Genomic DNA, 48,349 nt, shown 5'->3' with positions numbered 1-48,349 from the left:
CGTATTGGTGTGATGTACTTAAAACAAGGCAATTAAGCAGGAAAATTTACAGTTGGCTGTTTTCGCTGCGCTCAACAATTTTAGCCAACTATAAATGTCCTCTTATTGAGGCGTTATATTTTTTCAGACATGAATTTAGTTGGGAAGCAATAGGTGGAATTAGAAGATATTTATGATTCATTAGAAACTGAACTAATGAAACAAAACGAAGTGGAACTGATTCTCTTGAAAGGCCATCTGATTCTAGAGCAAGCTATAAATCAACATTTACAACTTTATATCGATAACAGAAAAAATCTTGACTCATTAAATTTAATGTTCGCGAAGAAAGTTGATTTGCTCATAGCTTTAGAGGGTGAAAAGCCAAACTCTTGGCAAGAGTATGCTTCGCACATTAAAGAGTTGAACAAAATCAGAAATAAGTTAGCGCATCAGCTTAACTTTCATTGCTATCACGAGGATTTAAAAAACTGGGCGTGCAAAGTGTTAGGTCACACGCCTAAAACAATAAATCGTAAAACAACATATAAGAACATTGTCATTAAAGCTTTCTGTCTTTTAGTCGGTTTCTTGGTTGGCGTTTGTCAGGTTAGGCGGGAAGTAGCGGAATTAAAAATATAACAAACGCATCAACGCATGGACTAATAAAGCTTGGCTTAGTTCGTGCCTCACTAATTTTAGCCAAGCTTTATTAGCCTGTTATGCGAGGCGTTAAGTTTCTGGGAAACATTGATGATCATAAGGAAGATGGAAGAGAAGGACCTTGAAGCTGTAAGTGCAATTTGCATGGACTCTTTTTCGCAGTCTGTTGCAGGTACATTGTCTGATGAGGGGATTACAACCTTTTCGAATATCGCTGCGCGCGATGCATTCCTCGTTAGGATGAAAGGCGATAACTTGATGCTGGTTGCTCAGGACAACGAAAATGTCGAAGGTGTCATCGAATTAAAGGAGGGACGCCATGTTGCGATGCTTTTTATTCGTCCGGAATCCCAGAAAAGTGGCATTGGAAGAAAGCTGCTTATATTCGCCTTGAATCATGCGAGGGTCGAAACTGTTACCGTCAGCGCGTCGCTATCTTCAGTGACCGCTTATGAAAATTATGGGTTTGAGTGCAGTGGCGAAGTGGGCGAATCGGCAGGCTTGGTTTATCAGCCTATGGAGCTCAAACTTAACAAGGCAATGCACGCGACAAGCGCGTGATTGCGGGGTTATGAGGTGCTCTAGATAGTATGCAGAATATAAATCCATGGCTTTGGTCAGCTTTTGTTTTGTCTCTTTCAGGAATCTTTTTTAGATGGGTGTTTGGTAATACGTTTGTGAGCTTTTTTCTTGCCGTATTGCTAGCTTTAGCGATAGTGCCTTTAGTTAAAAAAATTCAGAAAAAGAATTAACAAAACACCCATTTTAAACTTTGCGTTTTTTGATGCCTACATTCTAATAGGTTAAATAAAGTGGGTGCCATTATAATTTGGTGTCTTGACATAAATTAAAAATTATTCGTAAAGAGACCCATTAATAAAAGATAAACCCTGAATCTGTATGGGAAGTTTAGTTGCACAGTGTTGTTTGTTTTATTAAGGTGACTACCTAGTTTATGAGATTCAGGTGGCTGTTTAGTTTATATGATTATTAGTATATTCAGCACCTTAAGTAGAGGGAAATATGTTTTTTGAATCGTGGAGTGAAATAGCGCGCATTGTTACCACAACCTTGATTATTTATCCCTTTTTAATCCTAGCGACGCATTTATTGGGTAAACGCTCATTTGCTAAAATGAACAACTTTGACTGGATAATTACCGTGGCGGCGGGCTCCATCTTAGGTTCTGCTATCTTATTGAAAGACGTGGTGATAGTTGAGGTTTTAGTCGCGGTAAGCCTACTCCTCTTTTTACAATATTTACTCACTTGGATCAGCGCCCACTTTTCGACGTTCGACAAAGTAGTCAAAACCGCTCCACAATTAGTTTTTTTCGACGGTGAATATATAGAGGCTGCTATGAAAGACACTCGTCTCACCAGCACCGAAGTGGAAGCAAGTGTTAGAAAAGCCGGTTTTGGTGATTTAAGTACAGTTATGGCGGTGGTTTTTGAGGCCGACGGTGAGTTAAGTATTGTTCCGAAAAGTGAAAACTATGATCAACTGATTATGAAGTTACGAAATCCCCGGGATTAATTGGACAGTTTTTAGCGGCCGAAGATTAGTTCAAGCACCAAAATTAATTGGCATGGCTTTTTTACTGTATCAGACACATTGCTCAACTACTAAATAAGGTTGGCCGATTCTTAAGTTTTTAACTTAGGTGCCAGGTATATATTTACATATGTACCTTAAATCGCTTTTTTAGTATGGTTAATGAACAATAACCTACCAGTAATTTATTTTTAGCTTAAATGGACTTTCATGACTATAAAAACAAAAATAACCAATTATGTATTGCTCCCAATTTTACTACTACCAGCAGTTGTAAATGCCGCACAAAAGTACGCAGAACCTACAACAAAAGCGCAGTGGCGCAGTATAACAGAGCGCGATATTGAGGCGGCTTACAGTATTACCGCGCATAATCACCCCGGTATGTTTGATGCCAACAACGCCGCGTTCCCTGACTTATTAAAAAAAGCAAAAGCAGAGGCGCTTGCACTCTCGTCACAAGCGAGCGGGCCGCAAGTTCATGTAGCGGCAATTGCACGCTTTAGTACTATTTTACAAGATGGCCACGCCGGTGCGTTTTCAAGCGTAGATAGGCCCGCGCGCCGTTGGCCCGGCTTTAGAACTGTGTGGCGAGGTGATGCGCTAAAAGTGTATTACAGCGAAAGCAATAACATTAGCAAAGGCGACGTTATAAGCCAATGTGATGGGCAAAGCACTGATAGCTTAATGCGTGAGAGAGTATTTAAGTTTCATGGTGAAGTTGCACAGCCTGGCCATTGGTGGCAGCAAGGTTGGCGGTTACTCATTGACGAGGGCAATCCATTTTTAACTCCCCTAAAAGAATGCGAATTTGTTAAAGCCAATGGCGATACCTATACACACGTATTAAATTGGTCTGTAAGGCCTAAGTCAGTCAGTAAGCATTTAGAAAATGCCTACAACGGTGATGAGCTCCCCATTGATTTAACGTGGCCTGAAAAAAATATTGCGTGGATTGCTATGCCTAGCTTTTCATCAACCGATAAACAAACTACTGCCTACAATAAAGTGTTTGAAAAAATACAACAGCAGCGTAGCAAGTTACTTACTGCAAAAACCGTGGTATTAGATTTGCGCCATAACCAAGGTGGCTCATCTTATTGGAGCTCACAAATAGCCAAAGAATTATGGGGCAAAAAAGTAGTAGAACAAAAAACAGCTGGTACTACTCAAAACGAGCAAGTGTGGTGGAGAGCGTCAAAAGATAATACTGACTATGTAGAGTCTTTATTGGACGTTGTAAAAGATCAGCCTGAAGTACTGAAAATTGTTAAAACTGTAGCTGCGGGTATGGCTTTATCACTTAAAAGTGGTGAACCATTTTATGTAGAACATGAGACTAATACGCTAAATAACATACCACATAAGCCTTTAACTAGTGACTTTAAAACCAAGTTGTTTGTTATTGTTCCGCCGCAGTGTGCCAGTGCTTGTTTAGATGCGCTTGATAAGTTTAAGCTTTTTGAAAATACCACGTTATTCGGTGCGCCAAGTAGCGCAGACTCGCTGTATATGGAGGTACGTTTAGCCGATTTACCGTCAGGCTTAGGTAAAGTTGTAGTGCCAAATAAAGTGTATGTAAACAGAGCGCGTGGGGCAGGGGACTTTTACAAGCCCGATGTGGCATATAACGGCATTGATTGGACAACCAATGTATTACTTGAGCAAATAAAAACGTTGTAAAAAAGCCGCTTGTTGTAAAAAGCGGCTTAACTATTCTAACTAGGGAATAGCTTAAAACGTGTAACGGGCACCAATTGAGTAACGTGGACCGTACTGATTAGCAAATAAAAATTGCTCTTCGTAGCGGCCGTAGCCTTCTTCGGTGGCATTATTTAAGTTTATGCCATCAAAAAATACGGTTACGTTTTCGTTTACATCGTAGTTTACGCTCATATCCCATTGGCCGTAGGCTTTAGCATATTGCGGTGGCGCATCGGCTGAGCCTTGTGCTTGGCCTACACCAATTAAGTACGAGTCGCGCCATGCGTACGTAATTTTGATTGATAGGCCGTCTTTTTCGTAAAAGCCTTGGAAGTTAGCTGAGTCACTTAAACCTGTAAGCGGCGCTTGTTGGTCTAGGCTTTCGCTATCAAATTCAACGTCGCCATCTACAAACGTGGCGTTAACACCTACACCAAAGCCGGTTTCGCCAATTAAGTGCTGAACAGCCACTTCAAAACCATCTACCGATTTGCTGTCGGTGTTTTGTGGCTGGCTTATGTTCCATACTATAAGTGGGTCATCGCTATTTGGCTCAATAATGCCATTCGCATTGCCATAACCATTGCTAATCATTTGTGCAAAAATAGCGTCGGTAGTTGCTTGCTCGCCGCGCGATTCAATATCGCTTACAGCTTGTGAGTAACGTGGGCCATTTAAAATATCGTATAGGCCATCAATCGTGGTTTGCGTAATAGTTGTTTGAATAAAGTTATCTACGTCTTTTTTAAAGTAACCAACAGAGGCGTAGCTGCCCTCTGCGTAGTAATACTCTAATGATAAGTCGAGGTTTGTTGATTCAAACGGTAGTAAGTTTGTATTACCTTGGCTACCCGTGCGCGAACCCGGTTTTGGGCTACCAGTTAAGCTACGGCCACCGGCTAAATCACCCAGTGGTGCGCGCGACATAGTTTTACCCCATGAAACACGGGCTACAACGTCTTCGGTTAAATCAACACTTACATCGATTGACGGTAATAGTATGTCGTAATCGCCTTGCTGCTCTAGGAAGTTATCATCGCCGCCGGCTGCATATTGCATTATCCACTCTGATGCGCTGATCCAGTTTACTTGCTCTTCAACACGTTGGCGTACTGTGCTAGTTACATCTGTTTGCTCGTAGCGCAGGCCTGCGTTTACTTTTACGTAGTAATCGCTTACATCAAACTCCCAGCTTGATTGAATATAAAAGCTGTTTGTGATTTCTTCTACGTAGCTTTCGCTATCAATACCATCCATGTAAGCATTAGCTGCGTATGCATCGCCACCGGTTACATCAGAAGTTAGGTATGCCATTTGGCGAGCCACTGCTTCGTCAAAATCGTAGGTGTAGTAGTAACCTGGTTGTAAGTTGCTGCCGCCACCATCAAATTGATCTAAAAGGCCCGACGTATCGTGGCGAGTAAACATACTATCTGGGAATATTTCTGTGTACGATGGGTTAAAACCAGGGCCACCTACTAAACCACTCCATGCAGTGTAACCACCGGTGTTTTGCTCAGTGCGTGATGCGCCAAATTTAACTTTAACTAAGCCAATGTCATAGCTTTCGTTGTACCACGTAGTATGTAGTTGTAACTGTTCAATGTTTGATTCACCCGGCGAGTGGGTAAACTGACTAAAGTTTGAGTCAATTTCGCCCGGTGTTAGTTCGCTTGTGCCATTTAACCAGTTAACTTGAGCACTTGGAATATCGCCTGTGCGGTAATCGTAAATTTTATTAGCAAGCTGATCAGAGCCTAAAATCACTTGGCCGATACTGCCTAGCCCGTCATCGGCGCCGTTGTCGGTCTCATTTTTAGAGTCGTGGTAATCAAGCTCTATGTGCCACGTGTCGTTTATTTCCCAATCAAGATTTAACCCAATAGAGCGCGCTTTTACTTCAGTAGTACCTTTGGTGGCTGTAAACGAGGCATCATTACCGCTAATGTCGGCGTAAACAGCTGTACCATTTTCATCTAGCTCGTAGCCGTTAATATTGCTACCAAAGTCGTTCCAAATACCCCAACCAATAGTTTCAGAGCCTGTTACTGCTTTACTCGCAGTGTAATCAAGCGTGGCTACAAAGCCATCTACCGGTGCAAACTGAAAAGTAACTTGGCCGTTTGTACGTTCACGCTCTACATCTTCAATAGAGTAGTTCATGTCTTTAGGGAAGTAGTAGTTACCTGATGGGACAGTACGGTTATCAACCACGTTACTGCTATCTAATTCAGGTAAAGCTACGTTGGCTTGCCAACCTTGAATATTGGCACGTTGCTTTTGAAAGTCGCGTTCTTGGTGCGAAAACGAAAAACCAAAACCAAATCTGTCATCTGCAAATGTGTTGCTGTAAACCGCCGAAAGCTCAGGAGTTACATCATCACCGGCTTCGTTAGACGAGTCGTGATTTGCTTTAACTGTGGCTGAAAAATTTTGACCTGGCTTTTGAAAAGGGCGCGCAGTAGAAATATTAACTGTTGCACCTAAACCACCGCTTGGTACATCGGCGCGCGCTGTTTTAAATACTTCTAGTGCACTTACGCCCTCTGAGGCAATGTTTTCAAGGTTGTACGAACGCGTATAACCGGTACCTGGCATTTGGCGGCCGTTTAACGTAATTAAGTTAAACTCTGGGCCAAAACCACGTACCGTAATTTGGCTTCCTTCACCGTTAGCGCGACTTACCGATACACCGGTAATACGTTGAAGAGACTCTGCTAAGTTAGTGTCTGGAAATTTACCCATTTCTTCAGCCGAAATAGCATCTACTACGCCTGATGAATCGCGTTTCATATCCATAGAACGAATAAGTGAACCACGAATACCCTTTACTTCAATAACTTCTACATCTGGTGATGCTGCTGTGTCTGCTTCGGCAGCAATAGCCGTATTTAACGTGCTCGCAGCAATGATAAGAGACACAGAAGCCGCAAGTTGGCTCTTTTTAAAATTGAATGTGTTCATAATAGCTCTGCTTTATAAAATGTTGTCAAGAGAGTAGGTGCTGTGTGAGCACCTATATTTTGTCAGTTAAAAATGGGTTAAGGGTTAGCAATAGTAACATTATCAACGCGGTAAACTGCGCCTGCACCTAGTCCCCAACCAGGAAATATCATTAATACATCTATCGCACTTACATCTAAACCTGCAGCCGATAAATCAGAAAGTGTATAAGTATATGTTTGCCACTCATTTAAAACAGGAGCTACGCCTTGCATACTTGCAGTTAATTCTAGCTCCACCGCTGAGTCACCTTCGTTTGATTCAACTTTGAAAAACCATGGAGCATCGGGTGTACTTGGCATACTTGTAACTTTCATGTCGAACGTAATTTGACCAGCGGTTAAAATAGAGCTGGCATCAAATGCCTCGCCACTTCCGCCTACAGATGAACGGCTATTAAAGCCCATTACTGTAGGTGTATCATTAATTGCAAACTCAGCTGTTATACCATGGTCTTCATCATCCATTACTTCCACTGGCGTAGAGCCACTACAGCAATCCCACATTGGCCAATCAAGATTTTGGGTATCAGAGAACACATCAAGCTCAGGGAAGTCTTGCGTAATTTTTACATCGCCAACTCTATAAACAGCGCCGTTACCCGTTCCCCATGTAGGGAATATCATCACTACATCAATAGCGCTAATATCTAAGTTTGCTGCCACTAGATCTGATAATTTAAACGTATAAGTTTGCCACTGGCCTACAACTGGCGCTAGACCTTCAACACTTTGTGTAATAGGTAACTCGGCTGCAGTTGCGGTATCGCCAGCGCTTTCTAGCTTTATAACCCACGTAGAGTTTGGATCCGCTGGAGCACTCATTACTTTCATTTTAAACTGAAAGTATCCTTCTGCTAGAAGTGGTGTTGCATCAAAAGGAGAGGCGACACCTGACTCATCAATAATATTCTCAGCTCTTGAAATAAAGCCATTAACAGTCGGGTTTTCACCAACACTAAATTCAACTGTATTACCTTGTTGTTCATCAACAACAAGTGCTGGTGTTGAACCTCCGCAACAATCCCATGCAGGCCAGTTAATATTAAAAGAATTACCAAATATGGTTAATGGAGTAACACCGCCGGCAATAGGTACTGGCGCATCACCCTCTAGCAGGGCATCGTCTAGGCTATCGTAACCTGGGCGAATAGTTTCACACCCTTTGCCGGTATCTGGGTTTGATGCACATTGATAAACGCGTACGTAGTCAACTGCAAACGTTTGGCCATTTTCAAATGCGCTGGCATCGATACCTAACTCATTTACATTTTCTGGCCAGTCGCCGCCTACCGCTAAGTTTAACAATAAGTGAAAGTCTTTATCGTAAGGAGCGCTATCCCAGTGGGTTTCTAGCTCGCCAGAACCTTGTTCGAAATACTCTGCAAACCAACCGCGGTGAGCAAGGCCTACCGCTTCGCCATTGGCATTAGTGCGTACTTCTGATTGGCGCTGTGTGGCGTATAGGTAGCCATCAACGTACCAACGAATTTCACCTTCTTGCCATTCTACTGCGTAGGTATGAAAATCATCTGCTGGGTTAGTATCTTCAGGAAATTTGTACTCTTTGCCAGTGCTGCTGTTATCTGGCCATGCGCGGCCGTAATGTAATGTGCCGTGAATGCTTGACTCAATACCGCCATCTTCATCAGTAGTTTTAAGGTTTACAGACTCTAATACATCAATTTCGCCTGAGCGTGGCCATGTACCGTATTCTTCATCGGTTGGTAACATCCAAAATGCTGGCCAACTGCCTTGCCCCGAAGGTAGCTTTGCACGTACTTCAAAGCGGCCATAAGTAAAATCAGCATTATAACGAGTATTTAAGCGTGCAGAGGTGTATGGCTTTTCAGCACCTTCTGTCGCTGGTAGGGCTACAATGTTTAACACACCGTCTTGAATAAAAGCGTTTTCTTCGCTGTCGGTGTAACATTGCTTTTCGTTATTACCACCGCCGTCGCAATTTAGTTCATAGTTCCATTTATTAGTATCAATAGCAGAGCCGTCAAACTCGTCGCTCCATACCATTTGCCAATCTGAAACAGGCTCAGAAGCGTCGATATTTTCAAAATTAGATGTTGTGGCAGAGTCGCCACCACAGCCTGCTAAGGATGCCAAAGAAATAGCAGCTAGTAAGCGAGCAATGTGTGTTTTTTGTATGTTCATAGCTGAACCCCGTTTTCACAGATTATTGTCAGAATGTGTTTGTACTTATTTTAATAACCGTTTTTGCATTGTAAGCGCTTACATTTTTCATGTGTTTTTGTAAGCGCTTACAAATGATATTGCGCAGTGCATTAATGGTCAACATATTTGTTTATTTTATTTACATTTAGTTTACGGTAAGACCAGTTTACCAATTGAGCTATTCATAAAAATAACATTATATATTAATAGATTAAGCTCATTAAAAAAGTCTTTAAAGTGGTCTTTTTAACTGTGTATGAAAGTATGTATTAATTTTATAATTAGGCATGCATTAAAAAACCTCTTAAAACTAGCTTGCTTTTTAGGCAAGCCAGTTACAAACGTTATCTACTATTTGTTTTTAAAAGGCATTATGAGCAATCCCCAAAGGGAGGCGTTTTGTTTTTGGCTTGGGTATTCTTTTAAGCCAATATCGATGTCGTTATCGGCTTTTTGCGCTTTATTTTTGTAACTACCAAACAGTTTATCCCACCAAATAACACTAAATCCATAGTTAGAATTGGTTTCGCTCACGCGTTGGCTGTGGTGAATTCGATGTAATATTTGGGTCATTAATATTAATCGAAGAGGCTTTTCTATTGCATTTGGCAAGCGAATATTTGCATGGTTAAACAGCGCTAAACCGTTAAGTGCTATTTCAAATATTAATACTGCAATAGCGGGCACACCTAAGGCGGTAACGGCAATCAATTTTATAAGTATGCTGAGTACAATTTCGATAGGGTGAAACCGCAAACCTGTGCTGGTATCTACGTGCGCATCGGCGTGATGCACGCGGTGCAAGCGCCACAAAATCGGCACTTGATGAAACAGCCGGTGCTGCCAATAAATAAGTATATCAAGCAGTAGCATGCTTAAAATAATGGCGACGATACTTGGTATGGCTATTTGGTTAAATAAACCGATACCGTGCTCTTGGTTATAAAGCGCTACGGCAGTTAAGCCTATTGGCACACTTAAGCGCGCAATTAATGATGAAGCAAACACCAGCCCAAAATTAGCCAACCATCGGGTGGTACTTTTTATAGGTGATTTGCGTGCGGGCATTCGTGACTCTAGCAGCATCATAATAACCAAAATGCTAAAAAAGAACCCTAAACGCCACCAAATTTCATTATTCATTGGGTTGTGTAACCTTATCGGCTTCTTGGAGTTTAAGCGTGTTATAACCACCATGTATACGTGTAAAAATAGTAATAGCGCACGCAGCGGCAAAAATACTCGCCATGATGGTAAAGTGTTGCGGCCAAATACAAAAGGCAATAAACAACGCAATGGTTTCTGTGCCTTCGGTTAAGCCATTTAAATAGTAAAAGCTTTTGTATTTAAATTGAGGTTTATCGAGCTTAAATTTTTCGGCTGCAATGGCAAAGGCTAAAAAGCTTGAGCCAGTGCCTATGAAGGTAGCCAACAATACCGCACCGGCAATCGCGTTTTGCTCGGGGTTTGCCAAAATAAAGCCAAGCGGAATTGCCGCGTAAAATAAAAAGTCGAGGGTAATATCTAAAAATCCGCCAGCGCTTGAACTTAAATTTGCATGACGTGCCAACGCGCCATCTAGCCCATCTAAAATACGATTTAAAGCAATAGCAGTTAACGCTGCGTACCACATTTCAAACGCAATTAGTGGTACGGCTAAAAGGCCTATTAAAAAACCTATTACAGTGAGTTGGTCGGGGGTTATACCGCGCCTGTGCATTAACGTTACAACAGGTGTTAACAGTGGCTTTATAACTGGGGTGATGTATTTGTCTAACATTCTCGTTGCCTTGTGCTTTTACTTATTCGGCTAAATTTAAGGTGATCAGTTTGCCGTTTGCAGCCTCTGCATCGCTATGATCGTGGGTGACCATAATAGCGGGCAGTTTATGCTCGCGTATTTGGCTAAATACCAGTTCGCGGGTATCTACTCTTAATTGGGTGTCGAGCTTACTAAATGGCTCATCAAGTAATATGGCTTTTGGTTCGCTCAATAGCATACGCAGTAAAGCAACGCGGGCTTGTTGTCCCCCTGAGAGATTGTCGGGGTGGCGGTTTGCCATTCCTTTTAAACCTACTTGCTCAAGCGCGTGGTCTATTTTTTCAAGGCGCTGTTTTTTATTGCCTTTTGGCATAGCAAATGCAATGTTACCGCTTACCGACAAATGCGAAAATAATAACGCGTCTTGGTAAAGTACGCCTATGTGACGTAAATGAGTAGGTAAGTTATTAATGTTTTCGCCGTTGAGCCACACTTCACCATTTGCGCTAAAGCCGCTGGGTAATGTGCCGGTAAGCCAGTTTAATAAACTCGATTTACCACTGCCTGATGGCCCCATAATGGTGAGTATTTCGCCGCCTTTTACTTGCTCGTTTAAACTAAGTAATTGCTCGGTTTGACGATAAAGCTCACAATTTTTAATCTCTAAAGATGACTGCATTAAAAACCTTTTAATTTATGGGTTAGCGTTGTGCGCTTTTAAAAAAATACTTAGGTAAAACCCACGCCAGTATAAAGCCAATTAATGGCAATGCCATTTGCATAATGGCATACACTGCACTGGTGCGCCTACTTGCGCCATTTGCAAGGGTAACCGCTTCGGTTGTAATTGTTGCTATGCGCCCGCCGCCTGCTAAAAGTGTCGGTAAGTACTGGCCAAAGCTAATGGCTAAACCAAGTGCTATGGCGATTAAGATAGGGGCAAATAACTGGGGTAATTTAACGTGTAAAAATACTTTGTAGGGTGTTGCGCCAAGGCTTGCTGCTACATGAGCAAAGCGCGGATCTAGGCGCCTATAACTGCTCGCAAGCGATAAAAATACATAAGGTAATACAAACAATAAATGGGTAAATACCACATTAAAAAACGCAGCTTGGTTATTTACTAACTGTTGCAGCCACACTAGGCCGAATAAAAACGCAATACTTGGTACAAGTAGTGGTAAATAAATAATTAAACTTGTAAAGCGTGACATGGGTTTTGCACTTAATTGCTCTGACTCTAAGCACAAAAGCGTAATTATAATGGCAAATAACGTTGTTACTAATCCTATAGCAAGGGTATTAAAAAGCGGGCTTTGCATTTGCATTAGCGCGCTTTTAAAGTGAAGTAGCGTAAGCTGCTCAGGCAAAGCCGCCGGAAAGCGCCAAAAACCAGCGACAGACCACATAATCAAGCCAATTAACGAGAGCAATATAAAGCCAATTACAAATACTGTAACTACGGTTGTTATTTTTTGCCAATAAATGCCGCCGTATTCTCGCTCGCCATTGGTGAGTAAATCATTAAATAATGCTTTTATCGCTTTTTCGCCGCCAAGCCAAAATGCTAACAATCCAGCAGTAAGCACAAGCTGCAATAACGCCCCAGCAGACGCTTTAATGCGCAGGTTTAAATCAACGTCGTTAAACCAGTGCATAATCGCAACAGCAAGCGTTGGCGGGGTGTTTGGTCCCAAAATAAGAGGCATTTCTACACTTGCACTGGCATAAGCCAATACTGCGAGAATAGGTAGACGCAATAATGGGTAAAGACTTGGCAATATTACTTTAAAAAAAGCAGTCATAGGGCAGTAGCCTAAGTTAAGCGCTACTTTATGTTGCTTGCGCAGCTTTTTACCAAGTTCAGGTTGAGCAAGTACACCGAGTGCCATTAACAGCAAAAAAGGCAGTTCTTTAAGCGTTAGCCCTAAAATTATACTAATGCCAAACGAGTCGTGAGGAAACATACCGTTAGGCGCAAGTTCCCAACCACTTAACCATGGCGATACTAAACGTGAAATCATACCCGAAGGAGCAATTAAAAAACCAACTGCGATAGCCGCTGCTGCGTGGGGTATTACCAGTATTGGGCTCAATAAGCGCTGAATATGGTTAAGCCACGGGCTATTAAAAAATGCCGCTAAAATCATTAACGTAATGACAAAGGCAAGTAAGGTACTTATTAATCCGGTGCCAACACTTAGCATAACCATATGTGTTAGGCCGGGTGTTTGCATAAGCATAGTAAAGCCATGTAGGCCAAATGTTGTGTGTTCAAGTACCGGTGCATAGCCAAAAGCGGGCAATAGTACGCTGATTAATCCGCCTATTACGGGCAAAATTAGCAATGCTAGTAAAAAACGTGGGCTCAATTTTACAATGCGCGTAAACATATCGGTACTGCAATGCGTTGTAGCTTTAGTATTTACAGCTACACTTTTTAAAATAACGCTCATTGGCTTACTCCATAACGCGCTTGCCAACCTTGCATAATAGCATTTACCCAGCTTGGGTGCGGCTCACTCAATGTACTTTTTATACTGTTAAAAGGTAAAGCACTTGGATGAGGTTTGGCTGTTTTAAATAATGCTTGCTGCTGCGTATTTAATGTTGATTGGATAAGTACTGTTTTATCGCCCCATATGTGTGCTTGTTGTTTTTGTGCTTGCGCCTCTGGGCTTAATAAAAAGTTAGCCACTAACTGAGCACTTTGCTGGTGGCTTGCATTATAAGGAATGGCTACAAAGTGGGTGTTACTTAAACTGCCGTCTTGCATTGCATAGCTGCGAATACTTTGTGGTAAATCATAGCGCTTAACTGCGGCGGGTACTTCGGGTGCTGAAAACGTAAACGCTATGCTTAGCTCTGTGTCGCCGACTAAGCGGCGCATTTGCGCACCACTTTGCATAAAATGGCTGCCATCGCGCCAAAGAGTTGGATGCAGTTTATTTAAAAAATCCCATAATGGGTTTAATACTTGGGCTTTATTTTGTGCTGTAGCAGGCTGATTTAACTGCGCTTTAAGTGTGTCATCACTTTGTTGATGTAGCATAACAAGCGCGTATTTTAAAAAGCTCGTGCCTAAAAAGTCAGGCGGTTTGGGGTAACTAAAACGCCCCGGATTTTGTGTGCTCCAGCTAAGCAATTGGTTTAAGGTTGTTGGTAGTGTGTTATTCACTGTGCCATCTATTGCTAAGCTGTCGTAGTAAAAAGTGAGTGATGCTTGGCCCCAAGGTGCTTCCATTCCATTAGTGGGTATTCCAAAATCAAAATTAACAGCGGGGTTATTGCTAGGGTCGGTGTAGCTAAAATTAGGCAGCTTATTAGCCCATTGTTTAAGTAATAATGAGTGCTCGCTCATGGTGGCAAAGTTAGCACCGTTTATCCAAATTAAATCTACGCTGCCTTTATCGTTATTGTTTGCTGATTTTTCGGCTAGTACGCGGCTTACAGCTTCGCTGGTATCACTGAGCTTTACGTGCACTAAGTTAATGTTGTATTTAGCTTTTACTTGTTTAGCAGCCCATTGAATATATGCGTTTATTTGCGCATCGCCGCCCCATGCATAAAAATATACGCTTTGGTTTTTACCTAGGCTTTCAACGTGTTGCCAACGGTTTTGTAGCTCTGTGCTCGCTATGCTTTTAAAGCTTATAACAAGGCAAATGCAAAACGCGATACAGCATATGCTGTATCGCGTGAGTATTTGCCAACATTTAGTGGCGTGCATTTAAATCCCAGTCGTAATCTAAAAACTTAACCTTCATGTTATCGTTTTTAAGGGCTTTTTGCTGTGCAGGGATCAAGTTAAGTGCTTTAGGGTATTGCATAAAAAACTGCTGCAATGTATTTGCGCCTTTGAAGCCTTTTTCAAAATCCCCGCCGTACCATTTAAATATTGAAGACACACTTAGCGTGTTATCTTGCGCTATATTACGGGTCATGTCTGATAAAAAGCGCACCGTTTGCTCTTGCAATTGGCTTTCTAAGTCAGTGGCATTATAGGCTTCTTCACGTAGTGCTGGGCAACCAATACTTGCGCAATTTACTGCAAAGTGAATACGGGGGTCGTTGTATTTACCACTACCACGTATTAAACCATGCTCTATATCATCAAGACTGCGAGTTTTACCAAGTAATGGCACAAACTCTATACTCCATGGTGAGCTAAAAAAGCTGCCTAAATCTTTAATCGATTTAAGATCTGGGTACTTAGTTAATATAAGCTCAACAGTAAAGGCATTATACGCATTGATTAAAAACGCAAGTTGCTTTGGTTTTTCCCACGTAACAAACTCATTTTGCGTAACCGCCGATAACGAATCTAAATAAGTTTTAAGTTCACTGTGCTTAGCTTTAATTGCTGTGTAATCAACCTCCGTGCTGTGGCCATGGTTAATAGCCACAACATGGTTGTTTAATAATGCATTCCAGCTGTCGTGCATGTTTTGGGCATTGCTTGTAAACGATGTTGCAAGCAATGCAGAACTTAACAAGAGCGCTTTTAAAGGTGTTTTAAACATATTAGCCTCTGCGCCATGTGTGGTATTTTTCAAGCATGTTAAGTACTTTTTCAGGTGCGTGAGCGCGTTTCCACTCACCCGCTGCGTACTTATTACCTTCAGCCCACGTAGGGTAGCTGTGAATAGTACCTAGTATTTTGTTAAGGCCTAAACCGTGTTTCATTGCCAGTACAAACTCAGCAATCAAATCGCCAGCGTGCTCAGATACCACAGTAACACCGAGGATTTTGTCTTTACCTTTAGGGGTAATTACTTTTATAAAGCCTTTTGTTGCACTGTCGGTAATGGCGCGGTCTAGCTCTTCAAATTCAAAGCGAGTAATTTCATAATCTATGCCTTTATCAATAGCATCTTGCTCGTTTAAGCCAACACGTGCTACTTCAGGGTCAATAAATGTGGTCCACGGAATAACACGGTAATCGACTTTAAACTTTTTAAGGTTACCAAATAAGCCATTTACTGCTGCGTACCAGCCCTGATGAGCGGCTACGTGCGTAAATTGATACGGGCCTACAATATCGCCTGCTGCAAAAATATTAGGGTAGAGTGTTTCTAGGTATTCGTTAGTGACTACAGTACGGTTGGTTTCTATGCCAAGCTCTTCAAGGCCGTAACCTTTAAGGCGAGCGCTTCGGCCAACAGCACATAGTAGTTCATCGTATTCAATATCGATTTCGGTATTGTTATGTTTTACCACAATGAATTTTTTACCGTCGCGCTCTTCACAGCGCAGTGCCTGATGCGAGGTTAAAATGTTTACGCCGCTTTCGGTTAGCGCTTCATGTGCAAATTTAGATACTTCTAGGTCTTCTTTGATCATGATGCGTTCGCTCATCTCAATTTGCGTAACGCTTGAGCCTAAACGGGCAAAACTTTGAGCAAGTTCGCTACCAATTGGGCCGCCGCCAAGTACAACCAGTTTTTTAGGGGCTTCATCAAGCTCAGAAAATTTAGTCCATAGCGTATCGCTTGTTACATAGCCTGTTTCTTCAATACCAGGCAGTGGCGGTACAAATGGGCGTGCGCCGGTTGCAATAACAATCGTGCGAGCGGTTAACGTTTGCGTGCCGCCATCGTTAAGTTTAATTTCTACAGTCCACGGGTCTAATAATTTCCCGTAGCCTTTAACTACATCTACACCAAGATTTGTGTAACGTTCAACGCTATCGTGTGGTGCTACGTCGGCAATCACTTGGTGTACACGTGCCATTACTTTTTTAAACGAAAACTGCGGTGTGGCGTTTTCTAGTCCGTAGTGTTCTCCGTGGCGAATTTGCTCGGCAATTTTAGCGCTTTTAATAACGGCTTTACTTGGCACACAACCGTAGTTTAAACAGTCGCCGCCCATTTCACCGGCTTCAATTAGCGTTACCTTAGCTTTAACCGCTGCTGCAATGTAGCTTGTCACTAAGCCGCCAGCACCTGCGCCAATAACAATCATGTTGCGGTCGAACTTTTTAGGTTTAGTGTAATTTTTGTATACGCGACGTTTTTTAAACACGTTTAAGATTCCTTTAGCAATGAATGGGAATACACCCAATAAGGCGAACGATAAAATAAGATCGAGCGATAAGATGCCTGATAAGCTCTCAATTTGCGCAAGTTGCGTACCCGCGTTTACAAATACAAATGTACCCGCCAGCATGCCTACTTGGCTTACCCAGTAAAAGGTCCATGCTTTAATTGCGGTAACACCCATTAATAAATTAATTAAAAAGAACGGAAATACTGGCACTAGCCTAAGTGTAAATAAGTAAAAGCCACCTTCTTTTTCAACGCCTGCGTCAATAGAGTCTAAACGCTCAGGGAAACGTTGTTTAATTGTATCGCGTAGTAAGTAACGCGATACTAAAAAGGCAAGCGTAGCACCTACCGTAGAGGCAAAAGAGGCTACAAGTAAGCCTTCAACTAAGCCAAATAACGCACCTGCGGCCAGTGTTAGTATTGCCGCGCCCGGTAATGAGAGAGCTGTTACTACTACGTATAGTAAAAAGAAGCCACCAAAAACCAATAATGGTGATTGCTCTTTATATTGGTTAAATTGCTCCATAGAGCCTTTTAAACCTTCAAGTGTAAGTAGCTGATGTAAATTAAAGTGAAAGAACATGCCTATTACGACCGCTGCAATCAATATCAAAAATAGTTTTTTTATCATGTTCTCTCTCTTAAAACGTTCTTAAAAATTATGTGTAAGTGTTAGTTTTGCGTTAATTGGTAACTCTGGAAAAGCCAGCGTTGCACCAAAGTAACCACCTTCAAATACAGGGCGCCAGTTTTTTTGATTAGTGACGTTATTTACATCTAATCGCAACTTAGTGCTAGGCGTAAATGCGTAGCTAGTATTTACGTTTAGTGTGTATTGATCACGAATTTTAACTGTTGCCAAAAAGTCTAATGGGTAACTCTTTGTATATAGACCTGAAAAACCCATTTGCCATTTCGAATTAATTGAATAATTTCCATTAAAACTGAATGATTGCTCAGGAATGCCCTGAACTTGGCGGTTTGAAGGTGCAAAAGCAGTAAAGTTGGGTGCACCAACACCAGTACCTGCAATAATATCTGGGCGCGAATTATCAAACGCGTCGATTACTTGAGCAGAATCTTGGCTACTTGCAGAGTTGTCATAACGAGCATCTATGTAGCTGTAACCCGCACTGAGCCAATAAGGGTAAGCATCGTAAAATACTTGGCTTTCAAAACCCGTAGTACGGATACCTGTATTGCTGCCATCGCGATTACGTAAACTGCGGCGCTGACTAAATACCGCGCCATCAGCATACCAATCGCTGTCGGTTGGGGCGTACTTTAAGCCAAACTCAACTAATGTGTTTTCGGTAGCAAAATTTTGTGCGCTAATGGTGTTATCGCTGCCTAGCGATGTACCGCCAGCCATACTGTTTGACGTTGCTTCGTTATAACTTGCTGCACCGTAAGTGGTGTAGTCGGCATTTATTTTGTAGTTAAAGCTAACTTGGCCAGAGTGCAGTATTTCGTTAATGCTATCGCTTGCAGCAACTTGGCCTTGCGGTGCAATAGGGTCGTTTGCTTCTACATCGTAAAAATCAATGCGGTAACCCACACTAGTATGAAGCTTATCACCCCAATCTGAGTCTTGTTGAATAGCAAGCCCTGTTTGCCATGAGCGTGAGTCGGTGGTGTCTGATAGGTTAAAGTCGCCGCTGCCATCGTTATCTAAGTCGTATTGACCACCAGGCGATACAAATACACCTGGTCTTAGCTCTACTAAGCGCGCCTTTTGTGCATCGGTTAATGGTATGCGGCGGTTTGAAAGCGGGCCTGTTAAATCAATTGGTAAATCGGCTTCGGTAGTAAATTGGCTGTAGCCGAGTACTTTATTGTAGCGCACGTCAAAAGCAAAAATTGTTTGCTGGTCGCTGTTCCAGCGGTACGTAAGCTCAGTTCGGTTTTGGGCGGTATCAGCGCCGTCTATAATTTCTACAAAGCTGTTTTGTGCTATTTCTTCACGCTGTAAATGCTGAAAATACGTAATATTTTTTAATGAAGTATTAGCACTTAGTTCACGCTTATAAATGCTGTGAATTAAATAGGTTGTTGCTTCGTTTTGATTATCAGGATCGGTAAGTACGGTGCTGCGATTTATTTTTATTTGCCCTGTAGGCGATACAATTGAACCCGCCGCCGGTACTGTACTGCCATTGGTTTGTACGCCTTGGCCTGTTATGTAAAGGCCATCATCAATTAAGGCTTGAGTAGGGCGGTTAATGCCTGCGTTATCGGTAAATTCAACTTGGTATAGTTCAAAGTTAATATCCCAGCTGCTTTTATCGTCTGGCAATATTCTAAGTGCTGCAAATAAACTGTCGCTTTTTGTACCTGAATAATCGTAGTAGCTGCCTTCATCAAGATGCTCGTAACTTACTCTAAGACCCACTTTGTCTTGAATAATTGGCGCGGTGTAATCTATTTGCGCACTGTATTGATCCCATCGCCCCGCTGATAGCTTAACTTTACCTTTACTTTCATCTGTAGAAGCAGTCTTTGAGTGTAAATTTACAAAACCACCGTTACGTTGGCTTGAACCAAATAGAACAGGTGGTGCACCTTTTACTACATCTATTTGTTCTATAGAGTTGAACGATAAAGGCACACCAAAGCCATTGTTACCTGCTTGACGGCGTGTACCGTCTTGAAAAAGCTCTCCGAGTTGGCCACGAATAGTAGGCAAACTAGGTGCACCAAAGCCACTTGCAGAGTATGTGTTTGGGCTAACCGCAAGTACATCTTGTAGGGTAGTGATGTTAAGTTGTTCTATTAACTCACTTGAAATAGGCGTTACTGAGCGTGCGATGTCTTGCAATGCCAAATTATCCCCGAAAGGGCCGTCCACAGTGGCATCTTTTACAGATAAACCTTGAGATTTAAGAACTTGGCCAGCTACTTCTATATGCTCAATTGCGCTTTTAGTTATTGCTTTTGATTCTTCAGCTGCAAATGCTAGTAATGGTGTGTTTAATATAATGGCTAGCGCGATTGCTAATTGTGCGTGTTTCAAACGTTTTCTCTCTACGATTAAAATGTTGTTGGCGATAAAGACCGAAAGCCTTAAAAATAACTTTCAATTAATTTAGTCTTCTTTTTATTTTTTAGAACGAAAGCCAATACTCTATTAATAAATTCATACTTAAGTACCTAGTTTTAAAATATAATGTAAGCTGCTGCTTTGTATGGTTTTTTTAAGCATAGTCTATTTTAATGAAACCTGTGTGTTATTAATTTATTTTTATAAACTTATAGGTTCATCAAACATGTATTGAAAAAAATTACTCTTTTTTGAAATAAAAGCTCAGTTATACGGTCTAGCTTACTTCAACGTTTATTAATATTTTTTTAAGGAAGTTTTATGACAGGTACAATTAACTCTGATGTGCAAAACCGTTTGCAATGGTCACTCTTCTCTTTGCGTTTAGGGGTGTTTATTGTAATGATAATGTGGACATTCGATAAGTTTGTTAACCCTGGACATAGCGCACGTATATTTGAACATTTTTATGGTATTAGTGGTTCTACGGATATAATTGCTTACGTTATAGGTGCTGTACAACTTGTTTTGGTTTTAGCATTTATGGCGGGTATTAATAAGCGCCTTACATACGGAATCATTTTTGTGATGCATGGCCTTTCTACACTTTCATCTTATAATCAGTATATTGATGGCTTTAATAACTTATTGTTTTTTACAGCGTGGCCAATGTGGGCAGCATGTTTTGCACTTTACTTATTACGTGATCAAGACGTTAAATACACAGTATAAGTATTAAGCAAAAAAAATGGTTATAAGCCATAGGCTTATAACCAATAAGTACACAGGGAGTGTATGGAAGTCGGTTTACAATATTTAGTGCATTGCTTTGTTGTAGCGTTTTGCTAATGTTTCTTTTTGATTTTCAGTTAATGCTTTTCCAGCAAGTTGAAATACTTCACGTTCTTCTTCGCTTAAATGGTGGTGTACTAATTCATTAAGCTTTTTCGCTGTTTTAAGCCATACAGATGAGCTCATTTTAGTGTCTTCTAATTGCTCAACTAACTCATCTATTTCGTGATGTTCAGCAACACTATGACGCGCCTTTTCTTGAGTTAAGTCATCGCACATCAGTGGATTATAAAAAAAGCGTTCTTCAAATTTGGCGTGATCTTCAAGTTCTGTTTTAAGTTCACTCATTAACGTGTGGCGCTCATCCGTATCGCCATGAGTTTCAATAAGTGCATCTACCAATTTACGTTGTTTATCGTGATCGTAACGTAGCGCTTCAAAAATATTCATAATTAATCCTTTTACTTGTTCTCAAATTGCTTATGTCATTAACAAAGCAAACTAGATGCCAAACTTTAACCTATTGATTTTTAGTTGTTTATGTGTTTTTTAATCAGCTATAAAATAAACGGTCTGTAATTTTTACAAGCAAACTAATGCAATATTTTCAGGTTTTAGTTCTACAGATACTTACAAATATTTACTGGTTGTATATTTTAGTGAAGTGATAAAGTGATGGCATTATTTAGGTACAGGTTTTATATAGTCATTTACATATGTGGTTTATAAAACTTTAGTTAACAGGATTGTTTAAGGATGAATATAAAAACCCCCATTACAGCACTGTTACTGTGTGCATTGTTAAGTGCATGTAGTACAGCTTCGCATTCTGATCGAAGCTTATGTATAAAAGAAGCTGAAGTGACTGAGCTAAATGGCTCCCAAACAAGCTCAGAAGTTTATAATGAATGTATAAGTGCTCAATTAAAAAAGGATGCTAAAGAGGATACCTTTTTCGATGAAGTAGGTGTGTTTTTTATTGACCTACTTGTTTTGATAGCCGATTAAATAAGTAACTTTGTAGCTATAATCTAAGGCAGAAGGGTGCTTTAAATAGGATTGATTATGAAAGCGTTTGTAGCTTTATTATTGTTGTGTATATTTTTAACTGGCTGTGCTGCTCAGCCTTATGCGGGCTCTGCAAAATGTATGGAGCAAGCCGATATAGCTTATGAAACCGATTTACATAAATATGAGCCACTAGATAATGAATGCAAAGCTACAAAAGTAAATACGCCTAATAAAGAGTTTGAGAATCATAGTATTGTTGATAGAAGTCTTTTACAGCTAATTGTTAGTTTTTTAAACGGTATATTTAGATAATTAAAATACAATTAAATAAGGTATGTATGCAGAAAGAACTAAAAGCAAAAATTATAGCTGTATGCGATAAAAAAATAGCAGCCAAAGGCGAAAACGTAGGTCTTTCTTTTTACGCTTTTTTTGCAAATAAAAACGACAATCCAGAGCTGCTGATGCAAGCCGCTACGTGGTGGATACACACCCATAAGTTAGATCACTTTGAAAAAGCGATAAAAATAAAACAAATGATTATAGAAGGGCAGTAATAACGTATATTTACGCGATTGCTATTTGGTTTCTGCCATTTTCTTTTGCTTTATAGAGTTGTTGGTCTGCACGTTTAATTAGCTCGCTAAGTGAGTCGCTTTTAGCATGACTTATTGCCACGCCAGCACTAAAGGTAACGTGTGTTTTACTTGGCAATGCCTCAATATGACTACAGTACTGCGCTAACTTATTTTCAAGATTTTCAAAAAAGCTGCTTATTTTATCCCGGTTTTGTGTTTTTAAAACAAATAGCCACTCTTCGCCGCCATAGCGTCCAAACTTGTTAGTAGTATTTAGTGTGTCTTTTGCTGCTTGAGCAAATTTTACAAGTACTAAATCTCCTATATCATGGCCAAATTTGTCGTTAATAGCTTTAAAGTAATCTAAATCGACAATAGCTATTGCTAGGCTCTGCTGGGATAAACACTCATCAGCTTTTTGTAGTATGCCACGTCGGTTTAAGCTGTTAGTTAGGTAGTCGGTTAATGCTATAGCATGGTATTTTTTACGTTGGCGCATTTGTCGGTAAAATAAAAATAGCGATACGAGCACCACAATAAAGGCAATAGATGCACTTAACCGCCAAATTATTTTTTGTTGGTGTTCTTCTGTAGCTTGCAATTTGTTTATGTTTTTTTCGTATTCTAGCTGTAAAATCTTGTCTTCTTTTTCTTTTACTTCAAATTTAACCTGCAAGGTTTTTATATTGGTTTCGCTGGTGGCTTCGTAATGTTCTATTGTATAAGCAAGCTCATCTTCAATGGCGTTAAAGGCATCCTCGGTGTAGTTAAGTTGACGCTTTAATTTATAGCGTTTGCTTAAAAAATCAGCCTTATAAATGCTGCGACTAAATTTATCGAGATTTAAAAATACCTCGTCGTTTACTTGGTTGGCTTTATTTAATAAATTTTGTTTAATGTAAATATCTGATAATAAAATCATTGAGGCTAAATGCATATCGTTAATGCCGGCGGAGCTTGCAAGTGCAATGTTTTTGTTTGCGAGCATTAAAGCCGTATCGTAATTACCCTGCAGGTATTGAATATTTGCAATAGAATATTGAGCAAAGGCTAACCCTTTTTTCATATTAACTTTACTAAAATAAGCCAGCGCTTTATTTAAGTATACAAGCGCGTTTTTAGGCTGACCGACCTCCAGTAATACATTTCCTAAGCTCCAATAAGCTTTTGCCGTAAATAGGCCGTCGCTTGTTTGCTCGTAGGCATCGACCGCTTTTTGGGCATAATAAATGGCTTTTTCTTTATCATCTTTATAGAGGTAGTTGTAAGCGTCGGCAATTTTTCTAAAAAAGTAGCCCTGCGAGGCTATGTCTTCTTCTTTTATAGCAAGCTCTAATCCTATTAATGCTGCATTTAATGTTTTTTTAAGTTCGTCGGTTTCGGTGTAGTAATAGGCCATAGCACGAAAAACAATAATTTTATCGTTAGGAGCGAGCTGTTTTACCTGCACTTGAAGCTGCTTAGCAAGCGATTGCGCATTACTTAGCTCTTTGTTAATTGCATAAAGCTTAAGCTGAACCTCTAAAAGTAGCAGGTGACTACTTTTATAATTAATAAGATCAGTATTATTTAAGTACTCAAGCAAATGAGTACTCAGTGCGGTGTATTTTTCTTGCCTAAAAAGTAGCTCTGAATATAAGGCTGCCGCTTCAAGGTGCAACTGTTTGTGCTTTTTATGTTTAGTGACATTATAAGCGTAGGTTAGCTCTTTTTGGTGCAAAAGGTAATCTAGCTTGTTGGCTTTAATATCACTAAGCAAGCTTTGGATTGATTTTATATCAGATGAAGTTAGTGAAGAGCTATTGGCATATGTAGCACTACTTGTTAGTAAAAATAACAGGAGCATAAAAAAGCGAAACCACACTATATTGATTTTTATTATTATATTGTTCGTCATTTATTTTTTATTGAATCAACACCTAAAACGATATAACTAACTATAGCATTGCTTGTAAATAACAAGTTAATACTTTATTGGGAATACACCACCACATCCCTTTGAAAGTCCACTTTCCAGTAAATAAGTATGAAAAGCATTAATAAAATAATCAGGATACCCATCTAAAACTTAATTGTGACACCCATCAAAATAGTTGTATAAAACACAAGGCCTAGATTCTAATTGGAAGTGCACCACCTAATTCATTATAGACTGCCAGATTCACGCTTATAAAATCAATAGTAACTATAGTGATGAAGAGCTGGCCTCTTTTCCGTGCTCATATTCTACGGCCGAAAACATGCTATTTCGCTCAAACCCACAGCCAGGGGAAACTGTTTTAATTACGGGGGCCTCGGGCGGGGTTGGCTCTGCAGCGGTGCAATTAGCCAAAGCGCGTGGTGCTTTTGTTATTGCTATTACAAGTAAAAGTAAGGCACAGCAGCTTGAAGAGTTAGGTGCTGATAAGGTTATATTTCGTGAAGATGATTTAATTCAAGCCTTAGGTAAAAACAGTGTTGATGTAGTCATTGACCTCGTTGCTGGCGAGCAATGGCCTACGCTTTTGGAAGTATTAAAGCCAAAAGGGCGTTATGCGGTGTCGGGCGCTATAGACGGGGCATTAGTAGAGCTTGATATACGTACTTTGTACTTAAAAGATTTAACTTTTTTTGGGTGTACAGTTATAGAGCCTGAGGTATTTAAAAGCTTAGTTAACTTTATTGAACAAGAAAAAACTAAGCCCATAGTGGCGCAAACATTCCCACTGAGTGAAATTGTTACGGCGCAAAAGGTGTTTGCACAAAAACAACACGTAGGAAAAATTGTACTAACCATCCCCCATAACGAATAGCAGTTTAAACAACACAGCCCGTTACAAAGTTAACGGGCTTATTAGTTACAACAAGTTTATAAGCTTTTTTTAGGCGGTAAAGCCACGTTTGCAAATATAAGCCCTGCTACAAGCGACATAAATATTAAAAACGTTTGCTGGCCTATATGTTCAGCATAAACAAAATCTTGGCCTTCAATAAGCGAGTTTAAGCCAATATAAGTTTTACTGCCGGGTACCAGTACAATTAAGCCCTGCATGGCAACAATGGAGGCTGGGGCATTTGCAACGCGATTAAATAAGTTACTAAACACACCAACCGAAAGCGCCCCAACAAATGTACCTAACGTATAATCAAGGTACATTGCCGAGCCAATACTCGTGCCATAGGCTATAAAACCAGATGCGATAGACCAGCCCGCATGCTTAATTTTAGTTCTAAATATAACAACTAAGCTGCTACAAAGCAGAAGTATTGCTAGCCAAGCAGTCCATTTAGGAAGAGGCTCTGGTTGCACAAAGTCTGCTTGGCCAAAAATGGCAAAGCCAATGCCTATGCCAATAAATGCACCAAAGTACAATTTAAACAACAGCATAAACGAGTCCATTACCCGCGCAGTTCCCGACACCAAATGCCTAGCTGCAAGTTCGGCTAAACCAAGTGCAAGGGCAAGGCCTGGTATAAATACAATAATGGCTGAAAGCACCACTAAACGTATATTAATTTCGGGGGTTATGTACACACTTACCGCACAAGCTAATATAGCTGAAATAATGGCTACAAGTGGCTCAAGCATATGTGCAACACGTTTAGAGCGACTTGACCATAACACAAATAAATATACAACTAAGGTGAGTAAGCCAGACCAAATAACGTCTGTCCAACTGGTGCCCATTAACATAGCAAACGCACCACCCGACGTTGCAAACGCAATACCGGTTACGAGTTTGTTGTACGGATTTGGCATGTCGTAAATGGCATCAAGCTGGGCATCAACCTCTTGTAAAGTGAGCTTGTCGTCGAGCATTTGATTTACCAAATCGTCGGTATCGGCTAGTGAGCCTAAGTCGTGATCGCCTGGGTCTACGCGTGCCACGTGGGTGTATTCGTCTTCGTGGCCATCAGTCCAAATTACAAATGTTACTGAAGTTGGCGACATAACAAAAGACGATTTAAGCCCTAAGTAGGTGGCCACTTCCATTAAGTGTGCTTCTAATCGGTACGCAGGGGTGCCGTACTTGTGTAGCATTTTACCTAATTTAACGATAAATTTGCGCTTTTCAGTAAAGGTTGCAGTTTTCAAATCTTGTATGGACCAGTGAGTAAATAAATTAGCTAAAAGTATAGGCTAAAACGCCCATTTGTAATGGGCGCGATTTTAAACACAAATTTGTAGGAGTCTAGTCATTTTTAATCTAATTTTTTATTTTTTTCAGCAATCCATTGCGCCATATATTGCGTACTGCGCATAGTATGATGTTTTAACATTTGTCCTGTGAAGTTTTTTTCCCTGTGCGCTTTTAAATCCTTGCTTATTGAGTCAATTTTATTAATTAACCCCGTGTTTAATTTTACTTTGTCGTACAAGGTATTAAGTAGTGTTTTGCCAGCTTGTTGCGCATGTTCAAAATCGGCTTGATTGGTGTAAAGCTCAACGGCTGCATTTGCAAAATCGTCGGTATTATTAGCCACTTTACCAGGCCAAGGTAAATCGTTGTGCATTCCCTCTGCACCAATATTAGTGGTAACGCTGGGCGTTTGCATTATCATCGCTTCTAGCAGCTTGCCTTTTATACCTGCGCCAAAACGAAGCGGTGCTAAACACACGCGTGCGCTTTGCATTACCTCATAGGCGTCGTCGGCCCAGCCTTTGATTAAAAACCCCGTTTTAGGGTTATTAAGTGCAGTTGCTTTTGGGGGCGGATAAGAGCCATAAATGTGTAGCTCGGCTTTTGGTAGTTGCTTGCGAATAAGCGGCCATATTTTTTGTAAATACAGCACGGCGTCCCAGTTGGGGGCATGTCTAAAGTTACCTATGGTCATAAAGTGCGTGCGTTCATCAAAGCTTTTTGTGGTTTTAGGTAATGCACTTAAATCGACCATAAACGGTAAATGGTGTAATAAGCTTGGTTCGACCTTAAATACACTATTGAGCAATTCCATTTCGTAGCTTGAAATAATTAAGCTGAGGTCGCAGCGCAAAATAGCCGCTATTTCGCGTTTTGCTATGTCGGAATGTAAATCGCTGGTGGTAAACTCGCGCTCGCCTTTATGCGCTTCGTGGCGCGCATTTCGTAAACACTGTAAATCTTCGGTATCGAGTATTTTAATGGCATTAGGGCAATGTTTGTCTACACGCCAGCCAAATTGCTCTTCCATCATAAAGCGGTCAAACATCACTATGTCTGGGTTGTACGCTTTAACGTACTCATCAAAACTTTCGCAGTTTAGGGCTATGCTTTGGCTGGTAATACCGTACTCATCTAGGTTTACCATGTGCTCGGTGCGTTGTGCTGGGGTGGCAAATTCTACTTGCCAATTTTGCGTTTTAAACGCGTTTAATAACGACATCATGTGCGTACCCGCAGCAGACGAATTTGGCTCTGGCCATACGTAACCAATTACCAGCACTTTTTTCATTACGGTGTTTCTCTAATTTGTAAGTTTACATTTACCAGCGTTTTTACTGGTGCTGTGTGTGTTTGGAGTTGTTCTTGCAGCACTAAAATACTGCGCTTAGCAAGCTCTTGTGTGCTTATATTAGCGCTAGTAAAGCGAGGCTGCATTTCGGTAATATCAGGAATATGTAAGCAACTCACTATACTGTTTTTTAAATGCGGGGCGGCGCTTAAAACGCCATGTGCAATAACAGTGTTAGCGCATACTACCGCGTCAATACTCGGCTTATTAAGTAATGTGTTACTAAATACTTGCTTAGCATGTAATGGGGTGCTTTTTGTGCACGTAATTGCAGGCTCGGGGGTTATATTGTGTTTTTGACACGCGCTATTAAAGCCACTTAATAAAGCCTGTGCCGATAAGCTTTCATCCCCCATAAACAGCATGTTTTTAGGCGGCTCAATTATTAGCTGCAATGTGACTAGGTGGCTTGCTTTAGTGTAGTCGGGCAAAACACACGGGGCTGAGCTGTAGGGCACTTCGTGCATTAGGCTAATGACTGGGTAGGCAGTAGTAAGGTTGTCGAGCCACTGTGCACAGGTATTTGCCACAGGGCACATTATAAATGCAGCTACTTTGTATTCTTTTAAATTATTTATTAGCTGCGTTTGGCGCTCTACGCTGTTGTTACTACTAACAATAATGGCTTGAAAAAAAGCCTCGCTTAATGCCTGCTCTATACTTTTAGCAAGCAATGCCATAAGTGGGTTTGTTAAATCGTCAATTACTACAACCACTAGGTTAGTGCGCCCAGAGCGCATAGCTGCAGCATCACGATTATACACATAGCCTAGCTCTTCTATGGCTTGTAACACTTTTTGTTTGCTTTTATCGGCTACCTTATTGCTGTGCGTAAGCACCAGCGACACAGTCGATTTAGACACCCCCGCGTGGTGAGCAACATCAAAAATAGTGACCGATTTAGCTTTGTTAGGCATGGAATTTTAAGCGCACAGTAATGAGTAAATAGCTGCGTAGTGTAGCGTATATAATGCATTTAAGTCATCTTTTAGCCCTGCAATTTAAAGCTTAATACTTTATGAACAGAGCAAAACATGTTTATATACCTTTTATAATTTTAAAAATAACAAAAGGATAAAAACATGAACGCATTTAGGCTGTTAGTTGCCTTTATTTGTTGTGTTGTAATAATGCCAAGCAGTTATGCTGAGCAAGGCTATCAAACACCTTCGCCAGAGCTTGCCGCTGTGGTAGATGCCAAATTAGCACCGACTAGTTTTTTATCGAGCGATGGCCAATGGCTTGCTTTATTTGAGCGAAAGCGCGTAGTAACACTAGATGAGCTTGCCAAAGATGAGCTTAAACTTGCGGGTATAAAGCTAAACCCTGCTAACTTTTCACGCTCGCGTGTTAGCGCAAAATACAGCGCAGTTGAGCTAAAGCACGTGCAAAGCGGCACGGTTATTAATATTAATAACTTACCAAGTGGTATTATTCGCTCACCTAAATGGTCATCAAACAGTAAGTATTTAGCGTTTGTTGTAGAGCAACAAAACCAAGCAAATTTATGGCTTTACAGTGTAGAGACAAAGCAAGCAAAAATGCTCTCAAACGCAGCGCTTAACTCGGTTATTACCGCTACGCCCTACCAATGGCTGCCTGATAGCAGCGCACTGGTTGCAAATTTAGCGGTTAATATAGGTAAGCCCGCACTTAAAAACAGTAGTCAAAATGTAGTGCCTGTTATACAGCAAAGCACAGGCGAAAAAGCCCCTGCGCGTACCTATCAAAACTTATTAACCAGCCCCTTTGACGAAGCACAGTTTAAATTTTACGGCCAAGGGCAATTAGCTTACGTAACGCTTGATGGCAATACACAAGCCATTGGCAGCCCTGCATTATTTAAGTCATTTTCGGTATCGCCCGATTCAACCAATATATTAGTGGCTGCGATAAACGAGCCGTTTTCGTACCAAGTACCGTACAGCCGGTTTGCGAGTACGTGGCAAATATGGGGCATGCGCGGTTATGCATTAGCCGAACTTGTAAAACAGCCACTTGCCGATAACATTCCGCAAGGCTACGACAGTGTTCGCACTGGCCGACGCGACTTTGAATGGCGCGCGGATCAAGGCGCAGAAGTTATTTGGGCCGAGGCGCAAGATGGCGGCGACATGAAAACCGATGTTAAGCACCATGATTATATTTACAGCCTACGCGCGCCGTTTAAACGCGAGCCTAAGCTGTTTGCTAAAGTAGAGCGCCGCTATGCTGGTATAGTTTGGGGCAATCAAAATATTGCCATGCTTAGCGACTGGCGCTTTAGCGACCGCCAAGTGCGAACCTATGTTATTCAACCACGCAATGCAGACAAAAACCGTGTGCTTTTTTCTGAGCGAAGCTATAACGATGCGTATAAAAACCCAGGTAGCTTTATATACGAACGTAACGATTTAGGCGCCAACGTGATTAAAATTGTTGGTGGGCGCTATATGTACCTGCGCGGCAATGGCGCATCAGAGCAAGGTAATATTCCGTTTTTAGACAGGTACGATGTAAAAACAAATAGCAGCAAGCGTTTATGGCAATCACAAGCACCATACTACGAGCGCGTTCGTGCATTACTTGACGATGAAGGCGAGCGCTTTATAACTGTGCGAGAGTCTAAAACCGAGCAACCTAACTTTTTTATTCGTGATTTAGATAACGATACACTTACCCAATTAACTAACTTTGCTCATCCGTACCCTGCATTTAAAGGCGTGACAAAAGAGCAGCTACGTTACAAACGTGATGACGGAGTTGAGCTTTCTGGCACGCTTTATTTACCGCCAGGTTACGATGTAACCCAAGGCCCGTTACCCGTACTTATGTGGGCATACCCGCTTGAATACAAAGATAAAGCCGTAGCATCACAAGTGCGTGAGTCGCCATACGAATTTACCTACATTGGCTATTGGGGCCCGATGCCTTACCTTGCAAAAGGTATTGCCGTATTTGACGACCCTAAAATGCCAATTGTAGGCATTGATGGCAGTGAACCAAACGATAACTTTAGAAAGCAGTTAGTTTCAAGTGCACAAGCAGCGGTTGATGTATTGGTTAAAAAAGGCGTTGCCGATAAAAACAAAATAGCTATAGCAGGGCATTCGTACGGTGCATTTATGGTGGCAAACCTATTAGCACATAGCGATTTATTTAAAACCGGTATTGCCCGCAGTGGCGCGTACAACCGTACGTTAACGCCGTTTGGTTTTCAGGGTGAAGAACGTGATTTTTGGCAAGCTCAAAGTGTATACGCTAATATGTCGCCGTTTTTTCACGCTGAAAAAATCAATGAGCCAATGCTGATGATCCATGGTCAAGAAGATCCGAATTCGGGCACCTTCCCAATGCAAAGTGAGCGTATGTACGCTGCGCTTAAAGGCCTAGGTAAAGACGCTCGTTTAGTAATGCTTCCTTACGAAGCCCACGGCTACCGCGCACGTAAAAGTTTATTACATGTACTGTGGGAACAAGAGCAGTGGCTAGATAAGTATTTGTTAAATGATACAGCAGAGCCAGTAGAAGTAATTACTGAACCAGTGGCAAGTACTGGGCAAGAGTAATCACATAAGTAAGCAGCAACGCGGCTACTTAGAGCCGCGTTTTTGTTTTTAATACAAGGTAATTTAATGATTGATGTAGCAGCGCTTGCGGTTTTTATTCCAACGTTCTTTTTTGTGTCTATCACCCCGGGTATGTGTATGACCCTTGCCATGACACTCGGCATGAGCATAGGTGTGCGCCGAACCTTATGGATGATGATAGGTGAGCTATTAGGCGTAGCAAGTGTTGCCGTTGCTGCGGTACTTGGTGTAGCCAGCGTTATGCTAAATTACCCTGATGCGTTTGCTATTCTAAAGTGGGTAGGCGGCGCGTACTTAATTTATATTGGCGTAAATATGTGGCGCGCTAAAGGTAAAATGTCGGTTAATACACACAGCCCAACCGATGTAAGTAGGCAGTCGCTTTTTACGCAAGGGTTTATTACCGCTGTTGCTAACCCTAAAGGGTGGGCGTTTATGATTTCACTACTCCCACCCTTTATTAATGTTGATCAGGCCGTTGCGCCACAATTAGTGATTTTACTTAGCGTAATTATGGTAACCGAATTTGTAAGCATGTTAGCTTACGCAACGGGTGGTAAAAGCCTGCGTCTGTTTTTAGCCCGAGGCGATAATATTAAATGGATGAACCGTATAGCAGGCAGTTTAATGATGCTTGTAGGTGTTTGGTTAGCCTTAGACTAATAAAAAGAGCCCTAGGCTCTTTTTATTTTACGCATAACTACTATTAATTTTTAATTAGAACCTGCGTCATTTAACTGCGCTTTTAAAAATGGTGCCGTTTTACTTTTTTGTGATTCAGCGACGCTTTCAGGTTTACCTTGTGCAACTATTACTCCGCCTTCGTCGCCCGCACCTGGGCCTATATCAATAACCCAATCACTGTTACTGGCTACTTGCATATCGTGCTCAACCATAATCACGGTGTTGCCCGCATCAACTAAGCCATTTAGCTGCGCCATTAGCATAGCTACATCTTTTGGGTGTAGGCCTGTGGTTGGTTCATCTAAAATATAAAGCGTATCGCCGCGCTGTGTGCGTTGCAGCTCTGTGGCAAGTTTGATGCGCTGGGCCTCGCCGCCCGAAAGCTCAGTAGCAGGTTGGCCTAAACGTAAATAGCCAAGGCCCACTTGTAAGAGCGCATTGAGCGCACGTAAAATAGCGGGCTCATCGGCAAAAAATGTATGCGCAGACTCCACCGTTAAATTAAGTACATCTGCAATGGTTTTATCTTTATAGGTAATCTCGAGTGTTTTTTGGTTGTAGCGCTTGGCGTTACACACAGGGCAAGGCGAATACACGCTAGGTAAAAATAACAGCTCTACGCTTACAAAGCCTACGCCTTCGCAATTTTCGCAGCGTCCTTTTTTAACATTAAACGAAAAACGGCCCGCGTCGTACTTACGTGCTTTTGCCTCTTTGGTATTGGCAAACAGTTTACGTACGTGATCGAACAAACCCGTATAAGTTGCAAGGTTTGAGCGAGGTGTGCGACCAATGGCTTTTTGAACAACCGTTATTAGGCGCTTTATGTACTCAATGCCCCCTGTTATTTGCCCGCCGGTTGTTATATCGAGTTCTTGCTCGAGCAGCTCGGCTTCATCGTTAGGTATTTGTGGCTGGGATTTTTGCCCTAGTGCATCGTAAACCAGCTCAACAAGCGCTTGACTTACTAAGCTTGATTTACCTGAGCCAGAGACTCCTGTAACACTTGTAATAACCCCAAGCGGAAATTCTACATTAAGCTTTTGTAAGTTATTACGCTCAACATTTTTAAGCGTAAGCCATGCTTTTGCTGGGCGTTGCTTGTTTTGTATTTGAGCTTGCTGAGGTTCGTTATTTTTAAATAAATACTGGCTCGTGTGTGAGCTGCTAATTTGCTTTAAGCCTTCAACAGGGCCGCTATAAACAATATTACCGCCATGGGAGCCCGCATTTGGCCCTACATCAACCACCCAATCGGCATGGCGGATAACACTCACGTCGTGCTCAACCACAAACACTGAGTTACCAGCGGCTATTAGTTCATCTAATGCGGCTAATAATGCTTGCGTATCGGCAGGGTGTAAACCTGCCGAAGGTTCATCTAACACATACACAACACCAAATAATTTTGAGCGAATTTGTGTTGCAAGCCTTAAGCGTTGTAACTCACCCGGCGATAACGATGGGGTGGTGCGCTCAAGCGATAAATACCCTAAACCAAGTTTGGTGAGTGCTTCTACGCGTTTAAGAATGTCGTCTGCTATACGCTTTGCAACTATGGCTTTTTCGGGGTTTGCTGCGTTACTTTTAGCGGGGTTACTAACGGCAAACCTTAATTTATCTGCCAGCTCATTGAGCGTTAATTGCGAAATCTCGCCTATATCAAGGCCCGAAACTTTAACCGATAGCGACTCTTTTTTAAGCTTTTTACCTTCGCACTGCGGGCATTGTGATATTTGCATATACTGCGATACGCGCTTTTTAGTGCGTGGGCTTTGAGTGCTCGCAAACGATTGTAAAACAAAACGTTTAGCACTTATAAAGGTACCCATGTAGCTAGGGCTTTCTTCATTTTTAATCGCCGCTTGGGTTTGTTCAAGCGTGTACTCAGGAAACACGGGCACTGTGGGTGTGTCGTCGGTAAATAAAATCCAATCACGGGCTTTTTTAGGCAGGGTATTCCACGGTTTATTAATATCGTAGCCTAATGAGGTAAGAATACGGCTTAGGTTTTTACCTTGCCAAGCTGGCGGCCATGCTGCAATAGCGCGCTCTTTAATTGTTTTAGTGGGGTCGGGCACTAACAACTTTTCGGTTACGTTAAATACACGGCCAATACCGTGGCATTCTGGGCAGGCGCCTTGTGGCGTATTGGGCGAAAACGCATCGGCGTACAGTATGCCTTGCCCTTTGGGGTATTCGCCTGCGCGTGAGTAAAGCATTCGCAGCGCGTTAGAAATAGTGGTTACACTACCCACCGATGAGCGTACCGAGGGTGCACCACGCTGTTGCTGTAATGCGACCGCGGGTGGCAGTCCTTCAATTGAATCTACATCAGGCTCGTCTACCTGATCGATTAATCTGCGTGCATAAGGGGATACCGAATCAAGATAGCGATGCTGGGATTCGGCAAATAATGTTCCAAAGGCAAGCGATGATTTACCCGAGCCTGATATACCGGTAAAAACAACAAGTGAATTACGGGGCAAGTTTACATCCACATCTTTTAAGTTATGAACACGCGCGCCTCGTACTTGAATGCTGTGCTCTGGGTTTAATAAAGTCGATTGCGCATCACTAACCTCATGTGACTTTTCAGGTGTGGTTGCCATGTAATTTACTCCTATTTAATAACCTTATGTTTTTTAACGTCCTGCAAAGTGTTAATACTAATGGGGTGTCACTGAATGAGCGCTTAGTTAATTTACTGAGCGTTTAATAGAGTGTTTACATAATAGGTAAAAACTGCGAGTATAAATTTTAATCAAGCAGCTAAATCTAAAAGGGCTTTAATTGTGGTAAAAATTGTAGGCAGCTTTTTATTTTTATTAATACTTAGCGGCAATGTGTTTGCAGCGCAAAATAATGTACTAAACGTAGACCGAGCCATACCAAATAGCATGCAGTTGTCGTTTCCAAACGATAACAATATAACGCCCAAAAAGTCTGACTTTTCAATTGTAAACTATGTACTTATGAGTAACGAAATAGGAGAGCGTTGGGCGGTTATTACCCTTACTAATTTAGCCTCTGGCAAGCGTGAACTTAATCAGGAACATTTATTAGCGCTGTTTGCAGATGGCAACAGGCTAACACCAAGTGAGTTTAAGTTAGGCTTTAATGGCAACCAAACACAGTCGGTAACGATATCGTTTGCTGAGCATAAGTTTCCTATTTTAAGTGTGTATTCGAGCAATGATTAGTAACACATTTTTAGATAAACTAAATGTGTAGTAATTGCTTTAGTTTATCAGCACCGGCTCTGCTGGTGCTTAGTTCAGATTTAATATCATCATTTACAATCACCATCAATTTGCCATTAACTGTTTTTGTAATAATGTTCATGACTATATTCCTTATCAAAATAGGTATTAGGCGTTTTGTTGATAAGAAATTTAGCGAGTTTTTTAACCTGCTTCATTAATGTTTATCTGAATCGACATTATTTGCAGTTGAACCGACATAAAAGTAAATAAGCGTTGTGGTGGGGTGCTCAAGCTAATTAAATTGAGTTTTTAAAAGGCCGCTGTGAGCAGTCATTTAGATTGGATAAATATAATAGTCAATTTAGTGGTCAAACTGTGCTTTGCGCATATATTCATGAAAATGAGCAACGCGCGTATATTGTTCTATTTAACTTTACCTAAAAACTTTAGAAAACTTAGTGATAGTAATACTTTAGGCAATTTGTTAAAACTAAATAAAATAGATAAATGAGCGTCAAGTCGGCAGAAATATGCGCGATGAGCGCATTATTAAATTGTTAGGCATTGAAAGGAGTTTATATGCAAAAAGTTGACGTCCCGAAAGTACTATTTGCTTTCAATTATATAGCTACAAGGACGTGGTTAATATTCTCGCTGCTTCTTGTTTGGTTAACTATTTCCCTCATAGTATCTATATCTATGCATGATCTTACTTGGCTTTCTGCATTTGGTGGTGTCGCTACAATTTTTGGAATTTTACTTACAGTTAGTCATTCGGTACCTAAAACTGAACAGGAAATTAATCGGTTTATCGACACGCTTTATCCAGAAAATAGAGACGGAATAATGGCCGAGCTTCAAACAAAAGAACAGAAAGAAGATGATAGTAATCGAAAGTTAAGTAAAGCAAATAGAATATTAAAAGCTGAGGCTTTAGGGTTGTTAATCACCATTACCGGCACACTAATATGGGCTTATGCTCCCTTTTTAAACCCATTCTTTTGGACACAACATGCCTAACAAAACGCTGTTGGCACTCCCTTCGGTCGCTGGGACGCTAACACGCGGGCTCACTTGCTTCGCTCGGATTTTAGCCCACGTGCTAGCGCCCCAAAGCTTAAAATTAGGCAGCTGATTAAGTTGTGCCTCAGTCAAGGAAGAGGAAATAATGAAAAAAATAATAATTCAAGTTTTTCTGATTTCACTTATCTATTTAGCAAGCACACCTGTATTTAGTGGAGTTCATTCTCAAGATAATAAAGACGCTCTTGTAGACAAGTTAAATTTAATATTATCAAAGCAAAAAGAAGATCAGCCAGGAGTTAGTGTTTTAGTTAAAAAAAATAATGAAATTATTTATCAGTTAAGTAAAGGGCTTGCTAACAAAGATAAGAATTATCCGATTCGATCTCATACAGGGTTTAGAATTGGCTCAATTAGTAAACCTTTTACTGCATTGGCAATTATGCAGTTAGTTGAGCAGAAAAAGGTTTCTCTAGACGACCGTATAACCAAATACATTCAAGGGTTACCCACCGATTGGAAAGATATTACGATAAAGCATTTACTATCTCATAGGGTATATATTTCTGACGACTTCTTCTCAGAATCAAACCTAAACTTAGCAAATTTATCGACAAACCAAGATGTTATAAAATTTATTTCCTCAAATAAAATTAAGGTTAAATCACAAACTTTCGATAAAGCGATTTATTGTAATAGTTGTTACGTACTGTTAGCTGAAGTAATTGCAAAAGTTAGCGGAGTTAGTTTTTCCGATTATTTGAGTGATAATATTTTTATTCCTGCAAATATGAAAAATAGCTATATTGTCGAGAAAGGCGCCACTATTAAACCGAATGACGCCCTTAATTATGCTAAAACGGAATCTTTTTTTGGAATAAATCAATATACCACTGGAGCAATGGCACAAGTCAGTAGTATTGAAGACCTTAATAACTTTATAGTTGCATTGAAAGAGGGAAAAATTATTAGTCAAAAGTCGTTAAATTTAATGACTAAAGTTCATAGTGATGCAGGTGATGATGGCACCTTTGGTTTAGGTTGGATTATAGGTTGGGGTGAACAGCCTTTTTATTCTCATGGCGGTTCACAAGATGGCTATCAAACAGAATTGTTTTTTCATCCGAAGTACGATCTTGAGATTATTATTTTAACTAATGGCGGTGATGAGACTTATGAGCTTCAAGCAAAGATAATGAGAGCAATTATTACCCACTATAATTAAGTATTGTTTAATGCTGCCTAACAAGGGGTTTCAAGTCGGACACGTAACAGCTTGCTCGGTTTCACTTCGTTTCACATTTTAGCAAGCTATTACTCGCTGCTTAAAACGGCGTTAGGCATACCAAAAGGCACGGATGTTATTTAAAATTTTCGTTACATTACCAATAGCAATTACTTTTATTGGTTTATTATACCGTTCAACTTTGTATTGGTCATTTTCTGTAGTTCAAGGGGAGCCATATGGCGGTGGAGATATAATAGAAATGCTATTAGCTCTCCTGTTAATACTTTCATCATTTCTAGGCCTTATTTACACTTTAATTTTGCTTTTGGTACCAAAGTACCGGCACTATTTTAAAGCATTAAAATTAGTCGTAATATGCATAAGCTCCCCTATTTGTTATTATTTTTTGCACGCATTAATGCCTAAATTGATGTAGGGTAAGCCTAACAAATAACTAAAATCATAAGTGTCTTTAATTGGCACTTTCCAGCCACTCGACAACATAAAATGAGATAATAATTTGCAAGGTATTTTACTGTGTCGGATGGCGCTTCGCTTATCCGACTTACACTTACATAAGTCGCCTATTTAGATTCTCCCATCGGTAAAATAAAACGCTTATTCAACATCTATACCTTGGCTTAAAAGGTACTCAACTGCTGCATCAGTATGGGGTTTAAACGCCTTCCAACGGCCAATTGCTTTGTTGTTAAGTGGTTGGCGTACTTGCATTTTACTTGCAGTAGAAACTGGTGCGGTGTTTAAGTGAAAGTCTATACATTGTGCTTGCCACTCTAAATTACAAAAGCTGACTAGCTCTTTTATTTGCTGTTCGGGCTTTGCGACTAGCTCTTCGTATTTTACTAATTTTATATTGCTGTGTATGTTGCTGAAGTGCTGCATGAGTTTGTAAAAGCGGCTATAAAATTTAGCAGTGTCGAGTAAGTCTAAGGAGTAAGCATAATACGGGTTATTAATGGTAAATAACTGGCGAAAGTTACCAATACAGGAGTCCATTGGGTCGCGCAGCATGCAAATAATTTTAGCGTTTGGTAGGGCTTTAGTTATTAAGTCGATATAAAAAAAGTTAAACGGGAGTTTATCAATAAAGTGCTTATGACTGCCGGTGGTTACGCGAGTGGCGTTTAAATAGGTTGTCCCAAGCTGATTAAAATCAAGCTCGTAGGCTTTAGTGAGAGTTTGAGTATCGAGTACATGCGGTGTTTGAGTTTGGCTTAACTTTTTAACGCTTAGGCCAAAGTCTTGTAATTCACCGGCTGATTGTACGTCGCTGTGGCTCGATAAAATACGCTCAACCAATGTGGTGCCAGAGCGGGGCATACCTAATACAAAAATAGGCTCTGGTGTTGGGTTTCCTTGTGTTAGCGCGTGTTGATGCTGCTTACTTAAATGTTTAATGTGTTCAAATAATGCGGTTGAGCTTTTATGATCAAACGGCTGCATAGCGCGTTTAGCCGTTTTACCTTGCTCTAGGCTTTTAAACGCATTATCAAACTTGCCTATGTCTTGGTACTCTTTTGCAAGTGCGTGGCCAATGTGTAATTTTGCATCGGGATTAGTGGTTTGCTCAGCTACGGTTTTTAAGCGCGCTATATGATTAGATTGCGCGGTGGCTTTGGTTAAGTCACTTAATGCAAAATGGCTTTGGTGATGCAGCGGGTTTAGAGTAATGGCGCTTTCAAAGGCATTTTTGGCTTGTTCAAATTGGCCTACAAATTTAGCGCTTACCCCTAAATTATAATAAAACTGTGGTTGTGGTTTATTTGCGTGTTTGGCCAGTTCAATTGCGCAGTTAAAGTAATTTAGTGCCTCTTTGTGTAGGCCTGCTTGTGTAAGTGCAACACCTAAGGTGTCGGCATCAAGAGGCTTTTGTATTTGCTCAACGGGTATGGCTAAAGCGGTGTTTTTGGCTTTAGTTAGCTCGCCTGTAATTGCATAACATTTTGCAAGTTGGGCGCTGTATTCAATGCTTTTACCAAAGCTAAGGGCTTTTTCTATAAGCTTTATGGCTTTGTGTATTTGCCCTACGCGTAAATTAACCATGGCCAGTAAAAAGTAGCCATCGGCAAAGTCGCTTTTTTGCGTTACTAATTCAACTAACGCTTTATGAGCAAGCTCAATATTGCCTTGGTTTAAATGTTTAATAGCACTTTGATGAAGATGTTTTAAATTTGGCTGCATTGTTTAATTTTTATTATTTAGTTACGCGTTTATAAAGAAAAAAGGCTCAAATGAATTTGAGCCTTACAACATTGTTTAAAAGTGACTATAAATTATATTTCAAATTTGTAGTTAAATTTAACGCCTACTGTAAGCGGGCGGTTAATATAGTGGCCGTAGTTACGCTGTATGTCGGCACCGTTTGCAGTTGTTATGTCTGCATCTGAGCGACGAACCGATGTAAATGCATATTTATTAAATAGATTATCAACATATAGAGTTGTTGACCACTCATCGGCTGTTAACTTAGCAGAAATATTACTTAAGCTATAACCTGGTAGTGTTTCACCGCTGTCATGCAAACCTACTTTTGAAAGTACATCGCTTTGCGCGGTTAAACCGTAGTTAATATCAAGGGTTTTGTCGCTAAATACATCTGTTTGATAGTTTACACCCATAGAGAACTGATGCTCTGGCGAGCCAGGTAAACGGTCGCCATCTTCTGCGCCATCTGTGCCATCGGCATTAAATAAAAATGGTGCATCTGAGGTTAGCTCTGCTTTTGTATAAGCATAGGTTGCGTACACGGTAAACGAGTCAGATAAAATAGCACGGGTAGATAGCTCAACCCCTTTTGCGTTTGCACTGCCTGCGTTAGATAAGTACGTTAATTGGCCTACATCAGTAGCGCCTGTAATTTGTGCATCATCCCAATCTACGTTAAATAACGCGGCGTTAAAGTGTAGCTGGCTTTTAAGCCAGGTGCTTTTAAAGCCTAACTCGTAGTTTGTTGTAGTGTCGGCTTCAAATAATAATTCGTCAGGTTTACCACAGCCTGTTTGTTGATCTTCAGGGATTGGATCTGGGCAAGATACTAAACCGTTTGAGCCGCCAATTCTAAAGCCTTCACTCACTGTTACATAAGCCATTACTGAATCAGTAAATTGATATTTAGCATTAAATTTAAATAAGTTACCGTTATCGCCGGCTTTGTCTTTTTCGTAAGCAACGGTGATTGCATCAGGGTCTGCATCGCCATAAAGAGTATTTGCAAGCGGGAAGTCAAAAGCCGCTTGCGACTCTACATCGTATTCGTAAAAACGTGCACCGATAGTAATATCTAACTTTTCGGTAATTTGATAGCCAACTTCACCAAATAGTGCGGACTCAGTAACTTCACTTTTTGTAAGCTCTAAGTATTCTAATGAGTCAGGTCTTAGCTGCGCGCCGCCAAAGTTATCGATAGCGAATTGGTCAAACCCAGGTGTAAACTCTCTGCTTGATGCTTCTGTTTCGGTTTTGTTGTAAAACGCGCCTACAATCCAATTTAGGTCGCTGTCGCTTTGCGATACTAAACGCAGCTCTTGCGTAAAGGTATCTTCTTCATCAACCTCTCGGGTAAATGCTGAGAATGAAGGGAACTCTTCATAACCATAATCTAGGCGGATAAGTAAATCGGTTTGGTCGCGTTGGCCGTCGGCATCAAAGCTCGAAATACCGGTTGCCGATACAAGCTCTGCAAAACCTAAGTCGGCTTTTAGCTCGAGGCTTAGTAGTTGATCTTCTTTTTCGCGCGGTTCTTCATAACGATAAGCCGACTCGTACTTACCTACAATATCGCTTAAACCGTTATCATCGTTTAGGCTGTTGTAATGAACAATTGAGCGGCCTTCGCTGTCTTGGTTTTGGTAAAAGTAATTAAGTGTCCCTTCAAATGTTTCGCTTGGTTTGAAGCGTACCGAAATGCGCCCAGTCGTGGTGGTTTCGCCGTTAGCATCTTCAACATTTTTAATATTGTTGTTTACTTCGTCGGCGTTGCTCCAATCAGGGTCCGGTAGCGATACACCTGGTTCGCGCACTGTATAAGCATAATCAATAAACCCTGGGTCTTCGTATACGTTTAAGCTTGCACGTACAGCTAATTTATCTTCAATAATTGGCAGGTTAACAATAAAGCCACCTTCGCCGCCTAATGAGTCACTTTCTTGGGTTTGAAATAGGTCACCAAATACTTCTACGGAGGTAAAATCAAGCTCTGGCTCTTTAAGCATGTAACGAATTGCACCGCCGAGTGTTCCCGCGCCATATAATGTGCCTTGTGGCCCAATAAGTACTTCTACGCGTTCTATGTCTACCAAGCGCATATCTACTGACACTGGAATTTCGTTAACGTATGTGGCTACGGTACCACCATCTGATGAGGGACCTGACGAGTTTGTGTTTAAACCACGTACAATAATTGGCGAGCCTGAGCGACCACCTTGATCGGTAATTGTTAAACCAGGCACCCAACGCGCTACATCGGCTAGTTCGCCAATGTTTTGATCTTTCATTACATCGGCATCAAGTGCGGTAATGTTTAGCGGTGCATTTTGTACAGAGCCGCTGCGTCTGGTTGCTGTAACTTCGATTACTTCGAGCGATTTTTTTTGAGCGGTAACTTCTTCTTGCGCCACTGCAGAATTAGAAAATATAAATGCGCCAGATACAGCGCTCGAAATAGCCAAGGTTAGTAAGCTTGGTTTAAACATAAAAAGTGATCCCCAGATTTAAAATTTAACACCAGTTAATGTAGGTTAATTAGTTTATCAGGGAGTTAAAGTGGTGGGAATGCTAAAATGAATTTTAATTCACTTTTTTAGAATAAATATAGGTTGGCTTTAGCAGAAGATAATATAAATATGTATAACATCCAAACAATTGGCTAATTAAGGTACAAGCGAGCATGTTTTACTCGTTGAGTAAATGTAAATAGCCGCTCACATTGTTTTATTACCTAAATGTGTTAATACAGTTAAAAAACCTATAAGGCCCTGTTGAATATTTTACTAAACAGCATTTATTCACGTTTTAGCACTATAAAAGTGAAGTTTGATCCCCATTAACCCTTCATACCGTAAGCTATAGCATTTCGTACTAAAGTACGCGTATTAAGGAATATTTATGAGCCAATTATTCTCACCTTTAAAGCTCGGTGAACTCACTCTAGACAACCGTATTATTATTGCGCCTATGTGCCAGTATTCAGCACACAATGGAGCTGCCAGTGATTGGCACACCATTCATTTAGGGCAATTGAGCTTAAGTGGCGCAGGGTTATTAATATTAGAGGCTACCGCGGTAAGCCCAGAGGGGCGCATTAGTTACGGCGATTTAGGGCTTTGGAACAGCGAAACACAGCAAGCATTAGATAAAAGTTTAAAAGCGGTTAGACAATATAGCCCTATGCCTATTGGTATTCAGCTTGCGCATGCTGGGCGTAAAGCATCTACGGAAAAACCATGGGATGGTGGTGGCGCATTAAGCCCAACGGATGAAAACGGCTGGCAAACGCTCGCGCCTTCAGCAGTTGCGTATGACGATAATAGCCCAGTCCCCAAAGCTATGAGCCAATCCGACATAGACTCATTAATTAAAGACTTTGTTAGCGCGGCTAAACGTGCTGATGAGCTGGGCATTGATTTAATTGAGCTACATGCTGCACATGGTTATTTGTTACACCAGTTTTTATCACCTTTAAGTAACAAGCGCGATGATGAATATGGCGGTAGTTTGCAAAACCGTATGCGTATTGTGCTAGACGTATTTAATGCTGTGCGCGCAGAGTTTAACAGTAGCAAACCCGTGGGCATTCGTATTTCAGCGACTGATTGGGTTGAAGCCGGTTGGGATTTAGAGCAATCAATAGCGCTTGCCAAGGCACTTGATGAGCTTGGCTGCGATTTTATTCACGTAAGCACAGCAGGGCTAAGCCCAGAACAGAAAATACCAGTAAAACCTAACTTTCAGGTGCCATTTGCAACGGCTATTAAAAAGGCCGTTAGCATGCCTGTTATAGCCGTTGGTTTAATTACCGAGCCACAACAAGCCGAAAATATTGTTAGCGAGCAGCAAGCAGACGGCGTGGCCCTTGCCCGTGGTATTTTATATAACCCGCATTGGCCTTGGCATGCCGCAGCTGAGCTTGGCGCAACTGTTAAAGCACCAAAGCAGTATTTGCGCTCTAGTCCGCATGGGCAGCCTTCACCTATTAAGTAACTTATATTTTTACATTTACCATGGCTACCCGCTGCATTTATTTGCAGTGGGTTTTATTTTTATAAATTAGAGTGTTTCATGAACCAAAATGCTGCACACCCTGTGCAAATAAGTAATACCTTAGTGAGCATTATTGCGTTGTGCTGTGGCCTTATTGTGGCAAATATTTATTATGCCCAGCCAATCATTGAGTTATTAGCGCCCGATGTTGGTTTAAGTACACATAGCGCAAGTTTTATTGTGTCGCTTACTCAAATTGGTTATGCGTTAGGACTGTTTTTTTTAGTGCCATTGGCTGATTTAGTCGAAAACAAACGCTTAATGCTAATTACCTTAGCGATAACATTTTTAAGTTTAATAGGCGTAGGTTTGGCGCAAAGCCCAGGTGTAATGCTAGTTTTATGCTTACTCGTTGGGGCAAGCTCTGTATCGGTGCAGGTATTAATACCGCTTGCTGCGCATTTATCGTCAGATGAAAAACGTGGGCAAGTACTGGGTAATATAATGGCGGGGCTGTTATTGGGTATTTTATTAGCGAGGCCAGTTTCAAGCTTAATAGCCGATCATTTTGGTTGGCGAGCTGTATTTTACTTTGCCGCAGGTTGTATGGCATTTATAGCCAGTGTTATCTATTTTGCGATACCGAGCAGGCAACCAACACAAAATACAACGTACTTTAAGTTATTAAAATCGCTTAAGCAGCTAATAATACTGCAGCCAGTGCTGCGTCAACGGGCGCTGTATCAAGCGCTTATGTTTGCCTCTTTTAGTTTATTTTGGACCAGTGTACCGGTTGTATTAGCCAGAGAGTATGGTTTATCGCAAACACACATCGCGCTCTTTGCGCTTGTTGGGGCCGCAGGCGCTATTGCGGCCCCCATTGTTGGGCGTTTAGCCGACAAAGGCTATACACATCAGTTATCGTTATTGGCAAAAGTGATTGCCGCAGCGTGCTTTTTACCCAGTATATTTGAGCTACCACACGGCGTGATTATTTTAGCGCTTACGGGTATGTTTATTGATTTTGCTGTGCAGGCAAATATGGTGCTGGGCCAGCGAGTGGTATATTCATTAGAGCCACAAAGCCGTGCTCGCTTAAACGCCATTTACATGACCAGTATTTTTGTAGGTGGGGCGCTTGGCTCGTTAATAGCAAGTCCACTATACGAAGCTGGTGGCTGGCAAAGCGTGGCGTTAGTGGCAGCGGGTATGCCAGTTATATCACTAATCGGCTATTTAATAACAAGTAGAAGGTAGCGCGATATAAATCATAAAAGGGTTTATTATTTAAGAGGCCAGCGAAGTTATGTGCCGGCCTTTTTATAAAAGCGATTATTGTTTTTTAACACACGAAAATGAGCTACCCACCGAGGCTATAATCACCAATAAAATAGCCAACCATTGCCACAGGGTTAATAACTCGCCAAGTATAATAAACCCAGCAAGGGCAGCAAATGCAGGCTCTAAACTTAGCATAATACTAAACCCTTGAGCGGGCATATTGCGCAGGGCAACCATTTCAAGCGTATAGGGCAGCGCGCTTGATAAAATAGCAATGCCAATGCCCAGCGGTATTACACTCCATGTAAACTCACTGCTTTGTAATATGCCGCCATAAGGTACAAGTACAATGGCTGCAACAGTCATACCCAAAGCAACCGTTGCGCCGCCCGAGCTTTGCGTGCCTGTTTTTTTACCAAATAAAATATAGGCTGCCCAACAGGCACCAGCACCTAGCGCAAGTACTACGCCTATTGGATCTAGGCTCTCTTGGCTGCTCATATCCGGTAGTAATAGTAAAATACCCGCAATAGCACACGCTACCCAAAAAAAGTCGCGCTTTGCGCGTGAGCTAAATAACGCCACAGCGAGTGGGCCGGTAAATTCAAGCGCAACACCTATTCCTAAAGGGATACGTTCAATGGCGTAATAAAATAAAATGTTCATTCCGCCTAAGCTTAAACCGTATATTACAATTGAAAGTCGATTACCTTTAGCCGGCAGCTTTTTCCATGGTTTAAATATTAAACACAGAATAAGTGCAGAAAAGCCAAGCCTAAGCGCGGTGGTGCCTTCAGGTCCTATAATCGGAAATAACTGCTTAGCAAACGAAGCGCCAGATTGAATAGTGATCATGGCTAAAATTACGCACACAAGCGCGAGCAAAAAGTTTTTAGTGGATGATTGCATTGTTTTCCTTGGTAACAACCGTCTAGTTTTGCGCAGTGTATCTGTTTTTTATTAGCTAAGTAATAGCTTATATGGCGTACAAATTAAATTTGGGAGGGAGTAACTAATATGTGCGATGAATTAGCGTAACTACTGATGAATAATCAAAAGCATAAGCTGGGTGCCTTAAAATAAAAAAGCCAGCGAATAGATCACTGGCTTAAAAACGTTTAGGTTGTTTTAGTGTGTTTTGCTGGCACTTTTAACTAGGCCATCTAAAGAATAAAGGCCACGTTTTTCATCGTTTTTACGTTTTATCTCTTCAAGCGCACGTGCTTCAACAGCATCAAATAATGCATTAATTAAACGGTTAAAGTGTTTATGCATTGCCGTTCGTGCGGCGCTTGCATCGTGGGTTTGCAGCGCATTATAAATAGCGGTGTGCTCATCCATTACGCAATCGTTATTGTTTTTACACACACTGCCGTAATCAGCCACAATTTGTGAATTGTTTAAACGTAAATCCCATAAATTTGCCACCGCATACTCAAGGGCTTTGTTACGTGTAGCTCGCGCTATTATTTCGTGAAACTCGCGGTCTGCTTGTTCTACATATAAGCCTTTTTCCATGGCTATTAGCGTTTGCTTTAATTGAGCTAGTTCTTCATCGGTGATTGATTGAGCGGCAAGTGCGGCTATTTCACCTTCAATGAGTGCGCGAGCTTGGGTTAGTTCAAACGCGCTGATCTCTTTAGTTTTTACAGATGTTTCTTGTTGTTCTATGACATAGACGCCAGAGCCGGTTTTAACCTCTACGCGGCCTCGTACTTCTAATGCAATAATAGCTTCACGAATTGTTGGGCGGCTTACGTCAAACATGTCGGCAAGTTCTCGCTCTGGTGGTAAACGACTCCCAGCAGAAAACTCTCCTTGGTTTATCAAAGCTTCAACTTTATCAACAATGCGCCAAAATAAGCGACGGTTTCCCATATTCTACCTTTATTACCTTAAGGAATAGCGGCTAATAGGCCTAAATAGCCTAAACCTACTGTTATTAGCAGAGGTTACCCCAAAATTCACTATTATGTCAAAATTCTAAAGTGTTGTAACGGTCATATAATGTTATAAATGAGTGTTAACCTGTTTATATTACCAATTTAGTATAAATTTTAATAATTGGCTAGCTTGATTGGTCATGTTTTTATGTGGTAAATTAGCTTTACTCTTTTAGTAAAGAGAAGTTAGGGCGTATTAATTATCTGTACTCGATAAAAATAAGTAAGCCGATAATTTTATATTTGCCCTAACCTTGATTGCCCACGGATGGGGGTCAACTTTAGTAAGCTTAAGCGCTTGTGTCATTAGGGTAAACGACCCCAAGCTGTTTTCTTGCGGTATCAAGTACGTTCATTACGTCGCGGGCAAGCTTATGTGTATTAACATCTGACTCTAGCTTTTGCGCGTTGGCGGTTTGTATAAAGTGCGCAACTTCGTACTTCATAAAGTGCCCATCAAACTCATCAGAAATAACTTCAACTTCTCCGCTATTAGAAACAAACTCTATGTGTTTTAACTGCGACACGGCATGTATTCGCAAACGGCCGCGCTCGCCTTGTATTTCGGTAATGTTATCGCCTTGAGAAACTTTTGAATAGCTAATAACGGCTTGTTTATCATCGTAATTTAATAAAACATCGCCTGCGCCATCTACGCCCGTATCTAATAGCACACCACTGGCACTCACGCGCTGTGGGGCGCCCCAAAGCGCGATAAGTAGGTAAAGTGGATACACGCCTAAATCGAGTAAAGCGCCGTTGGCAAATTCGGGTAAAAAGGTATTTGGACGCTCGCCGTTTTTGTATTTATCGTATCGTGATGAGTATTGACTGTACTGCCCAATAAACTTGCGCGGTGTACCAATTTTTTCAAGCGCACTTTTAAGTCGCGCAAAGTTTGGCAAATGCGTGGTCATCATTGCTTCCATATAAAGGCGCTTATTGGCTTTGGCTGCAGTTAAAATAGCGTTTAGCTCTTGGCTATTTGCAGCTGAAGGTTTTTCGCCTAGTACATGTTTGCCTGCCTCTAGGCACATTACTGCATATTGCTTGTGTAGGCTGTTTGGCGCTGCAATGTAAACCGCATCAACATTAGGGTCTTGGCATACCTGCTCAACAGAGGTGAAAATTTTTACATCGGTATTGGGGTGATTAGATAAAAAGGCTTCGCCGCTTGATTGCTTGCGAGAGCACACACCGTATAAATTAAATACAGGTAACGTATTAGCTGCGTTTAATAAGGTATCACTAATAAAATTTGTACCGACAATGACAAAGTTCATGCCTGCTCCTCAGCTTAAATAATAAGAGCCGTTACTTTAACATTTTTTAGCTCTGTATGCTTTAGGGCGTGTTGACCTTTGGTGGTTGAATTTACAGCAGTATGTTTGGTTTTTAGGCAAGG

General features: G+C 41.1%; 37 protein-coding genes and 1 pseudogene. 16 read left to right on the top strand and 22 right to left on the bottom strand.

Annotated features, from left to right (window positions below):
- Window positions 1-153: 153 nt before the first annotated feature.
- From CWC17_RS10860 to CWC17_RS10845, 4 genes are all read left to right on the top strand, one after another.
- Window positions 154-621: a hypothetical protein gene (locus tag CWC17_RS10860; protein WP_138612869.1), complete on the top strand. Its 468-nt coding sequence runs from the start codon at window positions 154-156 to the stop codon at window positions 619-621.
- A 111-nt stretch (window positions 622-732) separates the two neighbouring features.
- Complete coding sequence (locus CWC17_RS10855; RefSeq protein ID WP_171037613.1) at window positions 733-1,203, top strand: GNAT family N-acetyltransferase; 471 nt, start codon at window positions 733-735, stop codon at window positions 1,201-1,203.
- Window positions 1,204-1,665: 462 nt separating this feature from the next.
- Complete coding sequence (locus CWC17_RS10850; RefSeq protein ID WP_138540327.1) at window positions 1,666-2,178, top strand: DUF421 domain-containing protein; 513 nt, start codon at window positions 1,666-1,668, stop codon at window positions 2,176-2,178.
- Between the two features lie 228 nt (window positions 2,179-2,406).
- Window positions 2,407-3,879, top strand: coding sequence for a S41 family peptidase (locus CWC17_RS10845; protein ID WP_138612868.1), 1,473 nt, complete (start codon window positions 2,407-2,409; stop codon window positions 3,877-3,879).
- Window positions 3,880-3,930: 51 nt separating this feature from the next.
- Here CWC17_RS10845 and CWC17_RS10840 read toward each other — a convergent pair whose 3' ends face one another.
- The 10 genes from CWC17_RS10840 to CWC17_RS10795 form a co-directional block, all read right to left on the bottom strand.
- The gene (locus CWC17_RS10840) at window positions 3,931-6,864 is read right to left on the bottom strand and encodes a TonB-dependent receptor (protein ID WP_138612867.1); all 2,934 of its coding nucleotides are present in this window, start codon (window positions 6,862-6,864) and stop codon (window positions 3,931-3,933) included.
- 77 nt (window positions 6,865-6,941) lie between these two features.
- Entirely contained in the window at window positions 6,942-9,068 is a 2,127-nt protein-coding gene (locus tag CWC17_RS10835) for a glycoside hydrolase family 16 protein (protein ID WP_138612866.1), read from the bottom strand.
- 372 nt (window positions 9,069-9,440) lie between these two features.
- Complete coding sequence (locus CWC17_RS10830) at window positions 9,441-10,232, bottom strand: sterol desaturase family protein (RefSeq protein WP_138612865.1); 792 nt, start codon at window positions 10,230-10,232, stop codon at window positions 9,441-9,443.
- Entirely contained in the window at window positions 10,225-10,869 is a 645-nt protein-coding gene (locus CWC17_RS10825) for a CDP-alcohol phosphatidyltransferase family protein (protein ID WP_138612864.1), read from the bottom strand. Before CWC17_RS10825 ends, CWC17_RS10830 begins: the two co-directional genes overlap by 8 nt.
- A gap of 22 nt (window positions 10,870-10,891) precedes the next feature.
- A complete protein-coding gene (locus CWC17_RS10820) occupies window positions 10,892-11,530 on the bottom strand; it encodes an ATP-binding cassette domain-containing protein (protein WP_138612863.1) in 639 nt (212 codons plus the stop codon).
- A 22-nt stretch (window positions 11,531-11,552) separates the two neighbouring features.
- Window positions 11,553-13,307, bottom strand: coding sequence for an ABC transporter permease (locus tag CWC17_RS10815; RefSeq protein WP_138612862.1), 1,755 nt, complete (start codon window positions 13,305-13,307; stop codon window positions 11,553-11,555).
- A complete protein-coding gene (locus CWC17_RS10810; protein ID WP_138612861.1) occupies window positions 13,304-14,581 on the bottom strand; it encodes an ABC transporter substrate-binding protein in 1,278 nt (425 codons plus the stop codon). The genes CWC17_RS10815 and CWC17_RS10810 overlap by 4 nt, the downstream gene beginning before the upstream one ends.
- On the bottom strand, window positions 14,568-15,374 hold the full coding sequence (locus CWC17_RS10805) for a DUF547 domain-containing protein (RefSeq protein ID WP_138612860.1): 807 nt from the start codon (window positions 15,372-15,374) through the stop codon (window positions 14,568-14,570). The genes CWC17_RS10810 and CWC17_RS10805 overlap by 14 nt, the downstream gene beginning before the upstream one ends.
- Before the next feature lies 1 nt (window position 15,375).
- Entirely contained in the window at window positions 15,376-17,529 is a 2,154-nt protein-coding gene (locus CWC17_RS10800; RefSeq protein ID WP_138612859.1) for a dihydrolipoyl dehydrogenase family protein, read from the bottom strand.
- Window positions 17,530-17,550: 21 nt separating this feature from the next.
- A complete protein-coding gene (locus CWC17_RS10795) occupies window positions 17,551-19,911 on the bottom strand; it encodes a TonB-dependent receptor (RefSeq protein WP_138612858.1) in 2,361 nt (786 codons plus the stop codon).
- Between the two features lie 348 nt (window positions 19,912-20,259).
- Here CWC17_RS10795 and CWC17_RS10790 point away from each other — a divergent pair, with 348 nt between their 5' ends.
- Window positions 20,260-20,670 (top strand): hypothetical protein, encoded by a 411-nt coding sequence (locus CWC17_RS10790; protein WP_138612857.1) that lies wholly within the window; start codon window positions 20,260-20,262, stop codon window positions 20,668-20,670.
- Between the two features lie 84 nt (window positions 20,671-20,754).
- On the opposite strand, the gene CWC17_RS10785 is transcribed toward CWC17_RS10790, so the two are convergent.
- Window positions 20,755-21,180 carry a hemerythrin domain-containing protein gene (locus CWC17_RS10785; protein ID WP_138612856.1) on the bottom strand — a complete coding sequence of 142 codons (426 nt, stop codon included), beginning with the start codon at window positions 21,178-21,180 and terminating at the stop codon, window positions 20,755-20,757.
- Between the two features lie 306 nt (window positions 21,181-21,486).
- Between CWC17_RS10785 and CWC17_RS10780 the strand changes: the two genes are divergently transcribed.
- Genes CWC17_RS10780 through CWC17_RS10770 form a run of 3 tightly spaced genes read left to right on the top strand, consistent with a single transcriptional unit; the run spans window position 21,487 to window position 22,298 of the window.
- Complete coding sequence (locus CWC17_RS10780; RefSeq protein ID WP_138612855.1) at window positions 21,487-21,738, top strand: hypothetical protein; 252 nt, start codon at window positions 21,487-21,489, stop codon at window positions 21,736-21,738.
- A gap of 57 nt (window positions 21,739-21,795) precedes the next feature.
- On the top strand, window positions 21,796-22,053 hold the full coding sequence (locus CWC17_RS10775; RefSeq protein WP_138612854.1) for a putative periplasmic lipoprotein: 258 nt from the start codon (window positions 21,796-21,798) through the stop codon (window positions 22,051-22,053).
- Between the two features lie 26 nt (window positions 22,054-22,079).
- On the top strand, window positions 22,080-22,298 hold the full coding sequence (locus CWC17_RS10770) for a DUF6500 family protein (protein ID WP_138612853.1): 219 nt from the start codon (window positions 22,080-22,082) through the stop codon (window positions 22,296-22,298).
- A gap of 10 nt (window positions 22,299-22,308) precedes the next feature.
- Here the strand turns inward: CWC17_RS10770 and CWC17_RS10765 are convergent, their stop codons facing one another.
- Window positions 22,309-24,216, bottom strand: coding sequence for a tetratricopeptide repeat-containing diguanylate cyclase (locus CWC17_RS10765; protein ID WP_138612852.1), 1,908 nt, complete (start codon window positions 24,214-24,216; stop codon window positions 22,309-22,311).
- A 262-nt stretch (window positions 24,217-24,478) separates the two neighbouring features.
- Here CWC17_RS10765 and CWC17_RS10760 point away from each other — a divergent pair.
- A pseudogene (locus tag CWC17_RS10760) lies at window positions 24,479-25,111 on the top strand (zinc-binding dehydrogenase); the annotation flags it as partial.
- A gap of 56 nt (window positions 25,112-25,167) precedes the next feature.
- Here the strand turns inward: CWC17_RS10760 and CWC17_RS10755 are convergent.
- The 3 genes from CWC17_RS10755 to CWC17_RS10745 all read right to left on the bottom strand — a co-directional run bounded on the left by CWC17_RS10755 (window position 25,168) and on the right by CWC17_RS10745 (window position 28,708).
- Window positions 25,168-26,394 (bottom strand): threonine/serine exporter family protein, encoded by a 1,227-nt coding sequence (locus CWC17_RS10755; protein WP_082422665.1) that lies wholly within the window; start codon window positions 26,392-26,394, stop codon window positions 25,168-25,170.
- 107 nt (window positions 26,395-26,501) lie between these two features.
- On the bottom strand, window positions 26,502-27,731 hold the full coding sequence (locus tag CWC17_RS10750) for a glycosyltransferase (RefSeq protein WP_138612851.1): 1,230 nt from the start codon (window positions 27,729-27,731) through the stop codon (window positions 26,502-26,504).
- Window positions 27,731-28,708 (bottom strand): LacI family DNA-binding transcriptional regulator, encoded by a 978-nt coding sequence (locus CWC17_RS10745; RefSeq protein ID WP_138612850.1) that lies wholly within the window; start codon window positions 28,706-28,708, stop codon window positions 27,731-27,733. Before CWC17_RS10745 ends, CWC17_RS10750 begins: the two co-directional genes overlap by 1 nt.
- Window positions 28,709-28,873: 165 nt before the next feature.
- On the opposite strand from CWC17_RS10745, the gene CWC17_RS10740 reads away from it, so the two are divergent.
- Together CWC17_RS10740 and CWC17_RS10735 are read left to right on the top strand one after the other, a co-directional pair.
- Window positions 28,874-31,339, top strand: coding sequence for a S9 family peptidase (locus CWC17_RS10740; protein ID WP_138612849.1), 2,466 nt, complete (start codon window positions 28,874-28,876; stop codon window positions 31,337-31,339).
- 66 nt (window positions 31,340-31,405) lie between these two features.
- Window positions 31,406-32,023, top strand: coding sequence for a LysE family translocator (locus tag CWC17_RS10735; protein WP_138612848.1), 618 nt, complete (start codon window positions 31,406-31,408; stop codon window positions 32,021-32,023).
- Window positions 32,024-32,073: 50 nt separating this feature from the next.
- Here the strand turns inward: CWC17_RS10735 and uvrA are convergent, their stop codons facing one another.
- Complete coding sequence (gene uvrA / locus CWC17_RS10730) at window positions 32,074-34,656, bottom strand: excinuclease ABC subunit UvrA (RefSeq protein ID WP_138612847.1); 2,583 nt, start codon at window positions 34,654-34,656, stop codon at window positions 32,074-32,076.
- A 183-nt stretch (window positions 34,657-34,839) separates the two neighbouring features.
- Between uvrA and CWC17_RS10725 the strand changes: the two genes are divergently transcribed.
- Window positions 34,840-35,247 carry a hypothetical protein gene (locus tag CWC17_RS10725; protein WP_171042083.1) on the top strand — a complete coding sequence of 136 codons (408 nt, stop codon included), beginning with the start codon at window positions 34,840-34,842 and terminating at the stop codon, window positions 35,245-35,247.
- Window positions 35,248-35,266: 19 nt separating this feature from the next.
- On the opposite strand, the gene CWC17_RS19755 is transcribed toward CWC17_RS10725, so the two are convergent.
- A complete protein-coding gene (locus CWC17_RS19755; RefSeq protein WP_283956919.1) occupies window positions 35,267-35,389 on the bottom strand; it encodes a hypothetical protein in 123 nt (40 codons plus the stop codon).
- A 440-nt stretch (window positions 35,390-35,829) separates the two neighbouring features.
- Between CWC17_RS19755 and CWC17_RS10710 the strand changes: the two genes are divergently transcribed.
- Together CWC17_RS10710 and CWC17_RS10705 are read left to right on the top strand one after the other, a co-directional pair.
- A complete protein-coding gene (locus CWC17_RS10710) occupies window positions 35,830-36,270 on the top strand; it encodes a hypothetical protein (RefSeq protein ID WP_138612845.1) in 441 nt (146 codons plus the stop codon).
- Between the two features lie 148 nt (window positions 36,271-36,418).
- Window positions 36,419-37,498, top strand: coding sequence for a serine hydrolase domain-containing protein (locus tag CWC17_RS10705; protein WP_138612844.1), 1,080 nt, complete (start codon window positions 36,419-36,421; stop codon window positions 37,496-37,498).
- A gap of 621 nt (window positions 37,499-38,119) precedes the next feature.
- Here the strand turns inward: CWC17_RS10705 and CWC17_RS10700 are convergent.
- Together CWC17_RS10700 and CWC17_RS10695 are read right to left on the bottom strand one after the other, a co-directional pair.
- A complete protein-coding gene (locus CWC17_RS10700) occupies window positions 38,120-39,703 on the bottom strand; it encodes a tetratricopeptide repeat-containing sulfotransferase family protein (RefSeq protein WP_138612843.1) in 1,584 nt (527 codons plus the stop codon).
- 92 nt (window positions 39,704-39,795) lie between these two features.
- The gene (locus tag CWC17_RS10695; RefSeq protein ID WP_138612842.1) at window positions 39,796-42,213 is read right to left on the bottom strand and encodes a TonB-dependent receptor; all 2,418 of its coding nucleotides are present in this window, start codon (window positions 42,211-42,213) and stop codon (window positions 39,796-39,798) included.
- Between the two features lie 412 nt (window positions 42,214-42,625).
- Between CWC17_RS10695 and CWC17_RS10690 the strand changes: the two genes are divergently transcribed.
- Together CWC17_RS10690 and CWC17_RS10685 are read left to right on the top strand one after the other, a co-directional pair.
- Window positions 42,626-43,720, top strand: coding sequence for an NADH:flavin oxidoreductase/NADH oxidase (locus CWC17_RS10690; RefSeq protein WP_138612841.1), 1,095 nt, complete (start codon window positions 42,626-42,628; stop codon window positions 43,718-43,720).
- 78 nt (window positions 43,721-43,798) lie between these two features.
- Window positions 43,799-44,977, top strand: a complete 1,179-nt coding sequence (locus CWC17_RS10685; protein ID WP_138612840.1) for an MFS transporter — start codon at window positions 43,799-43,801, stop codon at window positions 44,975-44,977.
- Between the two features lie 75 nt (window positions 44,978-45,052).
- Here the strand turns inward: CWC17_RS10685 and CWC17_RS10680 are convergent, their stop codons facing one another.
- The 3 genes from CWC17_RS10680 to CWC17_RS10670 form a co-directional block, all read right to left on the bottom strand.
- On the bottom strand, window positions 45,053-45,910 hold the full coding sequence (locus CWC17_RS10680; RefSeq protein WP_138612839.1) for an EamA family transporter: 858 nt from the start codon (window positions 45,908-45,910) through the stop codon (window positions 45,053-45,055).
- A 219-nt stretch (window positions 45,911-46,129) separates the two neighbouring features.
- Window positions 46,130-46,879, bottom strand: a complete 750-nt coding sequence (locus CWC17_RS10675) for a FadR/GntR family transcriptional regulator (protein WP_004587131.1) — start codon at window positions 46,877-46,879, stop codon at window positions 46,130-46,132.
- A gap of 355 nt (window positions 46,880-47,234) precedes the next feature.
- Window positions 47,235-48,227, bottom strand: coding sequence for a Gfo/Idh/MocA family protein (locus CWC17_RS10670; protein ID WP_138612838.1), 993 nt, complete (start codon window positions 48,225-48,227; stop codon window positions 47,235-47,237).
- Between the last annotated feature and the right edge of the window lie 122 nt (window positions 48,228-48,349).

Source organism: Pseudoalteromonas sp. S3785 (assembly GCF_005887365.1).
Classification (GTDB): domain Bacteria; phylum Pseudomonadota; class Gammaproteobacteria; order Enterobacterales; family Alteromonadaceae; genus Pseudoalteromonas.
The sequence above is the reverse complement of the archived record's forward strand: the minus strand, read 5'-3'. Positions and strand labels throughout refer to the sequence as shown.

What these genes read in the sequence shown, in the direction of transcription:
- CWC17_RS10800 (WP_138612859.1), bottom strand. Translation starts at nt 17,529, where the DNA reads ATGATAAAAAAACTATTTTTGATATTGATTGCAGCGGTCGTAATAGGC.
- CWC17_RS10675 (WP_004587131.1), bottom strand. Translation starts at nt 46,879, where the DNA reads ATGGGAAACCGTCGCTTATTTTGGCGCATTGTTGATAAAGTTGAAGCT.
- CWC17_RS19755 (WP_283956919.1), bottom strand. Translation starts at nt 35,389, where the DNA reads ATGAACATTATTACAAAAACAGTTAATGGCAAATTGATGGTGATTGTA.
- CWC17_RS10710 (WP_138612845.1), top strand. Translation starts at nt 35,830, where the DNA reads ATGCAAAAAGTTGACGTCCCGAAAGTACTATTTGCTTTCAATTATATA.
- CWC17_RS10820 (WP_138612863.1), bottom strand. Translation starts at nt 11,530, where the DNA reads ATGCAGTCATCTTTAGAGATTAAAAATTGTGAGCTTTATCGTCAAACC.
- CWC17_RS10790 (WP_138612857.1), top strand. Translation starts at nt 20,260, where the DNA reads ATGACAGGTACAATTAACTCTGATGTGCAAAACCGTTTGCAATGGTCA.
- CWC17_RS10825 (WP_138612864.1), bottom strand. Translation starts at nt 10,869, where the DNA reads ATGTTAGACAAATACATCACCCCAGTTATAAAGCCACTGTTAACACCT.
- CWC17_RS10670 (WP_138612838.1), bottom strand. Translation starts at nt 48,227, where the DNA reads ATGAACTTTGTCATTGTCGGTACAAATTTTATTAGTGATACCTTATTA.
- CWC17_RS10845 (WP_138612868.1), top strand. Translation starts at nt 2,407, where the DNA reads ATGACTATAAAAACAAAAATAACCAATTATGTATTGCTCCCAATTTTA.
- CWC17_RS10680 (WP_138612839.1), bottom strand. Translation starts at nt 45,910, where the DNA reads ATGCAATCATCCACTAAAAACTTTTTGCTCGCGCTTGTGTGCGTAATT.
- CWC17_RS10685 (WP_138612840.1), top strand. Translation starts at nt 43,799, where the DNA reads ATGAACCAAAATGCTGCACACCCTGTGCAAATAAGTAATACCTTAGTG.
- CWC17_RS10770 (WP_138612853.1), top strand. Translation starts at nt 22,080, where the DNA reads ATGCAGAAAGAACTAAAAGCAAAAATTATAGCTGTATGCGATAAAAAA.
- CWC17_RS10700 (WP_138612843.1), bottom strand. Translation starts at nt 39,703, where the DNA reads ATGCAGCCAAATTTAAAACATCTTCATCAAAGTGCTATTAAACATTTA.
- CWC17_RS10855 (WP_171037613.1), top strand. Translation starts at nt 733, where the DNA reads ATGATCATAAGGAAGATGGAAGAGAAGGACCTTGAAGCTGTAAGTGCA.
- CWC17_RS10765 (WP_138612852.1), bottom strand. Translation starts at nt 24,216, where the DNA reads ATGACGAACAATATAATAATAAAAATCAATATAGTGTGGTTTCGCTTT.
- CWC17_RS10830 (WP_138612865.1), bottom strand. Translation starts at nt 10,232, where the DNA reads ATGAATAATGAAATTTGGTGGCGTTTAGGGTTCTTTTTTAGCATTTTG.
- CWC17_RS10810 (WP_138612861.1), bottom strand. Translation starts at nt 14,581, where the DNA reads ATGCACGCCACTAAATGTTGGCAAATACTCACGCGATACAGCATATGC.
- uvrA (WP_138612847.1), bottom strand. Translation starts at nt 34,656, where the DNA reads ATGGCAACCACACCTGAAAAGTCACATGAGGTTAGTGATGCGCAATCG.
- CWC17_RS10850 (WP_138540327.1), top strand. Translation starts at nt 1,666, where the DNA reads ATGTTTTTTGAATCGTGGAGTGAAATAGCGCGCATTGTTACCACAACC.
- CWC17_RS10695 (WP_138612842.1), bottom strand. Translation starts at nt 42,213, where the DNA reads ATGTTTAAACCAAGCTTACTAACCTTGGCTATTTCGAGCGCTGTATCT.
- CWC17_RS10815 (WP_138612862.1), bottom strand. Translation starts at nt 13,307, where the DNA reads ATGAGCGTTATTTTAAAAAGTGTAGCTGTAAATACTAAAGCTACAACG.
- CWC17_RS10780 (WP_138612855.1), top strand. Translation starts at nt 21,487, where the DNA reads ATGAATATAAAAACCCCCATTACAGCACTGTTACTGTGTGCATTGTTA.
- CWC17_RS10705 (WP_138612844.1), top strand. Translation starts at nt 36,419, where the DNA reads ATGAAAAAAATAATAATTCAAGTTTTTCTGATTTCACTTATCTATTTA.
- CWC17_RS10690 (WP_138612841.1), top strand. Translation starts at nt 42,626, where the DNA reads ATGAGCCAATTATTCTCACCTTTAAAGCTCGGTGAACTCACTCTAGAC.
- CWC17_RS10750 (WP_138612851.1), bottom strand. Translation starts at nt 27,731, where the DNA reads ATGAAAAAAGTGCTGGTAATTGGTTACGTATGGCCAGAGCCAAATTCG.
- CWC17_RS10835 (WP_138612866.1), bottom strand. Translation starts at nt 9,068, where the DNA reads ATGAACATACAAAAAACACACATTGCTCGCTTACTAGCTGCTATTTCT.
- CWC17_RS10735 (WP_138612848.1), top strand. Translation starts at nt 31,406, where the DNA reads ATGATTGATGTAGCAGCGCTTGCGGTTTTTATTCCAACGTTCTTTTTT.
- CWC17_RS10805 (WP_138612860.1), bottom strand. Translation starts at nt 15,374, where the DNA reads ATGTTTAAAACACCTTTAAAAGCGCTCTTGTTAAGTTCTGCATTGCTT.
- CWC17_RS10745 (WP_138612850.1), bottom strand. Translation starts at nt 28,708, where the DNA reads ATGCCTAACAAAGCTAAATCGGTCACTATTTTTGATGTTGCTCACCAC.
- CWC17_RS10775 (WP_138612854.1), top strand. Translation starts at nt 21,796, where the DNA reads ATGAAAGCGTTTGTAGCTTTATTATTGTTGTGTATATTTTTAACTGGC.
- CWC17_RS10840 (WP_138612867.1), bottom strand. Translation starts at nt 6,864, where the DNA reads ATGAACACATTCAATTTTAAAAAGAGCCAACTTGCGGCTTCTGTGTCT.
- CWC17_RS10740 (WP_138612849.1), top strand. Translation starts at nt 28,874, where the DNA reads ATGAACGCATTTAGGCTGTTAGTTGCCTTTATTTGTTGTGTTGTAATA.
- CWC17_RS10785 (WP_138612856.1), bottom strand. Translation starts at nt 21,180, where the DNA reads ATGAATATTTTTGAAGCGCTACGTTACGATCACGATAAACAACGTAAA.